At 67.5% G+C, this 57,217-nt stretch carries 55 protein-coding genes and 1 riboswitch (1 of these 56 running past the window's edge); of the genes, 25 read left to right on the forward strand and 30 right to left on the reverse strand.

What is annotated here, in order from left to right:
- Positions 1-141 precede the first annotated feature (141 nt).
- Entirely contained in the window at positions 142-1,452 is a 1,311-nt protein-coding gene (locus tag JOF55_RS08320) for an MFS transporter (protein ID WP_374727425.1), read from the reverse strand.
- A gap of 133 nt (positions 1,453-1,585) precedes the next feature.
- Complete coding sequence (locus tag JOF55_RS08325; RefSeq protein ID WP_310272094.1) at positions 1,586-2,056, reverse strand: MarR family winged helix-turn-helix transcriptional regulator; 471 nt, start codon at positions 2,054-2,056, stop codon at positions 1,586-1,588.
- A gap of 106 nt (positions 2,057-2,162) precedes the next feature.
- On the opposite strand from JOF55_RS08325, the gene JOF55_RS08330 reads away from it, so the two are divergent.
- The 5 genes from JOF55_RS08330 (at position 2,163) to JOF55_RS08350 (ending at position 6,163) form a co-directional block, all read left to right on the forward strand.
- Positions 2,163-2,465, forward strand: a complete 303-nt coding sequence (locus tag JOF55_RS08330) for a DUF2530 domain-containing protein (RefSeq protein ID WP_310272097.1) — start codon at positions 2,163-2,165, stop codon at positions 2,463-2,465.
- A 76-nt stretch (positions 2,466-2,541) separates the two neighbouring features.
- Positions 2,542-3,324: an ESX secretion-associated protein EspG gene (locus JOF55_RS08335; protein ID WP_310272100.1), complete on the forward strand. Its 783-nt coding sequence runs from the start codon at positions 2,542-2,544 to the stop codon at positions 3,322-3,324.
- Positions 3,325-3,653: 329 nt separating this feature from the next.
- Positions 3,654-4,058 carry a hypothetical protein gene (locus tag JOF55_RS08340; protein WP_310272103.1) on the forward strand — a complete coding sequence of 135 codons (405 nt, stop codon included), beginning with the start codon at positions 3,654-3,656 and terminating at the stop codon, positions 4,056-4,058.
- Positions 4,055-4,669, forward strand: coding sequence for a DUF3558 domain-containing protein (locus tag JOF55_RS08345; protein WP_310272105.1), 615 nt, complete (start codon positions 4,055-4,057; stop codon positions 4,667-4,669). Before JOF55_RS08340 ends, JOF55_RS08345 begins: the two co-directional genes overlap by 4 nt.
- A 51-nt stretch (positions 4,670-4,720) precedes the next feature.
- Positions 4,721-6,163, forward strand: coding sequence for a PPE domain-containing protein (locus JOF55_RS08350; protein ID WP_310272108.1), 1,443 nt, complete (start codon positions 4,721-4,723; stop codon positions 6,161-6,163).
- 115 nt (positions 6,164-6,278) lie between these two features.
- Here JOF55_RS08350 and JOF55_RS08355 read toward each other — a convergent pair whose 3' ends face one another.
- Both JOF55_RS08355 and JOF55_RS08360 read right to left on the reverse strand, forming a co-directional pair.
- The gene (locus tag JOF55_RS08355) at positions 6,279-6,518 is read right to left on the reverse strand and encodes a hypothetical protein (protein ID WP_310272111.1); all 240 of its coding nucleotides are present in this window, start codon (positions 6,516-6,518) and stop codon (positions 6,279-6,281) included.
- Between the two features lie 125 nt (positions 6,519-6,643).
- A complete protein-coding gene (locus JOF55_RS08360; RefSeq protein WP_310272114.1) occupies positions 6,644-6,889 on the reverse strand; it encodes an HC3 family zinc finger protein in 246 nt (81 codons plus the stop codon).
- Positions 6,890-7,016: 127 nt separating this feature from the next.
- Between JOF55_RS08360 and JOF55_RS08365 the strand changes: the two genes are divergently transcribed.
- Together JOF55_RS08365 and JOF55_RS08370 are read left to right on the forward strand one after the other, a co-directional pair.
- Complete coding sequence (locus tag JOF55_RS08365) at positions 7,017-7,913, forward strand: helix-turn-helix domain-containing protein (RefSeq protein WP_310272118.1); 897 nt, start codon at positions 7,017-7,019, stop codon at positions 7,911-7,913.
- Between the two features lie 10 nt (positions 7,914-7,923).
- Positions 7,924-8,052, forward strand: a complete 129-nt coding sequence (locus tag JOF55_RS08370; protein ID WP_310272121.1) for a DUF397 domain-containing protein — start codon at positions 7,924-7,926, stop codon at positions 8,050-8,052.
- 61 nt (positions 8,053-8,113) lie between these two features.
- Here JOF55_RS08370 and JOF55_RS08375 read toward each other — a convergent pair whose 3' ends face one another.
- Positions 8,114-11,194, reverse strand: coding sequence for a sacsin N-terminal ATP-binding-like domain-containing protein (locus JOF55_RS08375; protein ID WP_310272124.1), 3,081 nt, complete (start codon positions 11,192-11,194; stop codon positions 8,114-8,116).
- A complete protein-coding gene (locus JOF55_RS08380; RefSeq protein ID WP_310278305.1) occupies positions 11,191-12,057 on the reverse strand; it encodes a DUF3027 domain-containing protein in 867 nt (288 codons plus the stop codon). Before JOF55_RS08380 ends, JOF55_RS08375 begins: the two co-directional genes overlap by 4 nt.
- A 144-nt stretch (positions 12,058-12,201) precedes the next feature.
- Between JOF55_RS08380 and JOF55_RS08385 the strand changes: the two genes are divergently transcribed.
- Together JOF55_RS08385 and JOF55_RS08390 are read left to right on the forward strand one after the other, a co-directional pair.
- Complete coding sequence (locus JOF55_RS08385) at positions 12,202-13,014, forward strand: glutaminyl-peptide cyclotransferase (RefSeq protein ID WP_374727426.1); 813 nt, start codon at positions 12,202-12,204, stop codon at positions 13,012-13,014.
- 81 nt (positions 13,015-13,095) lie between these two features.
- On the forward strand, positions 13,096-13,575 hold the full coding sequence (locus tag JOF55_RS08390) for a DUF2771 family protein (RefSeq protein WP_310272130.1): 480 nt from the start codon (positions 13,096-13,098) through the stop codon (positions 13,573-13,575).
- Positions 13,576-13,617: 42 nt separating this feature from the next.
- Here the strand turns inward: JOF55_RS08390 and JOF55_RS24430 are convergent, their stop codons facing one another.
- On the reverse strand, positions 13,618-14,016 hold the full coding sequence (locus JOF55_RS24430; RefSeq protein ID WP_374727245.1) for a cold-shock protein: 399 nt from the start codon (positions 14,014-14,016) through the stop codon (positions 13,618-13,620).
- A gap of 340 nt (positions 14,017-14,356) precedes the next feature.
- Here JOF55_RS24430 and JOF55_RS08400 point away from each other — a divergent pair, with 340 nt between their 5' ends.
- Positions 14,357-14,584 (forward strand): hypothetical protein, encoded by a 228-nt coding sequence (locus JOF55_RS08400; RefSeq protein WP_310272132.1) that lies wholly within the window; start codon positions 14,357-14,359, stop codon positions 14,582-14,584.
- 123 nt (positions 14,585-14,707) lie between these two features.
- Positions 14,708-15,697: a R2-like ligand-binding oxidase gene (locus JOF55_RS08405; RefSeq protein WP_310272135.1), complete on the forward strand. Its 990-nt coding sequence runs from the start codon at positions 14,708-14,710 to the stop codon at positions 15,695-15,697.
- Positions 15,698-15,778: 81 nt separating this feature from the next.
- On the opposite strand, the gene JOF55_RS08410 is transcribed toward JOF55_RS08405, so the two are convergent.
- A complete protein-coding gene (locus tag JOF55_RS08410; protein WP_310272138.1) occupies positions 15,779-17,437 on the reverse strand; it encodes an AMP-binding protein in 1,659 nt (552 codons plus the stop codon).
- A gap of 115 nt (positions 17,438-17,552) precedes the next feature.
- Between JOF55_RS08410 and JOF55_RS08415 the strand changes: the two genes are divergently transcribed.
- A complete protein-coding gene (locus JOF55_RS08415; protein WP_310272141.1) occupies positions 17,553-18,368 on the forward strand; it encodes a PhzF family protein in 816 nt (271 codons plus the stop codon).
- A gap of 94 nt (positions 18,369-18,462) precedes the next feature.
- Positions 18,463-18,864 carry a YccF domain-containing protein gene (locus tag JOF55_RS08420; RefSeq protein WP_310272143.1) on the forward strand — a complete coding sequence of 134 codons (402 nt, stop codon included), beginning with the start codon at positions 18,463-18,465 and terminating at the stop codon, positions 18,862-18,864.
- Between the two features lie 60 nt (positions 18,865-18,924).
- Here the strand turns inward: JOF55_RS08420 and JOF55_RS08425 are convergent, their stop codons facing one another.
- From JOF55_RS08425 to JOF55_RS08445, 5 genes are read right to left on the reverse strand one after another with little or no spacing between them, the layout of a single operon-like run.
- Positions 18,925-19,689 (reverse strand): HAD-IIA family hydrolase, encoded by a 765-nt coding sequence (locus tag JOF55_RS08425; RefSeq protein WP_310278308.1) that lies wholly within the window; start codon positions 19,687-19,689, stop codon positions 18,925-18,927.
- 26 nt (positions 19,690-19,715) lie between these two features.
- On the reverse strand, positions 19,716-20,822 hold the full coding sequence (locus tag JOF55_RS08430; RefSeq protein ID WP_310272147.1) for a sulfate/molybdate ABC transporter ATP-binding protein: 1,107 nt from the start codon (positions 20,820-20,822) through the stop codon (positions 19,716-19,718).
- Positions 20,819-21,649: an ABC transporter permease gene (locus JOF55_RS08435; RefSeq protein ID WP_374727427.1), complete on the reverse strand. Its 831-nt coding sequence runs from the start codon at positions 21,647-21,649 to the stop codon at positions 20,819-20,821. The genes JOF55_RS08430 and JOF55_RS08435 overlap by 4 nt, the downstream gene beginning before the upstream one ends.
- 20 nt (positions 21,650-21,669) lie before the next feature.
- Positions 21,670-22,449, reverse strand: coding sequence for a molybdate ABC transporter substrate-binding protein (gene modA, locus JOF55_RS08440; RefSeq protein ID WP_310272153.1), 780 nt, complete (start codon positions 22,447-22,449; stop codon positions 21,670-21,672).
- Positions 22,446-22,850 (reverse strand): TOBE domain-containing protein, encoded by a 405-nt coding sequence (locus tag JOF55_RS08445; protein WP_310272155.1) that lies wholly within the window; start codon positions 22,848-22,850, stop codon positions 22,446-22,448. Before JOF55_RS08445 ends, modA begins: the two co-directional genes overlap by 4 nt.
- A gap of 185 nt (positions 22,851-23,035) precedes the next feature.
- On the opposite strand from JOF55_RS08445, the gene moaA reads away from it, so the two are divergent.
- The 3 genes from moaA (at position 23,036) to JOF55_RS08460 (ending at position 25,881) form a co-directional block, all read left to right on the forward strand.
- Entirely contained in the window at positions 23,036-24,094 is a 1,059-nt protein-coding gene (moaA, locus tag JOF55_RS08450) for a GTP 3',8-cyclase MoaA (RefSeq protein ID WP_310272158.1), read from the forward strand.
- Positions 24,095-24,255: 161 nt separating this feature from the next.
- Positions 24,256-24,462 (forward strand): MoaD/ThiS family protein, encoded by a 207-nt coding sequence (locus tag JOF55_RS24435; protein WP_374727246.1) that lies wholly within the window; start codon positions 24,256-24,258, stop codon positions 24,460-24,462.
- A gap of 588 nt (positions 24,463-25,050) precedes the next feature.
- A riboswitch (cyclic di-AMP (ydaO/yuaA leader) is annotated at positions 25,051-25,214 on the forward strand.
- A gap of 1 nt (position 25,215) precedes the next feature.
- Positions 25,216-25,881 (forward strand): transglycosylase family protein, encoded by a 666-nt coding sequence (locus JOF55_RS08460; RefSeq protein ID WP_310272164.1) that lies wholly within the window; start codon positions 25,216-25,218, stop codon positions 25,879-25,881.
- A gap of 204 nt (positions 25,882-26,085) precedes the next feature.
- Here JOF55_RS08460 and JOF55_RS08465 read toward each other — a convergent pair whose 3' ends face one another.
- The 4 genes from JOF55_RS08465 to JOF55_RS08480 form a co-directional block, all read right to left on the reverse strand.
- A complete protein-coding gene (locus JOF55_RS08465; protein ID WP_310272167.1) occupies positions 26,086-27,096 on the reverse strand; it encodes a molybdenum cofactor biosynthesis protein MoaE in 1,011 nt (336 codons plus the stop codon).
- The gene (moaC, locus tag JOF55_RS08470; protein ID WP_310272170.1) at positions 27,093-27,674 is read right to left on the reverse strand and encodes a cyclic pyranopterin monophosphate synthase MoaC; all 582 of its coding nucleotides are present in this window, start codon (positions 27,672-27,674) and stop codon (positions 27,093-27,095) included. The genes JOF55_RS08465 and moaC overlap by 4 nt, the downstream gene beginning before the upstream one ends.
- A 100-nt stretch (positions 27,675-27,774) precedes the next feature.
- On the reverse strand, positions 27,775-29,238 hold the full coding sequence (locus JOF55_RS08475) for an NAD-dependent malic enzyme (RefSeq protein ID WP_310272173.1): 1,464 nt from the start codon (positions 29,236-29,238) through the stop codon (positions 27,775-27,777).
- A gap of 269 nt (positions 29,239-29,507) precedes the next feature.
- A complete protein-coding gene (locus JOF55_RS08480; RefSeq protein ID WP_310272175.1) occupies positions 29,508-29,702 on the reverse strand; it encodes a hypothetical protein in 195 nt (64 codons plus the stop codon).
- 126 nt (positions 29,703-29,828) lie between these two features.
- On the opposite strand from JOF55_RS08480, the gene JOF55_RS08485 reads away from it, so the two are divergent.
- Positions 29,829-32,129, forward strand: coding sequence for a helicase-associated domain-containing protein (locus JOF55_RS08485; protein ID WP_310272178.1), 2,301 nt, complete (start codon positions 29,829-29,831; stop codon positions 32,127-32,129).
- A gap of 60 nt (positions 32,130-32,189) precedes the next feature.
- Here JOF55_RS08485 and JOF55_RS08490 read toward each other — a convergent pair whose 3' ends face one another.
- The 4 genes from JOF55_RS08490 to JOF55_RS08505 are packed head-to-tail and all read right to left on the reverse strand — an operon-like array spanning position 32,190 to position 37,497.
- The gene (locus JOF55_RS08490) at positions 32,190-32,798 is read right to left on the reverse strand and encodes a GTP-binding protein (protein WP_374727247.1); all 609 of its coding nucleotides are present in this window, start codon (positions 32,796-32,798) and stop codon (positions 32,190-32,192) included.
- Positions 32,779-33,510 carry a DUF742 domain-containing protein gene (locus JOF55_RS08495; protein ID WP_310272186.1) on the reverse strand — a complete coding sequence of 244 codons (732 nt, stop codon included), beginning with the start codon at positions 33,508-33,510 and terminating at the stop codon, positions 32,779-32,781. Before JOF55_RS08495 ends, JOF55_RS08490 begins: the two co-directional genes overlap by 20 nt.
- Before the next feature lie 28 nt (positions 33,511-33,538).
- The gene (locus tag JOF55_RS08500) at positions 33,539-33,967 is read right to left on the reverse strand and encodes a roadblock/LC7 domain-containing protein (protein ID WP_374727248.1); all 429 of its coding nucleotides are present in this window, start codon (positions 33,965-33,967) and stop codon (positions 33,539-33,541) included.
- Entirely contained in the window at positions 33,964-37,497 is a 3,534-nt protein-coding gene (locus tag JOF55_RS08505; protein ID WP_310272190.1) for a sensor histidine kinase, read from the reverse strand. Before JOF55_RS08505 ends, JOF55_RS08500 begins: the two co-directional genes overlap by 4 nt.
- 494 nt (positions 37,498-37,991) lie before the next feature.
- On the opposite strand from JOF55_RS08505, the gene JOF55_RS08510 reads away from it, so the two are divergent.
- Genes JOF55_RS08510 through JOF55_RS08525 form a run of 4 tightly spaced genes read left to right on the forward strand, consistent with a single transcriptional unit; the run spans position 37,992 to position 41,612 of the window.
- On the forward strand, positions 37,992-39,062 hold the full coding sequence (locus JOF55_RS08510; protein ID WP_310272194.1) for an ABC transporter substrate-binding protein: 1,071 nt from the start codon (positions 37,992-37,994) through the stop codon (positions 39,060-39,062).
- Positions 39,063-39,104: 42 nt separating this feature from the next.
- The gene (locus JOF55_RS08515; RefSeq protein WP_310272197.1) at positions 39,105-39,869 is read left to right on the forward strand and encodes an ABC transporter permease; all 765 of its coding nucleotides are present in this window, start codon (positions 39,105-39,107) and stop codon (positions 39,867-39,869) included.
- A complete protein-coding gene (locus JOF55_RS08520) occupies positions 39,866-40,687 on the forward strand; it encodes an ABC transporter permease (RefSeq protein WP_310272200.1) in 822 nt (273 codons plus the stop codon). Before JOF55_RS08515 ends, JOF55_RS08520 begins: the two co-directional genes overlap by 4 nt.
- A gap of 58 nt (positions 40,688-40,745) precedes the next feature.
- Positions 40,746-41,612 carry an ABC transporter ATP-binding protein gene (locus tag JOF55_RS08525; RefSeq protein WP_310278313.1) on the forward strand — a complete coding sequence of 289 codons (867 nt, stop codon included), beginning with the start codon at positions 40,746-40,748 and terminating at the stop codon, positions 41,610-41,612.
- A 33-nt stretch (positions 41,613-41,645) separates the two neighbouring features.
- Here JOF55_RS08525 and JOF55_RS08530 read toward each other — a convergent pair whose 3' ends face one another.
- Entirely contained in the window at positions 41,646-42,098 is a 453-nt protein-coding gene (locus JOF55_RS08530; RefSeq protein WP_310272204.1) for a hypothetical protein, read from the reverse strand.
- A 575-nt stretch (positions 42,099-42,673) separates the two neighbouring features.
- On the opposite strand from JOF55_RS08530, the gene JOF55_RS08535 reads away from it, so the two are divergent.
- The 3 genes from JOF55_RS08535 to JOF55_RS08545 all read left to right on the forward strand — a co-directional run bounded on the left by JOF55_RS08535 (position 42,674) and on the right by JOF55_RS08545 (position 46,139).
- A complete protein-coding gene (locus JOF55_RS08535; RefSeq protein ID WP_310272208.1) occupies positions 42,674-44,335 on the forward strand; it encodes a DNA repair helicase XPB in 1,662 nt (553 codons plus the stop codon).
- A gap of 102 nt (positions 44,336-44,437) precedes the next feature.
- Positions 44,438-45,034 carry a suppressor of fused domain protein gene (locus tag JOF55_RS08540; protein WP_310272211.1) on the forward strand — a complete coding sequence of 199 codons (597 nt, stop codon included), beginning with the start codon at positions 44,438-44,440 and terminating at the stop codon, positions 45,032-45,034.
- 118 nt (positions 45,035-45,152) lie between these two features.
- Positions 45,153-46,139: an o-succinylbenzoate synthase gene (locus JOF55_RS08545; RefSeq protein ID WP_310272214.1), complete on the forward strand. Its 987-nt coding sequence runs from the start codon at positions 45,153-45,155 to the stop codon at positions 46,137-46,139.
- Positions 46,140-46,173: 34 nt separating this feature from the next.
- On the opposite strand, the gene JOF55_RS08550 is transcribed toward JOF55_RS08545, so the two are convergent.
- The 7 genes from JOF55_RS08550 to JOF55_RS08580 all read right to left on the reverse strand — a co-directional run bounded on the left by JOF55_RS08550 (position 46,174) and on the right by JOF55_RS08580 (position 54,420).
- A complete protein-coding gene (locus JOF55_RS08550; protein ID WP_374727249.1) occupies positions 46,174-47,043 on the reverse strand; it encodes an SRPBCC family protein in 870 nt (289 codons plus the stop codon).
- Between the two features lie 99 nt (positions 47,044-47,142).
- Positions 47,143-47,997, reverse strand: a complete 855-nt coding sequence (locus tag JOF55_RS08555; protein ID WP_310272217.1) for an FAD binding domain-containing protein — start codon at positions 47,995-47,997, stop codon at positions 47,143-47,145.
- The gene (locus JOF55_RS08560; protein WP_310272219.1) at positions 47,994-50,465 is read right to left on the reverse strand and encodes a xanthine dehydrogenase family protein molybdopterin-binding subunit; all 2,472 of its coding nucleotides are present in this window, start codon (positions 50,463-50,465) and stop codon (positions 47,994-47,996) included. The genes JOF55_RS08555 and JOF55_RS08560 overlap by 4 nt, the downstream gene beginning before the upstream one ends.
- On the reverse strand, positions 50,462-51,025 hold the full coding sequence (locus tag JOF55_RS08565; RefSeq protein WP_310272225.1) for a (2Fe-2S)-binding protein: 564 nt from the start codon (positions 51,023-51,025) through the stop codon (positions 50,462-50,464). The genes JOF55_RS08560 and JOF55_RS08565 overlap by 4 nt, the downstream gene beginning before the upstream one ends.
- A gap of 167 nt (positions 51,026-51,192) precedes the next feature.
- Entirely contained in the window at positions 51,193-52,311 is a 1,119-nt protein-coding gene (locus JOF55_RS08570) for an XdhC family protein (protein ID WP_310272228.1), read from the reverse strand.
- The gene (locus JOF55_RS08575; protein WP_310272231.1) at positions 52,311-53,492 is read right to left on the reverse strand and encodes a vWA domain-containing protein; all 1,182 of its coding nucleotides are present in this window, start codon (positions 53,490-53,492) and stop codon (positions 52,311-52,313) included. The genes JOF55_RS08570 and JOF55_RS08575 overlap by 1 nt, the downstream gene beginning before the upstream one ends.
- A 55-nt stretch (positions 53,493-53,547) precedes the next feature.
- Positions 53,548-54,420 carry an AAA family ATPase gene (locus JOF55_RS08580; protein ID WP_374727428.1) on the reverse strand — a complete coding sequence of 291 codons (873 nt, stop codon included), beginning with the start codon at positions 54,418-54,420 and terminating at the stop codon, positions 53,548-53,550.
- Positions 54,421-54,576: 156 nt separating this feature from the next.
- Here JOF55_RS08580 and JOF55_RS08585 point away from each other — a divergent pair, with 156 nt between their 5' ends.
- Positions 54,577-55,134, forward strand: a complete 558-nt coding sequence (locus JOF55_RS08585; protein WP_310272236.1) for a suppressor of fused domain protein — start codon at positions 54,577-54,579, stop codon at positions 55,132-55,134.
- An 84-nt stretch (positions 55,135-55,218) separates the two neighbouring features.
- Here the strand turns inward: JOF55_RS08585 and JOF55_RS08590 are convergent, their stop codons facing one another.
- Positions 55,219-57,217, reverse strand: the 3' portion of a protein-coding gene (locus tag JOF55_RS08590) for a glycoside hydrolase family 84 protein (RefSeq protein ID WP_374727429.1). It continues 14 nt past the right edge of the window; only the last 1,999 of its 2,013 coding nucleotides appear in the window; its start codon lies off the right edge, out of view — the gene reads right to left on this strand; its stop codon occupies positions 55,219-55,221.

The following is a 57,217-nucleotide window of genomic DNA, read 5'->3' on the forward strand; positions in this document are numbered from 1 at the left end:
GGCGTGCACTCCAGGACGGCAAGATCACCGACAGGTGTCCATCCACGGGCACGCAATCGGGCCCCGGCACCCGAAGGCGCCAGGGCCCGATCACTTCCCGAACTGACCGCCGCTCCCACCACGAAGCGGACATCAATTAGGTTAGCCTAACCTGTTTGACGGGGCAACCCTTCGTTGCCGCCGGCCCAGCACCGCCGCGCCGACCAACGTGGCGGCCAGCGTCGCGAGTCCCCCCAGGAACAGTGGAGCACGGCCACCCAGAATCTCGGCGAGCCAGCCCGACAACAACCCGCCGATCGGCCTGCCGCCCAGAAACAGCATCATGTACAGGCCCATCACCCGGCCCCGCATCGCCGGGTCGATCGAGAGCTGCACGGTCGAGTTCGCCGTGGTCGTAAAGGTCATGACCGCGACACCCACCGGGATCAGCGCCACCGCGAAGAGCTCGTAGCTCGGCAGTTGCGAGGCCAACGCCTCCATGGCGCCGAACGCTGCCGCTCCCGCGAACAGCAGGCGCAGGCGCGGTCGCCCACTTCCGCTGCGCCGCGCCGCCAGGGCCGCACCGCTGAGGGTGCCCACGGCCAGCATCGTGATCAGCAACCCGTATCCGGCGGCGTCGCGGTGAAACACGTTGCGCGCGATCACGGCGAAGACGCTCTCGAAGTTCATCCCGAAGGTGCTGACGCAGAACACCAGCGCGAGGATGACCATCAGTTCCGGCCGCCCGCGCACGTAACGCAGGCCCGCCCGCAGTTGGCCACCTTCCTTCGGTGCCGCCGTGGGGCGCCGCAGCCGAGCGGGGTCCATGAGCATCAACCCCAACACCACCGCGGCGGAACTCGCGCCGTTGGACACAAACACCGGTCCGGTGCCGATCATCGTGATCAGCACCCCGGCGATCGCCGGACCCACGATCCGGGCCAGGTTGAAGGTCATGGAGTTCAGTGCGACCGCGTTGGTCAACTGCGCAGGGCCGACCATTTCCACCACGAACGACTGGCGCACCGGTGCGTCGATCGCGGAGAACGTGCCCAATGCCATCGCGAGCGCGTACACGTGCCAGAGTTCGACCACACCCGAGACATCGAGCAGCCCGAGTGCGAGGCCGCACAGGCCCATCGCGGTCTGCACCACGATCAGCAGGCGCCGCTTGTCGAAGCGGTCGGCGATGAGCCCGGCCCACAACGTCAGCAACAACGTCGGCACGAACTGCAGGGCCACGGTGAAACCGAGTGCGGCGGGACTCCCCCCGGAGAGCTCCAGGACGAGCCAGTCCTGGGCTGCTCGCTGCATCCAGGTACCGGTCAGCGAGACGACCTGTCCGGAGGCGTAGTAGCGGTAGTTGCGCTCGCGCAGCGAGCGGAACATACCGCCGCTGGTGTCGGTTGCCCCCGCTTCGGCTGCCCCCGCTTCGGTCGACCCCGCGTCAGATGCTTCCGCGTCGGCTGTCATCTTGTTCGATACCGCCGATGCGTCCGAAGTGGACCGCTGTGTCGGGTCGGCCCGCCCCCCGTTCGGGTCGGCTCCCGAGCGGCCGGAGGTGTAGGCAGCCACCGTTATGCGTCCAACTCCTCGATTGTCGTCCTCAACGTTCCGTGATACGGCTGAGGATCTCCGCCGCACGGGAGAGCGTCGCACGCTCGTCCTCGGTCAGATCCGCCAGTTGCAGGTCCAGCCACCGCTCGCGCGCCGAGATCTCCGCCTCGATACGGGCACTTCCCGCTTCGGTCAGTTCGACGATCGCCTGCCGCCCGTCGGTCGGATGCCTGCGCCGGGCCACCAGGCCGAGTTCCTCCAGCGACGCGATGACACGGGTCATCGACGGCGGCTGCACGCCTTCCTTGCTCGCCAACTCCCCCGGCGTCAGCGTCCCGCTCTTGCGCAGCGACGCCAGCGTCGACAGTTGCGACAGGGTCACACCGGAGTCGGCCTGGGCTCGCAACCGACGATTGAGCCGGACGACCGCGACGCGCAGACGACTGGCCAGTGTGCGCTGCGAGTCGGCGCTGCCTGCGCTGTTGGCCTCAGTGGTGTCGGTGTGCGCGGTCTCGGACACATCGTTAGCCTACCAAACCATTTCATGATGTGCCGGGCAAACCGGACAGGAGCGAACCGGACAGGGCACGACCCACCGGGGCACTTGTCCGGGTAACCTCGCCGACGTGGCAGCCGAGGACGATTCCGCCCCGACACGCCCGCCACCGATGCGGGCTGTGCCTGCCTTGCCGCGCGAACTCGCCGAACCCACTCCGGTCGTCCTGGCCGGTACCTTGCTGTGGTTTCTCGCCTGCCTCGTCTTCGGCATCATCGGCTGGCTGACCGACGGAGTGGGCATTCAGTTCTGGACCTGCCTCGTCGGCGGGCTGCTGGGGGGCCTCGGGTACGGCGTGTTCCGCTGGCAGCGCTCCGCCTCCCGCCGTGGCTCGCGCGGCGCGTGGCGCGGGTTATCCGGACTGGACGGCTGAGTTCCGGCAACAGTGACACGGCTCGTGCACGGTGGCGCTAGTCTGCCGACGCGAACACCTACCACGAGGAGGCACCGTGTCCAGCGTGATCGATGTCGATCGACTCGAATTCGTCGTCCTCGCCGAGCAAGCGGGCATCAACCGGGTTCCGCTCGTGGCCTCGTTCAGTCACTACGGCACCGCGGTGCAGGACGTGGGGCGCGAGTTCGAGCAGGCCGAGCGGAGATGCAGACAGCGCGGCCTGCTCGACCGGGTGGGCCGAGTCAGCGACGAGGCCGGGAACCTGCTCGGCCTGTACCCGCACACGGCCGTCGAATACGACCTGCGCTTCTCCGCGGAGAGGGGCACCGAGCTGCGGGCGGCGGTCTCGCGGGCCGGTGATGTCGCGATGCGCACCGTGGTCGTCGGTGATCGCATCCACCTGGCGGCCGTGCGTGCTGCGGATATGATCCCGGCCCTGGTATCGGTCCTACCGGAGGTCGCACCCGCGCGGATGCGGCCGGTGGGCATCGACCTGGCCGCGATGCGCGCGGCCATGGCACAGGCGGACGCCGAGGATCAGCGGGCCGTGGAGACAGCCCTGCGCTCGCACGGTGTCGACACTCGCGAATACCGCAAGATCACCCGGTTGCTGGATGGACCGAAATTCGGTGCGGGCGAAGTCGGAGTGACCATCTGGGGCCGTAATCGCAAGGAGCACCGGGGCGAGCAGACCGTCCAGGTCTTCGACCTCGAAGCCGGGCGCGTCGCCGTCTACAACAGCAGTGGTCACCGCATGCTCGCCGGCGCCGACATCGGCACCTTCAACCGTCTCCTCGGGGAAATCACCACCCACACCCGGAGCAACATCGAGCAGTGAGACGCGGTGAACCGTGCGGCCACCGGCGCCGGGACAACCGCAGGCGCCAAGCTCATCGTCGTTGCACTCGCACCTGCTGACGGGCGCCTGTCGTGACGGGACGCACTCCCCACTCGCCTGCGCAGGTCACCGACGGTGAACCGGCGCTGGGCCGAACCGGTCGGTTTGCACGTCGACTCGCACATCGGCGAAACCGGAATCACGTCGGTTTCGTCATATCGCTGCGCCCCCGGCGACCGACCTGGCAGGCTGGGCATGATCGCGCGGGAGCGCACCCGGACGGACAGGTAAACAGCCGGACAGGCAGACGGCAGTTCAGGAGGAAGCACATGTTCGTGCCAGGCGGAGGTGGCGGGACCTACTGGCCCGGCCAGTTCGACCACGCCCTCGTCAACACCTACATCAACACCGGCGGTGGCGTCCAGCAGGGCACCTTCCGCGTCGACATGGACCAGATCCCCGGGCTCATCGCCAAGTACAAAGACGCCCGCGACAAGCTGGCGGATATTGCTGTTGATGCTCGCTTTCTTCAAACAATTGACGCTCCGGGTAATGACGAAGTCAGCGAACAGATGACCAGGGAATTGGCCAGAAAAGCCGGGGTCGAGCAAGGAAGTTTGGTCAAAGCTGTCAACGACGGCATCGAACGCCTCAATGACCAGATCAATCAGCTTGAAGAAGCGCGCGCAAACTACGATGCCGCTGAAGAGGCCGCCACGGCGAGGACTCTATGAAGATTGACCTTCAGCACCACCGTAGCAGTCTGTCGATCATCGGTGCGATGATATTATTGAGTGTAACTGCATGCGCACAAGCCGGTCCCGGGTCGCCAGAATCCACCAGTACCAACGAGCCTACTTCACACTCGACCCAGTCAGCCTCGAGAAAAACCAACCCGGCATCGGAGATTAAAGATCCAAAAAACATCGAGGCAGTCACGGATCGATGTCAACTTCTGACGACGGAACAGTTGGCTCAATTGGGAGCCCGATCTCGGCCATCACAGGATACCGCACCTTGGGGCGAACCCACCTGCAAGTGGAGCAGTGATCAAGTGCAGGTCACTCTGGCCGCAAACACCGTGTCGGGCGGGGGATTTTCCCGAATTCGAGGAAACAAAGATGAGTACGCGAACTACAAGGAAACCACGGTATCCGGATACCCTGCTGCACGAGTGAATTTTTCGAGTTTGACGTGCGGCGTATTTATCGGAATTTCAAAAGAGGACACTTTCTCGGCCAGTGTCACTATTTACAACACAAATGAACCCCAGCACAGCGATCCGTGTGTTTTCGCAGAGAAAGTTGCCACTGAAGCCTTGACCAATATTCCGGATGCGGAATAAATAAATCCACAATATCAGAATCAAGCAACAAAGAAAGGAGACACATCGGGTATGTACGGCATGTATTCGCCGATGGTCGGTACCACCCTGTACAGCCGGAGCGGTCACGATGCTGCTGCGATGGCGGAGAAAGTGGGATTCAACCATCCGCAGAAGTACTCCGAGATCCACGGCGGCCCGGGAACCGGGGCATTGAACAACTCGGTCAGTACCTGGAGAAGCAGAATCGCAGATAAGTTCGACGAGGTCGCCAACCTGCTGGACGAGGCCAACGCCAAGGCCGGTGTGGCCTGGGAGGGCGCGGCAGCCGAGGCACACGGTGACTCGTTGAAGCCGATGACGAACTTCGTGCGCGATGCCAAGGAGGTCTCCACCGGGGTCAGCCACTCCGCCGAGTACCAGGTGCAGAATTTCGCCAACGTGCGCAACGGGATGCCGGAGCCCAAGAAGGTCACGGCCACCGACAGCAACCTGGAGAAGGCGGGCGCCGCCCTGTTCGGCTATGAGACGGACCTGCAGAAGCAGGAACAGGAGGCCATGGAGCGTGCCCGGGAAGCCAAGCGGATCTACGACACCTACCGCGAGAGCTCTTCCTCGGTGACCTCGGGACTGCCGCGCTACCCCGAGGCACCCAAGCTCGAATACGGCGGCCAGAACCCGAGCTACGGGCAGAGCGTGGCCGTGGGCAGCGGTACCGGCTACACCGGCAGCAGCGTCGGTAGCGGTGCTGGTGTCTACAGCGCAAGCAGCAGTGGTGCGAGCACGGCCGGCGGTGGCACCGGCGGTGTTTCCGACGATGGCTCGCACTGTGACGGTTCCGATGACGGTGGGACTCCGGCCGTGAGTGGATCGGCATGGACTCCCCCACCGGGTGGTGGTTCCTCGACTCTGCCCGCAGGCAGTTCCCCCGGTGGTTATGTCCCGGGTACCGGCGCTGCAGGAGCAGGTGGCGCGGGCACCGGCACAGGCGGCGGCGCAGGAGTCGGCGTGATCGGCGGCGGCTCCGGTGGCCGTGGTTCCGGTGGCCGTGGCGGCACGAGTTCCGGACGAGGCGGTTCCCGTGCAGGAAGCGGCACGGGGCGCGGCGGCAGCAGTACCGGCGGGCGTGCCGGCGGCTACGGCTCCGGGAGCGGTGGTTACGGCACTGGCGGACGTGCTGGTGGCTACGGCGCAGGCTCGGGCGCAGGTGGGCGTGCGGGCGGTTTCGGCTCCGGGAGCGGTTCGGGCCAGCTCGGCGCGGGTGGCCGTTCCGGTTCGGGGTTCGCCTCGGGAACGTCCGGCTCGACAACCGGTGCTTACGGCAACTCCGGGACCACCGGTGCGCGTGGCGCAGGCGCGATGGCCGGAGCGGGCGGCCGAGGCAGGCAGGGAGAAGAGGACCAGGAGCACGAGAACAAGTACATGATCGAAACCGACGAGGCCTGGGAGGAACTCGGGCTTCCCCGGACCGCCCCGCCGGTGATCGGTGGCGATCTGGAACCCCCGCAGCGCTGAAGGCGGCACGGGCCGAACTCGTCCACAGCGGACGCCCCACCACAGGGCCGACTCGGTGATGGCTTCCTTGTGGGCCACTTTCCGAGTCGGCCCAGCACCGACGAGGCACGTCACCTCAATGGCCTGCCTCCGACCGGTGAACGAGGCGGTAGCTGCCGCCGCGGACCACGGAGGAACACACCGAACACGTCGGCCGTTCGTCCCGGTCCCCCAGCTCTCCCGGTGCGGTCATCACTCCGCACAGTCCGATCACCGCGGTACCGCGCCGACGGGGATCGTGGACCGGAATGACGTGGTTCTGATATCCGAACGCTGCCCAATAGGCGTCCGGGGTGTCCGGAGCGGATTCCGACACGGCGATTCTCCTGACGGGGTGGTTCCCGGTGGCCGGATGCGGTGCATCGGGGAGGGCACGCACCCGGCCACCGGGTCGGTCCGGCGCCGGTCGGGGGTCACGGCGCCGGACCGGGTCTGCGGGATTCAGGAAGACTTCGCGGAAGTGGTGCCGTCCCGCGCGGCGAGTATCTTCCAGCACTCCATGCACGTGTTGCCCCGGATCCAGGCCAGCTCATCCGCGACCTGCTGAAGCTCGTCGGTATCGACCTCGGCTCCGCAAAGCGCCTCGGTCGCACAGCCCGGCTCGGACTGCCGCGCAGCCACGCCGAAGGCATGTCGGCCACTCGACACCGGCTGCCACAACCCGACCTTCGTCCCATCACTCCGCACCGCTGCCTCCCATGCCAACTCTGAACATCAACTCGCATAAATGCTGACATCGCATCTATGCGAATCACTAGGTATCGTTCGAGTGACATGCTGGAGCGGTATCGCATAAGAAAAGAGACTTGAGGACATGTCGATCAGCCCCACGGTTCGAGGAAGGGTGCTCGCGAGGAGGCTGCGCAACCTCCGTGTCGACGCCGGTTACACCCAAAAGACGGCAGCGGAGGGCCTGGACTGGAGACAGTCCAAGGTCAGCAGGATCGAAGCGCAAGAACAGTACGTCAGCGTGACGGATGCACACGCCCTGTCCTCCTTTTACAACGTTGTGCCCACTGAGCGAGACCTACTCGTCAAGCTCGCCCGTGACTCGAAGAAAAAGGGCTGGTGGCAGTCCTACGATGATCTCATACCGGAGTGGTTCGACACGTTCGTGGGCATGGAGGCCGAGGCTTCTTCGGTCTTCACCTACGAATCCGAGTTCATCCCCGGACTCCTGCAAACCGAGCAATACGCACGCGCCACCACGAAGGCAACAGTGCTGGACGCCACTCGCGATGACATCGAGCGAAGCGTGCAGCTCCGGATGCAACGGCAGGAACGATTGTCCGATCCGTCGGAGCTACAGCTTTGGGCAGTCATGAGCGAAGCGACCCTGCTACGACCGGTGGGAGACGCAGCCGTCCTGCGTGACCAGCTCAATCACCTCACAGCCATGGCCGAGCAGCCCAACATCACTGTGCAGGTGATGCCGTTCCGAGCAGGGGGACACCCCGCACTGGGACCTTTCGTTCAGCTCAGCTACCCGGAAGAGTGGCATCCCGACGTCGTATATCTGGAGATCCAAGCAGGTGCCCAGTGGATCGAAGAAACCCCTCAAGTCCGCAAGTTCAGGGACGTGATCGAACACTTGCGAGCACATGCACTGGATCCAGGCGACTCGATCGCAGCTGTCAAGAAGCGAGTGGGAGAGCTTGATGCAGAAGTTCACCAACTGGAAGAAATCGACACGAAGCGCAGGACAAGGTAACTGCGTCGAGGTGGCGGTGGCGCCGCGCCGCACTGCGGTGCGGGACACCAAGGACCGTGACGGCGGCATGCTGGTCTTCGGCGAGCACGCCTGGTCGGGGTTCCTCACCGCTGTGAAGACCGACCGCTACAACGCCTGAGGCACTTGGGGTGAATGCGCCGTTCTGGCGGCCCGACAGCCAGAACGACGCATTCACCCGCTCATCTCAGCAGCGTCGTCGCCTCGGGATCGGTGAGCAGTGCGATGAGCGTGAAGCGCTCGCTCCAGCGGCCCGCCGCCCAGGCGAGGGCGCGTCCGAGCCCGTCCGGCGTCCGCGCCGCGTACACGAGGCCGGGTTCGTCCACCCACCAGTGCACCGAATGCTCATTGCCATCGGCCGTGACCACGCCCAGGCCGTCCTGCAGGGTGACCACGCCATCCGGCACCGGCATCCCCAGCAGCTCGCAGGCGGCCGGAACGCGGCCGACATCGCGCCACCGTTGCTCCACCCCGGCACCCTGTACCCGCATCGGTCCCTGCTCGGAGGCCAGCGGCAGATCGAACAACTCCGCGAGCGCTTCCGCGTCGAAGTCCTCGGGGCTACCACCGGCCACGACCAGCGGTGCCTCGAACACACCGATCAGCCACGGCTCGTCGAGCACCACGGCGCGCTCCGCACTGACGACCGCACCCGACACCGAGCGCACCGCCCGCGGCGGTTCCGCGTCGGCGGGGTCGATGATCTCGCACGCGACCGCCTCGGCCAGCACGCGGTGCGCACGCAGTGCCGTGCCCGCGCGCACGGAGCGTTCCCGGTCGCCGAGCCGCCGCGCCAGATCGTTCGCATCCGCGCTGTCGGCCACCCGGAGTTCGGCACGGACCCCGGCGAGCCGCAGCTGCTCCTCCGAGAGCCCGACATCGGGCACCGCCTCGTACAGCCCCGCGAGTTCCTCGGTTCCCGGCAACCGCCAGTGCCGCGGCGGATGGCCTGCCAGCGTGGCGAACCTGGCGATCCACCATGCCGAGTAGCCGCCCGGTTCCCGCAGTGCCTCCAACGTCTCCGGATCGCCGGTGAGCAGGCGGATCGCCGCGGGCCAGGCAGCATCGGCGACGAGATCCAGATCGCGGATGCCGACGAAGCGTGCAGGCGGCCACTGGCCGGGATCGGCGGCTTCCTGCTCGCTCCACCACTGTTCGGTGTCGGCGATCGTTTCTTCCGGCTGTGTCGGCTCGTCCTCGACGTGCACGGCGAAGCCGTCCAGCACCCCGATCGAGCGCAGCACGTCCGACGACCACCGGGCGGCGAAGTCGGCGTCGAGCACTCCCAGTGCCGCCTGCTCGCCCACCACCTCCGGGTCGAGGACGTCGAGCAGCGTGGCTCCGGGAAGCAGGAGTTCATCGGCCCGCCGATGGCCACCGTCGGCGTCGGGCAGGGCGAGCGCGCCGAGCCAGTCGCGCCCGCTGGAGTACTCGACCAGTCGCAGCACGGCTTCCGCCAGCGGTCGGGTGTCGGTTCCCGCCTGCTCGTCGGGCACGCTGTTGCGCACGGCCTCGATCAGCGGTCGGGTATCCAGCAGTTCACCCGGACCCGCGCGGTGAGCTCCCAGTCTCTCCAGGAGCGGGTGCACGGCCTCCCGAGCCGCGATCCGCAGCCCGGTGATGTCCAACGTGGCGAGTATGGCCGCCGGGTCGGGTTCCTCCCCGCCGTCGCTGAGCAGCACGTCCCGCACGCCGGTCACGGTGCGGCCGTCGGCCAGCGGCACCGGTAGAGCTTCGAGTTCCTCGCGCGCCTGCCGGTCGGCCTGCTCGATCGGCACCAGTGCCTCGTACAGGCACCGCCACCACGGTGCGGGCCGGTGCAGACCGGTCACCGCCTCGACCAGTTCGGCCGTGCCCAGCCGCCGAACCTCCAGCGCGGCCAGCGCCCGCTGGTACCGAGCCTCGGAGTAGTCGGCGACGAGCAGGCCGGGCACCACATCCCGCAGGAGCTCGACCAGCTCGGGCGAGGCCCGATCCAGGACCCTGGCCCGGGGAGGGGTGGTCGTGCCGCCGTCCGCGGTGGGCAACCACGAGGCCACCCGCAGCCGGTCGAGCACGGCCTGCCGCAACTTGTCGTCCACATCGGAAAGCGGAAACTCCGGCAGCGGCACGAGTGCCGCCCGGTCCAGCGGTGCGACCTTGGACATCAACTCGGGATAGCACTCGGCGGCGAACACCAGCACCGCATCCGTCGCCGAGGACGCCGACACGCGCCGCCGATCGGGCTCCATCGGAACGCCTGCCAGTAGCCGTGCGGGCAGCGACAACCGCTCCTCGGTGGGCGTGGGCGCGTGCAACACGTCGTGCGCGAGTGGTTCCGGGGCACCGTCGGCATCCAGCGGCACCGCCCAGCACACCCGCCACTCGGCACGGTCCCGGGACTCGGCCCCCAGGTCCGACAGGGCCGACTCCGGCAACCGGCCGGAACGGCGGTGCAGCAACCACCTGTCGCTGCGGTCCGGACCGTGCACGACGACGCGATCGGCATCGAGGTCCTCACGATGCCACGACCGCGCGCCGACACGGATCTCGCTCAGCGCGGGCAACGCCAGCAGCAGGTCGGGGGCCTGCTGCGCACAGGCCTCCAGCAGGGCATCGGCGTCGACATCGTCGCGCAGCGGCAGCCGCACCTCGGTGGTGAATCCCGCAGGTGGTTCGCCGTGCTGCGGCCACACCAGCCGCAGCACGGGGACCGCTCCCCCGCGCGCGGCGAGTTCCTCGGCGGGCCCGGGAATCCGCGCCGCTTCGTCCCGGGTGCGCTGCGCCGAGAACGCCACACCACCGGTGGTCGAGACCACGCGTGGTTCCTCGCTGACCGCCAGCACCGCCGCGAACCCCACGCCGAACCGGCCGACCGAGGCCTCGTCGCGCTTGGCCGAAGCCCGCAGCGAAGCCAGTCCCGCCACCCCGGACGCGGTCAGCGGAGCACCGGTGTTGGCCACGCGCAGTTCCCCGCCTGCCGAATCACCGCCTGCCGAATCACCGCCTGCCGCCTCGCTTTCGACCAGTTCGACGCGCAGGACACCACCGATTCCGGCCGGGGCCACCTCGGCAGTGTCGGTACCGGCAGTGTCGGCTGTGGTGGCGCCGGTTGTGGTTGCGTCGGCGGCGTTCTGGGCGAGTTCGACCAGCAACCGGTCCCGGTAACCGCCGAGACGCAGGTCCTCCTCGGCATTGGCGTCCTCGCGGAACCGCGTGGGCGAACCTTCCCAGGCCGACAGGACGGCCTGCCGCAGCTCCGCCGTACCGAACGGATCGCTCACTCGTCCGCGCCCGGATCGCGTGACTCGTAGTCCAGCGTCGTGTCGTCGTAGACGACCTCGGCCACGGGAATCGTCGAGGAGGTGTCCACTTCGGCTTCCGAGTGCGCCCCGCACCCGAACTCGACATGCACCACGCGACCGTCGGCCGGTGCGAGTTCATTGCCGCACACCCCGAACGCCGCCCGCATCGAGCCCGCCAGTGGCAGGAAGAAACCACACGTACCGCATGCCCCCGGCGCCAGCTGCGCCGTCTCGGTGTCCGGGCCGAAGTCCCCGGCGTGCCAGCGTTCGGCAGCCTGCAAGCGCCCCTCGCGGCTGAGCACCCGATTACGGCCCGTGCCGATATCGTGGTGCAACTCCTCGGCCGGATCGTCGCCGGGAAGCGGGGCCGGCGCCAAGCGCGGATCGTCGTGCTCGCTCGGCAGCAGATCACCCGCACCGAGATCGCCCGGGCGTACTCGTTCGCTCCACGGTACCCATTCCGGCGCGGTCAAGGCGTCCGGGCCGGGAAGGAGGACGACCTCGCTGACCGTCACCGGTTCGTCCGGCCCTGCGGTGGCCACCGTCACGGCCCAGCGCCAGCCGACATAGCCGGGATAGGTCGCCTCGAAGTAATGCGTGGCCGCGTCCTCGGTTTCGGAGACGACCCCGGAGTACGCACCGACAGCATCACCGTCGCCGACCTCCACGGCCAGCAGTGGCGAGCCGATCGGGTCGTTACCGGCTGCAGCTTCCTCCTCCGCCGCAGCACGGGCAGTGTCCACCGCGTCGACGAGCGCCGGATCCGGCTGTCGCTCAGGTTCTCCCTGGGGCCGGGTCCGCAGCGCCGACCCCGTGGCGATGTCGCTGATCGGAGCAGGCATAGGCGTCACAGGTTCGATTGTGCCGTACGCTCCCGAATCGGTCGCCGGGCGTGTCACGCTTTCGGAGTGGGGATTCGGATACGAGAGGTCAGGCGACCGGTTCGGGGCGGGGCCGGGCGTGGCTTGCTGACCATGGCACTGGGAATGCTGATGACCGTTCTGGTCCTCGGCATGGCGCAGTGCGGCACGCCGCAAGTACCAGCGGAGCAGCACGGCCAGGGCGACCGCGAGCAGACCGAACAAGGCATTGGGCACGCTGGTAGCGTGTCACATTTGCGCGCCGATGTGACCCGGGTCCGCGCTCATGATCGTTCCGCGTTCACGCAGGGCCTCGAACTCGCCGGCGGCATCCTCTACGAGGGCACCGGCAAACACGGGCAGTCGGTGCTGCGGGCAGTGGATCCGCACACCGGACGGGTCCTCCAGGAGGCCCACCTCCCGCAGGAGTTCTTCGGCGAGGGCATCACCGTGGTCGGCGACCGCATCTGGCAACTCACCTGGCGGTCCGGGGTGGCGATCCTGCGCGACCGCGCAAGCCTCACCGAGATCGACCGGATGCGCTACGAGGGCGAGGGTTGGGGCCTGTGCCACGACGGCAACCGGCTCGTCATGAGCGACGGCAGTGCACGGCTGACGTTTCGTGACCCGGAAACGTTCGCACCCACGGGCGGGATCACCGTGCGGCTCGGCGGTGAACCGGTCGAGGAGCTCAACGAGCTGGAATGCGCGGACGGCTCGATCTGGGCCAACGTGTGGAAGAGCCACCGGATCCTGCGGATCGACCCGGCCTCCGGGCGCGTGACCGCCGTGGTCGACGCCTCGGGGCTCCTGCCGCCCGAGCAGCGCGCACAGGCGGGCGTGCTCAACGGCATCGCCGCCGTGGAGGGCACCGACGAGTTCCTGCTCACCGGCAAGAACTGGCCACATCTCTACCGCGTTCGTTTCGTGCCCGCGTGACCGTGCCGCGCGGCCGAGGTCGTAGGCTCGGGCGATGTGCACCGAGGACTGACGTCGCTTCTGGCCCTCACGGGTATCGTCTTGGCAGGCTGCTCCGTTCCCGACCAACCACGGACCACCTTCTACTCCCACGGGGAGTCCGTCCGGGTCGCGCCGATCCGGTACTGCAATCCGCAGGGGCGGGAGTGCTCGAACCCGAACCCGCAAGCCGTGGAGGACCTCGTCGTCCCATCCGGTGCACCCCTGCAGATTTCGGTGCCCGAGGAAGTCTCCGCTGCCCCGTGGCAGGTCGTCTTCCGCTATCGCACCGACGACGGCAGTCTCGCCGAAGGGCGGAGCCCGGTGTTCACGCCGGGACAGCAGCACGCCTACACCCTGCGGTTTCCGCGGAACGAAGCGCCGCAGCGCGGCGAGTCATCCGGGGCGCGGCTCGAACGCGTCGAAGTACAGCGATACTCGGCGTCGTTGACGCTGGGCCCGGAGGGCGGGGTTCAGTTCGGCATCGGCGGGAGCTGGGCCGTCGATGTTCAACCGGAGCCGCGGACGGCGGTGCGCCCGTGAGGCCTGTTCCGGTGGTTTCAGCGGAACAGGCTCACCGGGATCTCAGGAGCCGGAGCCCGGGTCGAGCTCGCGCGCCACGGCGCGTACGACCTCACCGACCCGCTTGGACGATTTCTTGTCCGGGTAGCGTCCCTTGTTCAGTTCGGGAAGGACGTTCGCCTCCAACAGCTTGATCATGTCCTCGACCATGCCGTGCAACTCGTCGGCCGGTCGGCGCCGCGCCTCCACCACCGACGGCGGCGGATCCAGCAGCTTGACCTTGAGCGCCTGCGGCCCACGACGTCCCTGAGCCATGTCGAAGTCGATCCGCTGTCCGGTCTTGAGCGACTCCACCCCGGACGGCAGCGCGGAGGCCCGCACATACACGTCCTCCCCACCGTCCTGGGTCACGAAGCCGAAGCCCTTGTTCGCGTCGAACCACTTGACCCTGCCGGTCGGCACTGTCCTCACCGTTCCCTGTCGCCTGCCTGACCCCGTGTGCCCGCCGGGCATTCCGCGTGGATGTCCCGAGGGACACCGCACGTGCGGGTCATTTACGTCTGTTCGTGTACGTCACCGCCGGAGGGCGTCACCACCCGTCCCGGCACGACGAACGCGCCCCGGGGTCGCCCCTGCCATGCAGGCTCGACGACCTGATGCAGTTGGGCATTCCCAGGACGCGTCATCCTAAGGGTACCTGGTGCAACCAGGACACCGCCGTCTTGCCGGTTGGTCGTGCTTCCCGGGCGGTCACCGCACGGCACCACGTCACCGGCCGGAGAAGTCGGCTTACGCTGACGGTATGACCCATTCCGCTCGCAGGCCCGCCACGACGTCCGCCGCAGTGACCATGTTCGGGATCGGTCTGCTCGCCGTGCTCGTCATCTTCGGATTGTTCGCGGCGGGGTACCGGAACCTTCCCGTGTGGCTGAATCTCGCCGCCATGCTGGCACCGCTCGGTCTGGCCGTCGGCCTCGTCGCCGCCATCGGGCAGGTCCGGCAAAGCGCCCGGCACCACCGCAGCCCTTGACGCGAAACCAAAGCGTATCGAAAATCACGGTGTCATCTTCCCCAGGACACCGGACCCGGGTTCGCCGATCGACCGCGCCGGTCCGTGCTCGATGGGAACGATCTCGATGGGCAGGAGCGCGACATGACCGAAGAACTGCTCGCCGAATCGGGCACCTCCACCCATGCCGGCCACCGTGCGGACTTCCACTCACTACGGGCAGGGGGCATGAACTGGGATTCGCTGCCGCTGCGCCTGTTCACCAAGGGAAACGCGAAGTTCTGGAATCCCGCCGACATCGACTTCACCCAGGACACCGAGGACTGGCAACGGCTGTCCGACGACGAGCGTGCCCGGGTGGCCGGGCTCTGCTCGCAGTTCATCGCGGGCGAGGAAGCGGTCACGCAGGATCTCCAACCGTTCATGGCCGCGATGGCGGCCGAGGGCCGGTTCGCCGACGAGATGTACCTGACGCAGTTCGTCTTCGAAGAAGCCAAGCACACGCAGGTGTTCCGGCTGTGGATGGACGCCATCGGACTCACCGAGGACCTGCACTCCTACGTCGAGGACAACCCCGGCTACCGCGCGATCTTCTACGAGGCGCTGCCGGAGTCGCTGCAGGCGCTGCACTCCGACCCGAGCCCGAGCAACCAGATCCGAGCCTCGGTGACCTACAACCACGTCGTCGAGGGAACCCTGGCCCTGACCGGGTACTTCGCCTGGAACAAGATCTGCAAGAGTCGGGGGCTCTTCCCCGGCATGCAGGAGATCGTGCGCCGCATCGGTGACGACGAGCGGCGGCACATGGCATGGGGCACGTTCACCTGCCGCAGGCACGTCGCCGCCGACGAGCGCAACTGGGAACTCGTGCAGCAACGCATGGACGAACTACTGCCCCACGCGGTCACCCAGATTCAGTGGCGACCGGAGGGCTACGAGGACGAGCACCCGTTCGGACTCGACATCGACGAGCTGTCCGCCTATGCCTCCGACCGCGCGGGACGGCGGCTCGGGGCGATCTCCTCGGCTCGGGGAATGCCCCTCGATCGGATCGACGTCGACGCCTCCCCCGAGCAACTGGAGGAGCAATTCGGCGCCGAGGACGCTCAGGCCCTGGAGAAGGTGGGCCGCTGAGGTGGCCAATTTCTCGCGAAATCGACCGTCACCCGGGTGAACACAAAATTCGCGAGAAATTGACCACACCCCGCAAGGCAGTCACCCGGCGTCGAGGCCGAGGAGCTTCTTGGCCTGCTCGCGCATCTCGACCTTGCGGACCTTGCCCGTGACGGTCATCGGGAACTCGTCCACCACGTGCACATAGCGTGGGATCTTGTGGTGCGCGAGCCGGTCGGAGCAGAACTCGCGCAGCGCCTCGGCGGTCAGCTCCTCCGCACCCTCACGCAGCCGCACCCACGCCATGAGCTCCTCACCATAGCGAGCATCCGGAACCCCGATTACCTGCGCGTCGAGAATGTCGGGATGGGTGTACAGGAACTCCTCGATCTCTCGCGGATAGAGATTCTCCCCACCGCGGATGATCATGTCCTTGATCCGTCCGGTGATGCTGACGTAGCCCGACGAGTCCATCTCGGCGAGGTCACCCGTGTGCATCCAGCGGGCGGTGTCGACGACCTCGGCCGTTTTGTCCGGCTGCTGCCAGTAGCCCAGCATCACCGAATACCCCCGGGTGCACAGCTCGCCCGGCTCGCCGACCGGCACGGTCAACCCGGTGGACGGGTCCACGATCTTGACCTCCAGATGCGGGCCGACCCTGCCGACCGTGGACACCCGCCGTTCGAGGGAATCGTCGGCCCGGGTCTGGGTCGACACCGGACTCGTTTCGGTCATGCCGTAGCAAATCGCGACCTCCGACATCCCCATCCGGTCGATGACCTGCTTCATCACCTCCGCCGGACAGGGCGAGCCCGCCATGATCCCGGTACGCAGTGAGCTCAGGTCGTAACCGTCGAAATCCGGCAGACCGAGCTCGGCGATGAACATCGTCGGAACCCCGTACAACGAGGTGCACCGTTCGGCAGCCACGGCCGACAGCGCGGCGGCCGGGTCGAACCCCTCGGACGGAATGACCATCGCCGAGCCGTGACTGGTGCAGGCGAGATTGCCCATGACCATCCCGAAGCAGTGATAAAAAGGCGGCACGATCGCGACCCGGTCGACCTCGGTATAGCCGCACAACTCCCCGACGAAGAAGCCGTTGTTGAGGATGTTGTGGTGCGACAGCGTCGCCCCCTTGGGGAATCCCGTGGTCCCCGAGGTGTACTGGATGTTGATCGCCTCATCGGCGGAGAGCTCGGCCTGCACCCCGATCAGGCGCTGCCGGTCGCCGTCTTGCCGCAGCAGCGACTCCCAGGCCGGATCATCGAGGAAAACGACCTGCTCCAGCGCCGGGCACTGCGGGCGTACCTGCTCGACCATCGCCACGTAGTCGGAGGTCTTGAACCGCTGCGCCGAGACCAACATCCGGATGCCGGACTGATTGAGCACGAACTCCAGCTCGTGCACCCGGTAGGACGGGTTGATGTTGACCAGGATCGCGCCGATCTTGGCCGAGGCGTACTGGATCAGCGTCCACTCCGCCCGGTTCGGCGCCCAGATCCCGATTCGGTCTCCCTTGCCGAGACCGGCATCCAGCAGGCCGAGCGCGAGCGCGTCCACATCGGCGACGAACTCCCGATATGTCCAGCGGCGGCCGGTGGCGTACTCCACCAGCGCGTCCCGATCCGGGAAACGCGCCACCGTTCGGTCGAGATCGGCGCCGATGGTCTCCCCGAGCAGGGGGACGTCCGAGGTTCCCGAGGCGTAACTGGGCTGCGCGGGTACCGCCGCCGTACCGGCTCCGTTCGTCGTCACCACGAATGCCTCCCGAGAATCCCGTGTGCGTTGGCACACATGATTACCCACAACCGTCGTTCGGTCGAGGGTCGGGAGCGCATTCCCGGGGTCGCGCGGCGCGGCTAGAATCACGATCATGGACGCCTACGTCGTGGATGCCTTCACCGACCGCGCCTTCGGCGGTAACCCGGCCGGTGTGGTCGTGCTCGACGCACCGGCCGATCCTGCCTGGATGCAGTCGGTCGCCGCCGAGTTCAAACATGCCGAGACCGCGTTCGTGGTCGTGGGCGGTTCGGAAGACGGCTTCGGCAACGGCCCTGCGGAACAGGCCAAGCCGCTGCGCTGGTTCACCCCGACCACCGAGGTCGACCTGTGCGGGCACGCGACCCTGGCGACCGCGCACGTACTCGGCGGAAGCCAGCGGTTCGATACCCGCAGCGGTGAGCTGAGCTGCACCGTGACCCACGACGGCATGGTGGAGATGGACTTCCCGCGCATACCGTCCCAGCCGACACGGGCACCCGACGAGGTGACCGCGGGTCTGCCCGGCGTGACCGTGGAACACATCGCCCGGGGCGAATTCGACCTTCTCGTGCAGGCGGCTTCGGCAACCGAGGTTCGGGCACTGCAAGCCGATCTCGATCTGCTCGCGCGGATCCCCGCGCGCGCGGTGATCGTCACGGCACCCGGTGACCGGGCCGATATCGACTTCGTCAGTCGCGTCTTCGCGCCCGGGGTCGGTATTCCCGAGGACCCGGTCACCGGATCGGCGCATTGTGCCTTGGCCCCCTGGTGGTCGGCCGCTCTCGGCCGCACGGCGGAGGGTGCCGAACTCGTCGGCGAACAGGCATCGGCGCGCGGCGGTCTGGTGCGTATGACCCTGCGCGGTTCCCGCGTCGGGCTCGCGGGACAAGCGGTGACGGTCCTACGCGGCGACCTGTCGGCAGGCTGACCCGGGCTGCCCCTGAGGCCGGGTCCATACAGCCCCGGGGGAATCCGGAGAGATCACCGAGGATCTCGACCTGCAAACGTGGCACTCTGGTGCTATGCGGTTGTTGCTGAACATCATCTGGCTCGTGCTGAGCGGTTTCTGGATGGCCGTGGGCTACGCGGTCGCCGGGCTGGTTCTGACCATCACCATCATCGGGATTCCGTTCGCCATTGCCTCCTTCCGGATGGCGAACTTCGCCCTGTGGCCGTTCGGTCGTCGGTTGGCCGATGACCACGAGGCCGGTGCGTTCTCGGCGATCGGCAATGTGCTGTGGGTCGTCCTCGCGGGATGGTGGCTGGCTCTCGGACATCTGGTCACCGGCATCACGCTGTGCGTGACGATCATCGGTATCCCGATGGGAATCGCGAGCTTCAAACTCATTCCGGTGTCACTGTTTCCACTGGGCAAGCACATCGTCGATACCGACGACGCGCATGCCCTCGTCGCGCACCGGTGAAGCGCGCCACTCCCCTGTCCGAGCGAGTTTTTTGCAGTTTCGCGCGAAACTGCATTTTTGTTACACGGGCAGAGGGTCGTGGATGTGACCGATGAGGTCGGCGATCGAGTCGACCACCTTGGTCGGGCGGTACGGGAAACGCTCGGCGGTGTTCTTGTCCGAGATCCCCGACAGCACCAGGATCGTCTGCATGCCGGACTCCAGTCCCGACCGCACGTCGGTGTCCATCCGATCACCGATCATGAGCGTGTTCTCGGAGTGCTCCCCCAATGCGCGCAGCGCCGAGCGCATCATCAGCGGGTTCGGTTTGCCGATGTAGTAGGGCGCACATCCGGTGACCCGTTCGATGAGTGCGGCGACCGCACCGGTGGCGGGCAACGTGCCCTGGGGGCTCGGTCCCTTCTCATCGGGATTGGTGGCGATGAACCGTGCCCCTCCCTCGACCAGCCGGATCGCCTTGGTGATCGCCTCGAAACTGTAGGTCCGGGTCTCGCCCAGCACCACGTAATCCGGGTCGCTGTCGGTGAGCACATAGCCGATCCCGTGCAGGGCCGTGGTCAGCCCCGACTCGCCGACGACATATGCCGACCCCCCGGGTCGTTGATTCTCCAGGAAACGAGCCGTGGCCAGCGCCGAGGTCCAGATCGCCGACTCCGGGACGTCCAGCCCGCTGCGCAACAACCGAGCCCGCAGGTCACGTTGGGTATAGATCGAATTGTTGGTGAAGACCATGAACGGCATGCCCTGCTCGCGCAGTTCGGCGAGGAACTCGTCGGCACCGGGAACCATGACGTTCTCGTGCACGAGAACGCCGTCCATGTCCATCAGGTAGGTCCAGGAAGATAGCTCTGTCACGGCGACGATGATCCTCCTGTCGCCGGGTGAATGGCCACCTCGGTGGCCTTGACAACGAAGAACACCTCATCACCGATGGTCAGCCCGAGATCGGCCACGGCGGCCGGGGTGATGTCGGCCGCCAGCACGAGGTCCTCTCCCGTGGTACGGGTCGCGGCTCGCAGCCGGACCACATCGCCACGCGGTTCGATACCGGCCAACCGCACCCGTACGGCATTGCGCGGGCTGCCGTCCGGGCGCTCGCGATGGACCGCGACGGTGGACGGGGCGAACACCGCGGCAGCGGGCTCGTCCTGCACGACCGGCTCGGCGACCCGTCCGTTGATCCGGACCGCACCGCTCGTGAGTCCCCCCGCGTCCGCGATACCGGTGACCAGGTTGAGCCCCGCGAGGTGCGCGGTGAACGCCGCCTTCGGTCTGGCCAGCACGTCCCGCGTCGGTCCCCGCTCCACGATCCGGCCCGCGGAGAGCACGAGGACCCGATCGGCCAGCACCACCGCATCGAGCACGTCATGGGTCACCAGGACAGTGGGCCGATCCTGGTCCCGCAGCACCCGGTGCAGCAGGCCACGCATCGCGGGCGCGGCGTCGACGTCGAGCGCGGCCAATGGCTCGTCGAGCAGGAGCAGCTCGGGGTCTGCGGCCAGGGCTCTGGCCAGTGCGACCCGCTGCCCCTGTCCGCCGGAGAGCCGACCGGGCCGGTGCTCGGCGAGTTCGCCCGCGTCCACGTCGGACAACCATCGCGCGGCGAGCGCACGAGCGGCCTTCTTGCTCCTGCCCGCGGCCCTGGGACCGAAGGCGACGTTGTCCAATGCCGACAGGTGGGGAAACAGCAGGGCGTTCTGCGCGAGCAGACCGACACTCCGCCGGTGCGTCGGCACATCGACGCCACGCGCGGTGTCCAGCCATACCCGGTCGCCGAGCCCGATGTTTCCCTCGCGGGGGCGAGTCGAACCGGCCAGCGCGGACAGCAGCGTCGATTTCCCGGATCCGTTCGGCCCCAGCACGGCAACCACATCCCCCGGCTCGACGGCGCATTCGGCGCTCAGCGTGAACGTGCCCCTGTCCACGGTTACCTCGGCCAGCAGTCGGTCATGACTCACGCTCGGCCCTCCACGGCTTTGGGCCTGGCGGCCACGATCACCAGCAGCGCGATCGCTATCAGCAGCAACGACATCGCCACTGCGGCATCCACATCGGACTGTGCCTGGGTGTAGATGGCCAGCGGCAGAGTCCGGGTGACGCCCTGCAGGCTGCCCGCGAACGTGATCGTCGCCCCGAACTCGCCGAGGGCCCGCGCGAACGTCAGCACCAGACTCGATCCCAGTCCGGGAAGCAGCAACGGCACGGTGATCCGGCGGAAGGTCAACCACGGTCCGGCGCCGAGCGTGGCCGCGATGCGCTCGTAGTGCGCCCCCGAGGTGCGCAGGGTCCCCTCCAGACCGACCACGAGAAACGGCATCGCCACGAACGTCTGCGCCAGCACCACCGCCGTGGTCGTGTACGGGATCGTCACACCGGCCGATTCGAGCAGGTCACCGAACGGTCCCGTGCGGCCGAGCAGGTACAGCAGGGCAAGTCCACCCACAACCGGCGGCAGCACCAGCGGCAGTAGCACCAGCGCACGCAGAACCCGCAGACCGGGCAGCTTCGACCGCGCCAGGACCACGGCCAGCGGACCACCCAACAGCAGGGACAGCGCCGTCGAGGCCAACGCCGTCTGCAGCGAGAGTTTCAGCGCGGCCAGCGCGGCCGGGCTGGTCAGCAGCGCGGGAAGGCGAGTGGGGTCGATGCGTCCCAGTAGCCCCAGCACCGGCAGTACGATCAGCGCCAGCGCACATCCGGCAGGCAACCACAGCGGTGCGGGAACGGCACCGGCGAGTGGTTGCGCGGAGAACCGACGCGCCGGTTTCCGGCGCAACCACGGCATCGCCGCCCCATCGTCACGGCTCACGGTGTCCCGAACCCGTACTTCTCGAGGATCCTGTTGCCGACCGGGCCGCGAACGAACTCGAGGAACTCGGCTGCGAGTCGCGGGTGCCGCGCGGTCTCGAGCTTCGCGATCGGGTAGGTGTTGATCGCCTGCTCGGCGGCGGGAAAGCCGATCGACCGGACCTTGTCACCGGCCGAGTGTGCATCGGTCACGTAGACCAGCCCCGCATCCGCCTCACCGGCGACGACTTTGTGCAGCACGTCCTTGACGTCGCTCTCCTCGCTGACCGGGTCGAGCCGCACGCCGGTTTCGCGCTGTACCTGCACGGCGGCAGCCCCGCAGGGCACCTGTGGTGCGCACACCACCACAGCCTGGTTCGGCCGGGCCAGGTCCGCGAACGAGGTGATGCCCGCGGGGTTGCCGGGCGGTACGACGATCGTCAACCGGTTCGTCGCGAAGGTCCGTGACCTGCCGTCGACCACGCCCGCGCGAACCACGTCCTGCATCGTCTCGGTGTTGGCCGAGGCGTAGACACCGGCCCGGCGCCCCTGCCTGAGCTGCTCGGCCAGCAGCGAGGATCCCTGAAAGTCGAAGCGGATCCGCACATCGGGATGTTCGTCGTGGAAACGGTCACGTACCTCTCCGAAGGATTCGGTCAGCGAGGCGGCGGCGAGCACGGTCATCGTCTGTTTGCGCTGCGCGCCCGCACTGCATCCGGTCAGCACGGCGAGCAGGGCCGTCACCACGGCGATCGTGGTTGCCGCGGTGGTCGTTCGTGTCCTTGCGCCCGCGATCACGGCCGTTCTCCCGGCGTCTCCACCACGACTGCCGTGGACTTGACCACGGCCACCGCCAGCACTCCGGGCCGTAGTCCCAGCTCCTCGACCGCCTCGGTACTCATCAGCGACACCACCCGGTGCGGCCCGCACTGCAGCTCGACCTGTGCCATCACCCGGTCCGAGACCACCTCGGTGACCAGGCCGACAAAGCGGTTTCGGGCGGAACGCCCGACGCCGGAGGGATCCGGGGTCGACTTGGCCTGCGAACGTGCGAACGCCGCGAGTTGTGACCCCTCCACGACGAGACGGCCGGAGGGGTCCCGTTCGGCGGGCAATTGCTCCGCATCCACCCACCGGCGAACGGTGTCGTCGCTGACCCCGAACAGCTCGGCGGCCTCGGAAACCCGGTATTGCGGCATGCGAGCGATGCTAGTTCCGCATCTGCGGGTAAATCCACCCCTTTATCGACGCAGAGGCGGATCAACGTGGATTTCGTGGATTCCTCCCAGCACCCCTTCCGCCGGGACGGATCGATTCGGCGGCACAGCACGAAAACCCCACTGCAGGATCGAATTTCGTCGGCGCACCCGGTTAGGCTCGGGGTGTGAGTGCCGTGGACCTGGGAATTCCGGTCGCCCGCGAGACGACCGACGCATCCGCACGCCCGGATACGCCGTACCTGGTGGACCGCTTCGGACGCGTCGCCACCGACCTGCGGGTCTCCCTGATCGACAAATGCAATCTCCGCTGTACCTACTGCATGCCCGCCGAGGGCCTGCCGTGGTTGAAGCGGAACGAACTGCTCGATACCGACGAGATGATCCGGCTGATCCGGCTCGCGGTCGAAACTCTCGGGGTGACCACGGTCCGGTTCACCGGCGGTGAACCTCTCCTGCGTCAGGACCTGGTGGACATCATCGCGGCCACCACGGCGTTGCCCGGCCGACCACGAACGTCGTTGACCACCAATGGCATCAACCTGGGCCAATACGCCGACCAGCTCGTGCAGGCCGGTCTCGACCGGGTCAACGTGTCGCTGGATACGCTCGACCGCGAGACCTTCCGGGAACTCACGCGGCGCGACCGGCTGGATGACGTGCTGGCCGGACTCGAAGCGGCGAAATCCATGGGGCTGGAACCCGTCAAGGTCAATGCGGTGCTCATGCGCGACGTCAACGAGCACGAAACCCGGGACCTCCTGCATTTCTGCCTGGACAAGGGATACCAGCTCCGCTTCATCGAGCAGATGCCCCTGGATCCGCAGCACGCATGGGACCGCGACCGGATGATCACTGCGGACGAGATCCTGGAGCGGCTTCAGGCGGAGTTCGCTCTCACCGCCCACTCCGCCGACCGTGGTTCGGCCCCGGCCGAGCGCTGGCTCGTCGACGGCGGTCCGGGCACGGTCGGCGTGATCGGGTCGGTGACCCGCCCGTTCTGCGCGGACTGCGATCGCACCAGGCTCACCGCCGACGGCCAGCTCCGCTCGTGCCTGTTCTCGCAAACCGAGACCGACCTGCGTGAGCCGCTGCGCACCGGTGCCGGGGACGACGAACTCGCCCGCCTGTGGCGGGAGACCATGTGGGCCAAGGCGGCCGGGCACGGCATGGACAGTGCAGGGTTCGCCCAGCCGTCCCGGCCGATGAGCGCGATCGGGGGGTAGGAATGGCAGTACGGTCACCGCAGCCGGAGCCGGCACCGGCGGAATCGGCACCGGCGGAATCGCTTTCTCCCGGAACGGCTGCCGCGTCCGTTCTCGGCGTCCGTGTGCGGTACTTCGCGGGAGCGCGCGCTGCCGCAGGCGTCTCCGAGGAGACGGTCCGAGTGACACGGCAGGAGGCAACCGCCGGTACTACCGCGGTCAGTGTCGCCGACGTCCTCGATGCGGTGCTCGCCCTGCACGGCGATGCCTTGGCACGGGTGATCGCGGCATCCGGTTTCCTGCTGGACGGTATCGCCGTGCGCGATCGGAGCACCGAGGTCACCGAGGGCGCGCAGTTGGACGTTCTCCCGCCGTTCGCGGGCGGCTGAACGGCTTCATCCTCATCTCGACACGAGGTCCTTTCCTTCCACGCGCGTGCGCGCGTGCGGCTGTGCGCGTACGCGTGAGTACCGTGTCTCCGCTTCCTTTCCGGCCGTTGCGTCGGCGTGTCGGACGCACTCGTTCGAGTGATTTTCGCCAGGCGTCGATGATCTCTCTCAAGATCCGGGTGGACCGGGGTTAACCCGATCAATCTACCTTTCTCCAGTGGATCTCGTACCGTGACACACAGCGTCCATACAGTTTCGACACGTCACGATCGCAGCGGTCGCCTCGCAGGCACGAATATGGCAAATCTGGCGTAACACCTCTTTCCTCAGTCGGTTCTTACCTCATCGGACGAGTGAGCCATGCCTCACTGACCGTGATCGATATCGACCCGGAAACGAGTTGATAACGGCTCTCTGAGCAGTAAAAACACCCCAGATCGAACACCCGGTCCCCGGTGTTACTGTGATCAGAGTCACTGTCACTGCGATTTCCGTTCCCGTTCATGATTACGTACTGTCCTCCTCGGTCGGCCCCGAACCGACCAGCAAGGAGTTCCGGAAGTCCGCAGCGCCGAGCCCTGTCCGGCGGGCTTCCCACCCCCGAACGAAAACAAGACCGGACAGGGGCGGGGGAACCACCACCGGGCGCCCCGACGCCCTAGGGGTGAAGCCGGCTCGCCGAGCCGGCCGGGCTTGTCAGCCGACAGTCCGAACCCGACAGCTAACTTCGCAGGCGCGGTAGGAGAGAGGGACATGGCTCGCTATAAAGGCAAGCATCGTAAGCAGTCCAATGCCGCCCGCAACGCCGCCCGTGTCGCCGTCGCGGGAGCCGTGGTCGCCAGCCCCCTCGCGGTCGCTGCCCCCGCCAGCGCCGCCGACTGGGATGAACTGGCCCAGTGTGAGAGCAGCGGCGACTGGCACATCAACACCGGTAACGGTTTCTACGGCGGACTGCAGTTCACCGCCTCCACCTGGTCCGCCTTCGGCGGTGACCAGTACGCCGCCAACGCTCACCAGGCCACTCGTGAGCAGCAGATCGCGGTCGCCAAGAAGGTGCTGGAAACCCAGGGGCCGGGTGCCTGGCCCGCCTGCACCGCCAAGACCAACTGGGTCAACGGCAGTACCTCGGGCAGTGCCAGTGCCTCGGGCAGTGCCGAGACCTCGGACAGTGCCGAGACCTCGGACAGTGCCGAGGCTTCCTCGGAGCAGAGCTCCGGTTCCGCGGAGAGCTCCGTCGGCGTGAAGAGCTCCAGCAGTGTGCAGTCCAACGGGGCGGACTACACCGTCCAGTCGGGCGACACCCTGAGCAAGATCGGCCAGCGGTTCGGCGTGAACTACCAGGACATCTACCAGCGCAACACCGATATCCTGAACAACCCGAACCTCATCTTCCCCGGCCAGCAGCTCGACATCCAGTGAACTCCTCGAGCTGTTGATCGGTCGGTGAGTCCGGCCGGGCGTTCGAGATCCTCGCGATCGAGCGAACCGGCCGCATGAGACCCGGGGCCCTGCCGCCTTCCCCCAGCGGTGGGGCCCCGTTCCATTTCCACATGCGACAGTCGAAGCCGAGGCGACGGTTCAGCAACCGCCCACGCAGGCCTTCGAAGTCCGCCGACGATTGCCTCACGGGCAGTTGACCCACTCTTCGGTGTTGTCCTCGAAAACCTGCCGCTTCCAGATCGGCAACTGCCGTTTGACCTCGTCCACCAATTCCGAGCAGGTGTCGAAGGCCTGCTTGCGATGATCGGCTGCCACAGCGCAGGCAAGCGCCACATCACCGATTCCCAGTTCCCCGATGCGGTGTTCCACCGCGATGGCGCGGACACCCGCACACCGGGACGCGATCTGCTCGGCGACCGTGGTGATCACGTCCGGCGCGCTGGGATGCCCCACGTATTCGAGTTCCCGAACGCCACGCCCGCCATCGTGGTCACGCACCACTCCGCCGAAGGTGACCACGGCACCGGCAGCGCGATGCTCCACCAGGCGCGCCAGCTCGTCGACATCGAGCGATTCCTGCGTGACCTCGGCGCGCAACACCTCGGCCGCTGTGTCGCCCTCTCCGCTCGGTGCCACGGTGTGGCCGTGTCCTCGGCCGCCTTGACCGCCCGAACCCTCGTCTCCCGCGTCCTGTCCGGCGCGGGCGTGCCCCGAACGGACATGGTCGCCACCGTGCACCTGATCCACCGCATGGTCGAGAACGCCATCGAGAACACCGAGGCCATCACGCACCCCGCCCTGCGAGCCGGGCAGGTTGACGATCAGCGTGCTGCCGCCGACACCGGCGATCCCCCTCGAAAGCACGGAAGTGGGAACCTCCGGCAACCCGGCGCTGCGCACGGCGTCGGCCAGGCCCGGGATCGGATAGTCGAGCACCTCGGCGGTGACGTCGGGAGTCCGGTCGGTCGGGCTGATTCCCGTGCCGCCGGTCGTGATGACCACGTGCACACCGTCCGCAACGGCACGCCGCAGCGCTTGCCCGACCGGCTCCCCGTCCGGAAGCACCTCGGGATCGGGCACCTCGTAACCACGCTCACGGAGCCACTCGACGATGGCGGGACCGGTCCGATCCTCGTACACACCGGCGGCCGCCCGGTTCGATGCCGCCACCACACGGGCGGTGCGTGCGGTCATTGGTTCTCCTCCTGTGCCTCCGGTGCGTTGCGCACCCAGATGCCGGTCTTGCCGCCTTCCTTGCGTTCCACCCGGACGCCGTCGAGGACGGCAGCGGGGTCCACGGCCTTGACCATGTCGTGCAGGGCGAGCCCGGCACCGGTCACGGCCGTCAGCGCCTCCATCTCGACGCCGGTGCGGTCGGTGGTGCGCACCGTGGCGGTGATCCGCACTTCGGCATCACCGGTTTCGAGATCCACCCGTACACCCGAGATCGCGATCGGATGGCACAACGGGACCAGATCCGGAGTGCGCTTGGCAGCCATGATGCCCGCGATCCGGGCAGTGGCCAGTGCGTCGCCCTTGGGCAGGTCGTCGCTGCGCAGCAGCTCCACGACCTCGGTGGTCGTGCGTACGACACCGGTGGCCACCGCCGTACGGGCGTCGACCCCCTTGTCGGAGACGTCGACCATGCGCGCGGCCCCGGCCTCATCGACGTGAGTGAGCGCCTGCTGCCTGCTCGTATCCTGCGGGGATCGGTCCTGCGGGGATCGATTCTGCGGGGATCGGTCCTGCGGGGATTGGTCCTGATGGGCCATGTACCGACCCTAGAACAGTGCAGAAGAGCCACGTCCGCGGCACCCGTGTCACTCTCCGTGTCGCTGCGGGCAATTTCGCGAGAAATTGCCCGCCCTACCGTCAGAGTCCCCGGTTCTCACCCGCCGACTCCGGGGCGCCCCCACCTGCCGCGATACCGGACTCGGTGGCGGGCACCTGCCCCTCCGTGGCCGCACGGCGCACCGCGTCCGCCACGGCGGGTGCCACGGTGGAATCGAACACGCTGGGCACGATGAACGAGGCATTGACCCGCTCGCTGCCATCGACGACATCGGCGATCGCATCCGAGGCGGCGAGCATCATGTCATCGGTGATTTTGTGTGCGTGGGCGTCCAGCAGGCCCCGGAAGAAGCCGGGGAACGCCAGCACATTGTTGATCTGGTTCGGATAGTCGCTGCGGCCGGTGGCCACCACCGTGGCGTGCTTCTGCGCTTCCAGCGGGTCGATCTCCGGATCCGGGTTGGCCAGAGCGAACACGACCGCTCCGGAGTTCATCGCGGCGACGTCGTCGGAACCGAGCAGGTTGGGGGCCGACACACCGATGAACACATCGGCGCCTTCCACCGCGTCACCGAGGCTGCCGGTACGACCCTCCGCATTCGTACTCGCCGCGATCGAGCGCAGATTGGCGTCGGTATCGCCCCGCTCGCTGTGCACGATGCCGTCGATGTCGACGGCGATGATCTCGCGTGGCTGTTTGTGCTGCAGCAGGCGAATGATCGCCGAGCCCGCTGCGCCCACTCCGCAGACCACGACACGGCAGTCGGTGATGTCCTTGTCCACCACACGCAACGCGTTGCGCAGAGCCCCGAGCACCACGATCGCCGTGCCGTGCTGGTCATCGTGGAACACGGGGATATCGAGCCTGTCGCGGAGACGTGCCTCGATTTCGAAGCAGTTCGGCGCGGCGATGTCCTCCAGGTTGATACCGCCGTAGACGGGAGCGAGGAGTTCGACCGCGCGGATGATCTCATCCGTGTCCTGCGTATCCAGACACACCGGCCAGGCATTGACGCCTGCGAACTTCTTGAACAGCGCCGCCTTGCCTTCCATGACCGGCAGCGAGGCCGCAGGCCCGATGTTGCCGAGCCCCAGCACCGCGGAGCCGTCGGTGACCACGGCAATGCTGTTGCGCTTGATGGTCAGGCGCCGGGCGTCTTCGGGGTTTTCCGCGATCGCCGTGCACACCCGCGCCACACCGGGAGTGTAGGCACGGGAGAGATCGTCACGGTTGGCCAGCGCGACCTTGGAATTGACTTCGATCTTGCCACCGAGGTGCACCAGGAACGTCCGGTCCGAAACTTTGCGGACTTCGACGCCGGGAAGCGCACGCAGGACCTCGGTGATGTCCTCGGCATGATCGGACGACAGGGAATTGCAGGTGATGTCGACCACGATGCGATCGGCGTGGGACTCGACGATGTCGAACGCCGTGATCACACCCCCGGTACGGCCGACAGCACTGGTCAGGTCACCGGCTGCGCTGGCAGACGGAGGGGCTTCCACACGGACGGTGATCGAATAGCCCGGACCCGGAACCGGCATGCTGCCCCCTGTCACTGGAAAAAAAGCGGATAATTCACTCCCGCACATGATTCCAGAAACATCACTCGAATGGACCTTGCTGTGTCGGCAATCGCTACGATAGAGAGCTATATCACGTGCCCACGTAGCCTTGTGCCGGGCAAGTGCCCCACCGGGTACGGACACCGAAACGCCGGAGCGACTCGCTGCGGCAGGGTGGTCACCCGAGCGGAAAACCCGAAACGGAGCCGCCCGAGCATGCGCGAGCGGTACCGCCCGCGGTCACTCGGTCACTTGTTGACCCTGGTCTCGGGGTGCACATAGGGAACACTGTCTTCGGCCAGTGGGAAGGTGATGTCTCCGAACGGCGACATGGCCCCCTGTCGGTCGGTGACCAGCTCGCTGACCGGAGCATCGTCGGCCTCCCCCACCTGCGGCCACGCCGGATCGATGCGCTCGCTGTCCTTCTTCTTCCCGCTCGCCACGTCGTCCTCCTGGTCCGAGTACTGTTCGGGTCCAGTTTGCCCGATCGTCCCCGGAGTCCCACAACGGGCACCGGGTGGCCGCCCGCTGCTCTCCCGGTGACTGCACCAACCGGTATCTTGATAGGGATGCCCGGTAGCTCACGAGCGGATTCCTCCTCACCAGCGGACTGGCCCTCCCTCGTCGACTGGCTCCGCGCCCGCAGCGATGACGAACTGCTGGCACTGTTGCGTGCCAGACCCGACCTGGCCACTCCCGCACCCGCCGACATATCGGTGTTGGCCACCCGTGCGGGTGTCCGCTCCTCGGTGGCTCGAACCTACGAGGAACTCGACTCGTTCACGTTGTCCGTGCTGGAGGCGCTGGTCCTGCTCGACGCCGACGAGTCACCGGTTTCGAGCACCGCACTCGCGGAATTCCTCGGCAGTGATATCACCCGAGCCCGCGTGCGCCGCTCGCTGGCCGTCCTGCGTGAGCGCGCGCTCGTGTGGGGCGAGGAAGCGCAACTGTCGCTGATACCCGCCGTGCGGGAGACGATCTCGACTTTTCCCGGCGGTCTCGGCGGCGCCGCACCGGAGCTCACCGAAGCACGGGCACGGGACATGCTGGACACCCTCGACGAGGAAGAACGACGCCTGGTCGACGCACTCGCCGTGGGACCACCCGTGGGACGGACGAAAGACGCGAACACCCGCGCCTCGCTCGAACAAGCACAAACGCCGATTCAGCGCCTTCTCGCCAGGAACCTGCTGCTGCGCCGGGACAGCGCCACGGTGGAACTCCCCCGGCAACTGGCGCTGGCCGTGCGCGGCGACCGGCCGATGGGCTCCGTCGAGCCCGAGGAACCACTGCTCGATGCCCGCTCCCACGGCCAACCCACTCTCGATTCCACCGCGGCCGGCGAGGTACTGGAGCTGTCCCGGCATGCCGAACTGCTGATCGAATCCTGGGGTGAGCAGCCACCGGATGTCCTGCGTTCGGGTGGCGTGGGGATCCGGGAGCTGCGCCGGACCGGCAAGGCGCTGGAGATCGACGAGAACCGGACCGCCCTGATCGTGGAACTCGCCGCCGCAGCGGGTTTGATCGCCGACAGTGCGGACGAGTCCGCGGAATGGGTACCCACCGTCCACGCCGACACGTGGCTGGCCTCCGCGCCCGAACAGCGCTGGCTTCCGCTCGCCCGGACCTGGATGGACATGCCCCGGCTTCCCGGCCTCATCGGCACCCGCGACGAGAAGGACCGGCCACTCGGACCCCTCTCCGAGGAGCTGCGGCACCCCTCGGCACCGCGGGAGCGGCGTCGCATTCTGAGCCTGCTCGACGAGCTGCCCTCCGGGCACGGAGTGCGTACGCCGGAGGACGCCGTCGCCGTTCTGGCGTGGCGGGCACCGAGGCGCGGAGGCCGACTCCGCGACGACCTCGTGCGCTGGACCCTTTCCGAGGCGACCGCGTTGGGCATCATCGCACTCGGCGGTTTGACCACTGCCGGGCGCGCACTCCTCGAAGGCGATGCGAACGAGGCTGCGAGGCTGCTGGGGACTGCTCTGCCGGAACCGCTCGACCATGTGATGGTGCAGGCCGACCTGACCGTGGTCGCGGCCGGACGACTGGAGCCGGACTTGGCCTCCGAGATGAACCTCGTCGCCGACGTCGAATCCGCGGGCAGCGCGACCGTGTACCGGATCAGCGAGGCCAGCGTCCGCCGCGCGCTGGACGCCGGACGCAGCGCGGACGACCTGCACGCCCTGTTCCGAAATCGCTCGCGCACTCCCGTTCCGCAGTCCCTGACCTACCTTGTCGACGACGTCGCCCGCAGACACGGAAGGCTCCGCGCCGGTACCGCCTCGTCCTTCCTGCGCTGCGACGACCCCGTCCTGCTCGCCGAAGTGCTCGCCAACCCCGCAGTATCCGGACTGGAGCTGCGCAGGATCGCACCGACCATCCTGATCAGTCCGCTGCCGCTGGGCGAAGTGGTCGGCGGACTACAGACGGCCGGGTTCGCTCCCGTAGCGGAAGGGCCGGACGGCCGGGTGCTGGACCTGCGACCCGGTGCACGGCGCGTGAGCGGGCGAGGCCGGGCGGCACAGCCCCCGGCTCCCGCATCGACACCCGACGAGGAGCAACTCGCGGAACGGGTACGCACGATGCGCGCGGGCGACCACGCCGCGGCGGCACGGCGCGGCGACACCGTGGTTCCCGAGCGCGGGCGCCCCAGCGCCACGGCGACGCTGGCGCTGCTCCAGGACGCGGCACGGCAGCGCCGGAGCGTCTGGCTCGGCTTCGTCGACGCCCACGGTGGGGCGACCCAGCGCGTCGTGGAGCCGGTCAGCGTCGGCGGCGGCGTGCTGCAGGGCTTCGACCAGGGACTCGGTGAAGTGGGCAGCTTCCCGCTGCACCGCATTACCTCGGTCGCCGTCGTCGAGGAGTGACCCCGCTGATTTTTGCAGTTTCGCGCGAAACTGCATTTTTATCGTCCCGCCAGGGGGCGGTCACCCGGAAGCCGTGGCCATGCGTTGCCGCATGGCATGCTGCACCAGCGTGATCAGGGTTTCCTTGGTCGACTCCTTCTCCCGGGCGTCGCAGCACAGGATGGGTACCGACTCGTCGATGGTCAGCGCCTCCCGCACGTCTTCCACGCGGTGATGCAGGACGCCGTCGAATGTGTTCACCGCCACGACGTACGGCAATTGCCGGTCATCGAAGAAGTCGATCGAGGCGAACGCGTCCGCGAGCCTGCGGGTGTCGACGAGCACGACCGCGCCGATCGCACCACGCACCAGGTCGTCCCACATGAACCAGAAACGATGCTGGCCCGGTGTGCCGAACAGGTACAAGATGAGGTCGGAATCCAGCGAGACGCGGCCGAAGTCCATCGCCACGGTCGTCGTCGACTTGGCCGGGGTCGCGGAGAGGTCGTCGACCTCCACACTCGCCTCGGTCATGACCGCTTCGGTCGTCAACGGCAGGATCTCGGACACCGACCCGACAAAGGTCGTCTTACCGACACCGAAACCACCGGCGACCACGATCTTCGTCGAGGTCTTGTCGCCGCCTTGGTTTCCGGCCATCCCGGGGGGATCAGAGTCTGCGAAGCCCACTGAGCACCCTTTCCAAGAACTCCATGGACGGCCGGTCGCCCACGACCATTCCACTCTCGTGAATTTGAACCAGGCCGAGACCGGCCATGTCACCGATCAACACCCGCACCACACCGAGTGGCAGGCGCAGATGGGCCGAGATCTCGGCTACCGAGCGAGTATCCGTGCACAACCCACAAATGGAGCGGTGCTCGGGCGTGGCCTGCGCGGTCTGCGTACGGCCTCGCTCACTGGTCGACACCAGCGTTTCGATAGCCAGATCGTATTCCGTGCGGGTACGTCCCCGTGTTCGGGCGTACGGCCGCATCAGGGATCCGACGTCGTCCGACCCGTCATCGTCCGATGCCGCCTGGCCGGGTATGGACGGCATCGATCCGGAGATGGACGGCATCGACTGCGAGATCGGAGACATCGGCTTGGAGATCGACGGCATCGACACGGCCCCCGAGTCCGGATACTGCTCCGAACCGGACCGGTCACCGGCATCCGCCCGCTCCGAGCCGTAGCCGGAGCCGAACAGGTCGGCACCCGGACCACCGAACAGGCCACGCTCGTAATCGCCCGTCCGCTCGGTCTGCCCACGAGAGTCGGAACCCGGCTCCTCCTCGCGTGGACCATCGAGGAAGTCGTCCTGCCAGGAATCCGAGCCCATCCGATTGCTGTACAACCGGAAGAGATCACCATCCCAGTTGGGATCGGCGCCCTCGCTCATGGTGAGCTCCCCTCAGCAACGGCGGCACTCATCGCCCCATCCCCTGCAACTGTGCGCGCAATTCGGGGGTGAGCTGGCGGCCGACCCGCTCCACAAGCAGGGTCATCTCGTAGGCGACCAGTCCGATGTCGGCGTTGGGCGCGGCCAGCACCGCGAGGCAGGAGCCATCGCTGATCGACATCAGGAACAAGTAGCCCTGCTCCATCTCGACGACAGTCTGGGTGACGTCACCGGCCTCGAAGCATCGCGCCGCACCCTGAGTCAAACTGACCAGGCCGGACGCGACCGCGGAAAGCTGCTCGGCACGGTCGCGGGGCAGACCCTGCGAGCCTGCGAGCAACAGACCGTCCGCGGAGACCACGACCGCGTGCGCAACGCCGGGAACCCGGCGTACGAAGTCGGTAATCAGCCAACTGAAGCTGTTGCTGCTCATGGGTTGCTGGACGGACCCGGTCACTCCTGCTCCTCGTGACGACTCGGGATCGAGTGGGACTGTTCGGTCGAGGCCGATTCTTCCGTCTTGGCGTGCCTACCACGCTGGACACCTTGCTGGAAGTTCGACATCCTGCCACGCACAGCATCCGCCGAGCGGGCCGAGGTGGGTCTGCTGGGGGGCGGAGACTGCGGCTGCGGCGCAGCCGACCCCGGAACCAGATTGGACTGGGGCTTGCGCTTGGGCAGACCCGCGGAGGTCGTTTCCTGTTCCTGCTCGTCCTGTTCCAGAAGCGCCTCGGCGGCCTGCCACCCCGCGTCGCCGGCTCCCCAACCGGGTTCGGCTGCCTGCCGCGCCTGGGCAACCCGGTCTCGCTGTTCGCGGGTCGCCGCCCGCCGCCCGACGCGGGGGCCCTCGGGCACATTCGACGGGAGAGCCGAACCGTTCGGCGCCGATTCCTCGGCCGGGTCGGGTAGAACCGACGAACCGTTCCGACCGGAGTGCCCGTTCCGAGCGGCAAACGGATCCCAGGATGGTGTCTCCTCGGCAGGTGACCATCCCGTGCCGTTGCGGGCGGCGAACTCGTCGGGTTCCACTTCGAAGCCGGCAGGACCACCGAACATGTTCATGGCGGTGTCCTGGTCGAGCACCGCGTCCCGGGACGGCGGGGATTGCGACACCGGGGAACCATTGTTCGGCCGCTCCGCAGGCGCGCTCGGCGCGGACGAATCGAAGTTGCCTGCTTCCTCCCGGGACGATCCGCGTGTCATGGGACGGGCATTGTCGTCCTCGTCCGACTCGCGGAACCACTGCGAGAGCACGGCTTCATAAATGGGTAGACGCTCGGTCGGCGCATCGTCCATGTCGCGGGCAACCCCCTTCGACCAGGTGTTGTCCGCCGGATCCTGGGCCTGAACGCCGTTGTCCACCGGTGCCGGAGCACCCGCCACGTCCCGTGCCCGCTCCTCTTCGGCGGGAATCCGCGCGAATTGAGTCGTCTTCTCGGCCTCGAAGGGGCTGTGGAACAAGTTCCCGGGATCGTCGACTCCCGGTGGGACCCCGCATTGCCCGTCAAGTGCGTCGGGGACCTCCTCGTCCATGACGGCATCCTCGCTCGGCCATTCGGCCTCGACGGGCTCGTCCCGGGTGAACTCGTCATCACCCCCGGACTTCACCACGTCGGAAGTCGCGTCCCAGTGCGGCACATCGGCTACCCCGTAAGAACTGCCCGAGGAAACATGCACGGAGTACTGATTGGCCGGTTCGCCGATCTCCTCGAGTTCCGGCCACGAATCCTGGGGCCACGAATCCTGGGGCCACGAATCCTCCACCGGCTCCTCGGCCGATGTCCGCGCATCGCCACCCACCGGCATGGCCATCTCGGTGGGCGGCTCGACCGGTGCACGCTCGATCCCGTCCCGGCCGAAGGCAGCGGCGAGTCCCCCGTGCGCACCGGTGTCGGAGAGCGGATCACGTTGTTCACCGCTCGGCGCATGCTGGATGTCCGGCATCGGCATCGGACCGTCCGGGGTGAGCTGGACCACGATCTGCCCGGAGAGGCGGACCGTCGCGGTGATGCCGCCTTCGAGATCCTCGTTGTTCTGCAGCTCAACACCGATATCGTGCCGCCGCGACAGCTGACCGACCACGTAGAGACCCATGCGGCGCGAGACCGCGACATCCACATCCGGTGGCCGGGTCAACCGGTCGTTGATATCGGACAGTTCTTCGCTGTCGATACCCACACCACGGTCGCGGATCTCCAGGACGAGCTCCTGCTTGCGGTAAACGGTCCGGACGGTGACCTCGGTGTCCGGGTTGGAGAACACGGTGGCGTTCTCCAGCAGCTCGGCGATCAGATGCACGACGTCGTTGACGATGCGCCCTTGGATCGCCAGTTCGGGAGCGTCGGCGATGGCGATCCGTGCGTACTGCTCCACCTCGGAGACCGCGGCACCGACGACCTCGGTCAGCGGAACCGGCCGCATCGTCCGCCGGGTCAGGTCGGTGCCCCCCAGAATCAGCAGATTCTCGTTGTTGCGCCGCATCCGAGTGGCGAGATGGTCCAGCTCGAACAGACTGCTGAGCTGATCCGGATCCTGTTCGTCCTGTTCCAGGCGTTCGATGAGCGAGAGTTGACGCTGTACCAGCGTCTGACTGCGCCGCGCCAGGTTGACGAAGAGGTCATTGACGTTGTTGCGCAGCAATGCCTGTTCGGAGGCCAGGCGCAGGGCCTGTGAATGCACGGCATCGAAGGATCGGGCCACCCGGCCGATCTCCTCCTCCGTGTGCACCGGGATCGGCTCGATCCGGCCACGGACGGAAGTGTCCGGATCGGACTCGTCGAGGATCGAATCCACTGCCTCGGGCAGACGGTTGTCGGCCACGTCCAGGGCCGAACGACGCAGTGTTCGCAGCGGCAACAGCAGCGAACGACCCACCATCAAAGCGATCGCGAACGCCAGCACCAGCGCACCGAGGACCAGCCCTGCCGCGAGGTACATCCGGGTACGTGCCTCGCCGGCGAGTGCGTCCACTCTGTCCTGCAACTGCCCGTGCAACTGCCGACTCATCCGGTGGGTCAGGTTGACGGTCTCGGTGGAGGTCTGCAGCCACTCCTGAGTCGACAGCCCGGCGAGCGCCTCATCGGACTGGGTCACCGGGCTTCCGGGCCGAGTTCCGGACTGGGCCGCCGTGCTGTCGGACCGGGCCCGCACGAGCGCCGTTTCCTCGATGGTGCTTGCCCTGTCCACGGCCAAGCCGGACACGATGTCGTTGTAGGACTGCAGCTGTGCGGGAGTGGCCCATTTTCGGAAGTCGTGCAGAGCAGCCTGCAGTGCCGCGTCGGCAGCGAGGAATTCCCGCTGCTCGCCCGCATCGAAACCATCGCCGTGCAGCACCGCGGCCAGCAACGCCCGCTTGGTGGATTCCTGCTCCTCGACATGGGACATCGCGCTGGCTGCCAGGACGAGACGGACGACCTCGGGATTGTCGATCCGCGTGATGTCCTGCTCGCCCAGATGCAACAGGCTGTCCACGATGCTGGTGTAGGCCCGCAGGGCAGCGTCGGCGGGGTACTGCGTGTTGTCGGTGACCTGGCGCAGCGAAGCGAGGCGGTCGAGACTGGAGGCGGCCTTGTGGAACCGGTCGGCCACCTCGGGGTACGAGCCGCTTTGGACTCGTTCGATGTCGGAACGGAACCGGGAGATCGCTCGATCCACAGCGGCTCGTTGCTTGTCCAACTCGGTTCTGTCGGCTGTCCGACCCGAGGCGATGTAGGAGACCGTGAGGTCGCGCTCGCGCTGCAGCTCGTGCATGACCGACAGGACGCTGGAGTGCAACTCGACCTGACGACTGTTGCCTGCGAGAGCTTGCACCTGCGTGTACGCGGAGTGGACCTGGAAGACCCCCAGGGCCAGTGCCGCGATCGACGGAACCAGCAGAACCACGAGGAGTTTGGTCCGCAGCCGCCAGTTGCGTATGGATCGCATGCCTGCCCAGCCACGGCCGGTGTTCCGCCCGCCCATGGGGCCGACGTCCGTACCCTGCGGCATCGAGTCCCGTATCGATGACGACGGCATGTCACCATCACGAGCAGTAGCAGATCCATCACCCATCGAGGGGGGGTGGGAATCTGCTGACCCGACCATGTCGAGACGATCGGGGCCTTTGTCTCCTCGGGCCACTCCGGGCTTCCTCATTCCGACAGTTGCGGGCACGTGCCGCACCGACCTGGTCACCAGCCGGCACGAAAAGCCGAAATTTGCAGCTCAGGGGAAGGTGACCAGCAGGCCGCCCAGTCCCTCGCCACACGGGAGCACGAGGTTGTCACTCCCATGGGCGGGCCCAGCGTACTGGCGACGACCACGGGCGGGGAAGTGGGGCTCGCTATACGTAGGGTGATTCATACTCAGTTCCTGAACGCCCATTCAGGTGAAATCAATCTCCGGCCCGCTGGCGGCGCCCCCACGGCGTCCGTGAACAGCCTCACTCTTCCGGTTGAGTTCTCCAGCACTGTTGACTCGCAGTGGCGGAGACGTAAGAGTGCATGGCGTTCCTCACCTACCACGTCACCGGAGAGCCCGAGATGGTTCGACCTGTCTCCCGAGTCCGCCGCAGACGCGGCTCACCGCTTCGGACAGCCCTGACACTGACCGCCTGCATCGGTCTCTTCCTCGTCTCCGGCTGCGGCCTACTCAGCGGTTCGGAAGGCAAAGCCGCCAACCAGGGCAATGGCAACGGCCTGACCACGATCACCGTCGGTACGATGCCCGCGGTCGACGTGGCTCCACTGCACCTGGCCATCCAGAACGGTTACTTCGAACAAGCCGGCCTCAAGCTCGATCTGCAGACCATCTCCGGCGGCGCTCAGGGCATCCCCAAGCTGGCCAACGGCTCCCTGGACGTCACCTTCGGGAACTGGGTCTCGTTCTTCCGCGCCCAGCAGAAGGGAGTGGTGGACCTCAAGGCCATCTCGGACGCCTACCAGGCCGCCAAGGGCACCTTCCTGCTGATGCGCATGCCCGGTAAGGGGATCACCTCTCCCGAGAGGCTGCAGAACGAGAAGATCGCGGTCAACACCCGCGCGAACATCAACGAGCTGCTCACGATCACGACGCTGAAGCCCTACGGGCTGACTCCGGGAGAAGACTACGAGTTCGTGACCATGGACTTCCCGGACATGCCCTCAGCCGTGCAACGTGGCGATGTCGCGGCCGCTTCGGTGATCGAACCGTTCATCTCCCAAGCCAACAAGCTCGGCGCCGAGACACTGCTCGACACCGCATCGGGGCCCACCGCGAACATGCCCATCGCCGGATACGCGGCAACTCAGAAATGGGTGGAAAACCACCGTGGCGCCGCGGCCAAGTTCCAGCGGGTGATGTCGCGAGCCCAGCAAGAGGCCGGTGCGGATCGCAACAAGGTCGAGAAACTCCTCCCCACCTACACCAAGATCGATCCGGAGACGGCTCCCCTGGTGCAGATCGGTACCTATCCCACGACACTGGATGCCTCCCGGCTGCAGCGGGTCGTCGGGCTGATGAAGGCCAACGGGGAACTTCCCCAGGGCAAGTTCGACGTCGAATCCATGTTGTTCCACGCACCGCCCGCGAAGTGACCGTGACCGTGCACATCGAGCAGCACAACGGACTCGGACTCCATGCGTCATAGCGTTCGAGCCCTGATCGGAGTGGCCGGCTTTCTCGGAGTGTGCGAGATCGTCGGCCGCTCCGGCCTGGCTCCGCAGGAATACCTTCCGCCTCCGTCCATCGTGCTGACGGAGCTGGCTCGCCTCCTCGGCGAGCGAACCTTCCTCCTCGATGTCATCGCCACGATGCTGGCCTGGCTGATCGCGCTCTCGATCACGGCGGTGATCGCCGTCCCGGCCGGACTACTGCTGGGCAGCGTGCCGATGCTGCGTAACGCCGTCGGTGCCGTGGTGGAGTTCCTCCGGCCGATCCCGTCGGTGGCGCTGATCCCGCTGGTGCTGGTCATCGCCGGTGGCGGCCCCGACACCAAGATCTTCCTCGCCGTCTACGCGGCGGTCTGGCCACTCCTGTTCAACACCATCTACGCCCTCGGCGAGATCGATGACCAATTGATCGACTCGACCAGGGCGTTCAACATCTCCCGCCGCGAGGTGCTGCTGCGGGTCACGCTGCCGAGCGTGACGCCGTTCGTCCTGACCGGTCTGCGCCTGTCCGCGAGCACGGCACTGATCGTGCTGATCAGCACCGAGATGCTGGCACCGGGAAGCGGCGGTATCGGCCACTTCATCTACCTCGCCAGCAGCGGTGCGGGACGGATGGACCAGGTCCTGGCAGGCACCCTGGTCGCCGGAATGCTGGGATACCTGATCAACGCCGGGATGGCGGGCGTACAGCGGCGCTGGGTTACCTGGGCACCGGCCGGAGGGACGACATGAGCGCGGCGACCAGGATCACCGATGCGGCACCGGCGCGGCTGCGAAACCGATTCGGTCGGTTGGCACAGCAGTGGACGGTGTTCTTCGCCTGCGTACTCGGCTGGCAACTGGCGACCGTCTCGGCGCAGAGCCTCTTCTTCCCCACACCGCTGGAGATCGGTACGCGGATGTGGAGCAACTGGTTCAGCGGTCCGGCCGGGCAGGTGTTTCTGACCGATGCGGCCTTCGCCGACATATTTCCCAGCGTGGGCCGGTTGTTGCTCGGCTGGCTGCTCGCCGCGGTGGTCGGGGTGACAGTCGGCCTGTTGCTGGGCCGTTCCCACAACGCCATGGCCTACTGCGGTCCCCTGCTGTCGTTCGCCCGGTCGATTCCGCCTCCCGCGCTGGTACCGGTCTTCCTGGTGCTGTTCAGCATCGGATTCAGGATGCAACTGGCCACGATCATCTTCGGGTCCATCTGGCCGGTCCTGCTCAACAGCGCCGACGGCGCTCGCGCGGTCGACACCACCAAGGCCGAAACCGCCCGCGCATTTCGCATCCCCCGTGGACAGTGGTTGCGCGCCATCGTGCTTCCCACGGCGCTGCCGAAGATCTTCGCCGGGCTGCGGATCAGCCTCTCCCTCGCGCTGATCATGATGGTGATCTCCGAGCTCGTCGGGGCGACCAACGGCATCGGCCACACGATGACACTCGCACAGTTCCGATTCGACTACACACAGCTCTGGGCCGGAATCGTGCTGCTGGGCGTGCTCGGATACGCCCTCAATGCCGCCCTGCAGACCATCGAGAAACGAGTGCTGCACGCCTTTCCCCAATGACCGGGAAAATCCTGCAGCGCAGGATCTCACAACGGACGGGAGTTTCCTCGTGGCGACCATGCTCGACGTGGCCGAGCTCGGCCACACCTACGGCGGCGGGCAGACGCACACCGCGATGTCGGACCTGTCGTTCACCGTGGAAGCCGGCGAACTCGTTTGCATCGTCGGCCCTTCCGGATGCGGCAAGTCCACCCTGCTGCGGTGTATCGCCCGGCTCATCGAGCCGAGCCGGGGGCAGGTCCACCTGCACGGCGATCTCGTCCGGGAGGTTCCCGAGGATCTGGCGGTGGTGTTCCAGGACTACAGCCGCTCGCTGTTTCCGTGGATGAGCGTGCGGGGCAACATCGAGTTTCCACTGCGTTCCCGCGGAGTGAGCAAGTCCGAGCGGCGCGAACGTGCCGAGGAGACGCTGAGCCGGGTCGGCCTGCCGGATGCCGCGACGAAGTACCCGTGGCAGCTTTCCGGGGGGATGCAGCAGCGGGTGGCGATCGCGCGGGCATTGGCATGCCGCCCCACGCTGCTGCTCATGGACGAGCCCTTCGCCTCGGTGGACGCCCAGACTCGCTTCGACCTGGAGGACCTGCTGCTGCAGGTGCGCAGGGAGCAGGACACCACGGTGCTGCTGGTCACCCACGATATCGACGAGAGTGTCTATCTCAGTGACCGTGTCCTGGTGCTGTCGAAGTCACCCGCCTCGATCGTGGCGGACCTGCCGGTCGGATTGGGCACCGACCGGGATCAGATCACCACCCGCGAGTCCGAGACCTTCGTTCACCTGCGCAGCGAGATCGCCCGCCTGCTGCGCGATGCTCCGGAGGATGCCCCGGAGACGAAGACCTCGGTCGCTCCGCCGGAGGGCACCTCGATACACGAGGACAGCGCCACGAGCACGGCCTCGGCACGGACGGAATCCGCCGACGCGTGACCGGCGCGATCCCAGCACCGTCACCGAGCCGGATCACGAGGCGCTCACCCGAGTGAAGCACGCCGTCAGCGGCGGTGTTCGTGTTCCGAGATAGGACTCGAGAACCCCGCAGACATCCTCGCCGGGAACGACGTGTTTCACCTCCGTCACCCGGAGATCGGCTCGTGGGTCCCCGCAGGCAACCTTGATCGGCGCGGCGTCCGGATTCCCTCCCGTCGTCAGGCAGTCGGAAGCCGCGAAGTCGGGAGTGATGCAGAGCACCCTGTCCGGCTCCTTCTCCCAGAAACTGCCCCCGCACCGCTGGAAGATCCCCTCAGGAGAGCCGATGGGGCCTTCGACGACCTGTACGACCCGGTAACTCGACCGGACGCTCCCGCACTCCGCGACAAAGATGTCCGCGTTCATCGCCACCTCGTCGCTCCCGATGCAGTCCCCGGCCTCGATCTCATCGCCGCCGAGCACGAAGAGCGACACCACGAGCACCACTCCGAGCAGCACGGCCATGCCGGCTCCGACACCTCCGATGATCCAGCCCGTGTGCTTCTTCCGTGGTGGTGGCCCTGGTGGTGGCCCCCACTCGGAGATCTGCCCACCGAATCGTCCCTGCGGCGGATATCCCGTACCCGGAGGTTGCTGGTAAGCAGGCTGCGCGGGACCTCCCCAGAAGGACCCGTGCGGCCCCTGCTGGGGATAGCCCTGCTGTGGGTACCCCTGCCGGGGACAGCCCGGAGGACCGGGTTGCTGCGGCGGAAAGCTCACGTGTTCCTCTCACGACGATCATCCGATCGACGTAAGAACATATCCGACGACATCCGGGTGGAGCGCCGATCGCCGCATTCGGTATCGGTGGGATACCGGAACGTACCGGAGCCGAGACCCGGATCAGCCTCGGCCGGACTCCTCGATCACCCGACGGGCGGTCCGCTCGACTTCGGCCACCACCATGACCGGAGTACCCGTACTCCGGTGGAATACTGGATGACCGTGCCACCGTTGGTGGCAACGGTGCCCGCCACCGGCACGAACCCGATCACAACCGCCCTCGCGAGGAGCCTGCCCCCGTGACTGATGGACCTCTCATCGTCCAGTCGGACAAGACCCTGCTGCTCGAGGTCGACCACGCCCAAGCCGACGAAGCACGCACCGCCATCGCCCCGTTCGCCGAACTCGAACGGGCTCCGGAGCACGTGCACACCTATCGGATCACGCCACTGGCCCTGTGGAACGCGCGCGCCGCCGGGCACGACGCGGAACAGGTCGTCGACGCACTCGTCTCCCATTCGCGCTACCCCGTACCGCAGCCCCTGCTGGTCGATGTCACCGAGACGATGGGGCGCTTCGGGCGGTTGGAACTGGCCAACGATCCGGCGCACGGACTCGTGCTGAACTCGCGGGACCGTGCCGTCCTCGAAGAGGTCCTACGCAGCAAAAAGGTCAAGCCGATGCTCGGTGCGCGGATCGACGACGACACCGTCGTGGTGCACAAGAGCGAGCGCGGACGCCTCAAGCAGGCACTGCTCAAGCTCGGCTGGCCCGCCGAGGACCTCGCGGGCTACGTCGACGGCGAGGCCCACCCGATCTCGCTGGACGAAAGTGGCTGGCAACTGCGCGAGTATCAGCGTCAGGCCGCGCAGTCGTTCTGGGCGGGTGGATCCGGAGTCGTCGTCCTGCCCTGCGGCGCGGGCAAGACCCTCGTCGGTGCTGCCGCGATGGCCGAAGCGCAGGCGACCACGCTGATCCTGGTCACCAACACCGTCGCGGCCCGGCAGTGGAAACGCGAACTCGTCGAGCGGACCTCGCTGACCGAGGAGGAGATCGGCGAGTACTCGGGGGAGACGAAGGAGATCCGCCCGGTCACCATCGCGACTTACCAGGTCATCACCCGCAAGTCCAAGGGCGAGTACAAGCATCTGGAGCTGTTCGACTCCCGCGACTGGGGCCTGGTCATCTACGACGAAGTGCATCTGCTGCCCGCGCCCGTGTTCCGGATGACCGCCGACCTGCAGTCCCGAAGGAGGCTGGGACTGACCGCGACCCTCGTCCGCGAGGACGGCCGCGAGGGCGACGTGTTCTCCCTGATCGGACCCAAGCGTTACGACGCACCGTGGAAGGACATCGAGTCGCAGGGCTGGATCGCACCGGCCGAATGCGTCGAGGTCCGGGTCACGCTCACCGAGAACGAGCGACTGTCCTATGCGACCTCCGAAGCCGAGGAACGCTACAAGGTGTGCTCCACCGCGCACACCAAAGCCCCCGTCGTGCGGGCGATCCTCGATCAGCATCCCGGTGAGCCCGCTCTGGTCATCGGTGCCTACCTGGAACAGTTGCACGAGCTCGGCGAGGCGCTGGACGCCGCGATCGTCGAGGGTTCCACGAGGAACAAGGAACGCGAGGCACTGTACGAGGCGTTCCGGCGCGGTGAGATCAACCGACTGGTCGTGTCGAAGGTCGCCAACTTCTCCATCGACCTGCCCGAGGCGTCGGTGGCCGTGCAGGTGTCGGGAACATTCGGTTCCCGGCAGGAAGAGGCGCAGCGGCTCGGACGGTTGCTGCGGCCCAAGGCCGAGCGCAAGCAGGCCCACTTCTACTCCGTGGTCTCCCGCGACACGCTCGACACCGACTACGCCGCCCATCGGCAACGGTTCCTCGCCGAGCAGGGTTACGCCTATCGCATCGTCGACTCCGACGACCTGCTCGGACCTGCCCTCCCCGATGTCGGCTGACGGTGTGCGAAAGCCACCCGGCAGCACGTCCGGTCACACTCCGTCCGAATCCGGGATCAACCGGATACGGTGGCGACAAGCATACGCAGCACGGGAGAACAGATGAGCGCCGACAAACAGGACATCGCAACAGGAGGCGGCGCACACCGGTTCGTCGGACTCGCCGAGAACCTCGAACACCATGCGGGCAGGCCCAGCGGAGCCGAGCCGCCGAACGTGCGCGGTGACAACCGCGGATACGGTCTGGTTTTCTTCCAACTCGACGAGTACCACCTGACCACGGTCATCAGCTCGGGACTGCGGTTCCAGTCGATCGGTGCCGATCCGGCGCAGGAACTCGCCTGCACCGTGTATCGGGAGCAGGCCGAAGCAGCGCGATACCTGGTCGACCTCACGGCGCAGCTCCTCGTGGAAATGGGCACTCATGTGACTCCCGATCAGGTCATCCCCAATGAGCAGCCCTTGCTGGCGAACACGGAGTTCCACGGTGTGCTCGCGGGCGGGCATCCCCTGTTCCCCGCGGAGTTCACCCGGTTCACCGACGCGGACGGTGTCGAACAACTTCAGGTGTTCACGCTGCTGCCGGTGACCCTGGGGGAGATCAACTTCGTGCTCGACAACGGTGTCTCCGCCCTGCGGCAGCAGTGGGCCCGCTTCGAGGTCGACGTGTTCGACCTCGGTCGCCCCAGCGTGGCCTGAGAACAGCCGGTGGAGAGCATTCGGTGCCATCCCGTGTCATCGTGGTTCGACCGCACCCGAACGTGTTACCGGCGCCATCTCGGCGTGCCGAGTCGACGGTCGGTGAAAGGATCGGAGTATGGATGCCGGCGACACGAAGATCGACTTGGCCGAACTCGATGCGGTGCGCGTGTACGCCCTGCCGATGCGCACGAAGTTCCGTGGTCTCTGCGTCCGACAGGGAATCCTGCTGAGCGGACCGACAGGTTGGGGTGAGTTCTGCGCCTTCGAGGACTACTCCGACACCGAGTCGGTGCCCTGGCTCGCCGCCGCGCTGGAGGCCTGCGCGGGGGACTGGCCGGAACCGGTGCGCGACAAGATCCCGGTCAATTGCACCGTCCCCGCGGTCACTCCGGACAAGGCGTACGAGATCGCCGCTACCTCCGGCTGCTCCACGGCGAAGGTGAAGGTCGCCGAGCCCGAGCAGGACCCCGGTGAGGACATCGAACGTGTCAGCGCCGTCCGGGACGCACTCGGTTCCTGCGGTGCTGTGCGCGTCGACGCCAACGCCGCCTGGGATGTCGACGATGCAGCGGCACGGATCAAGGAACTCGACCGCGCCGCGCACGGACTCGAATACGTCGAGCAGCCGTGCGCGAGCGTCGACGAACTCGCCGCCGTCCGGCGGCGCGTCGACGTGCGTATCGCCGCCGACGAGTCCATCCGCCGCGCCGAGGACCCACTGCGGGTGGCCGTCGCGGAGGCGGCGGATGTCGCGGTGCTCAAGGCGGCACCGCTCGGCGGCGTCCACCGCGCGCTGCAGGTCGCCGAGGCCTGCGGCCTACCCTGCGTCGTCTCGTCGGCGGTGGAGAGCAGTGTCGGCCTCTCCGCCCAGCTCGCCCTGGCGGGCGCCCTGCCGGAGTTGCCGTTCGCCTGCGGCCTCGGCACGGTATCGCTGCTCGACGGCGATGTCGTCGCCGACTCGCTGGTCCCCTCGGGCGGGAATCTCCTCGTACCCCGGCAAGCCCCCGAACCCGCCCCGGCACGAGTCGCAGCGGCCACCCCCTCCGCCCGCACCCAACGCCGCTGGCTCGACCGACTCCGCCGCGTCCACGCCCTGCTGTAAAAATGCAGTTTCGCGCGAAACTGCAAAAATCGCTCTACCGGCGCTGCCGACGACGCCGGCGCAGCAGGAACACGGCGGCCAGCACGGCAAGAACCGCCCCCACCGGTGCGAGGCGCTTGAGGATCGGGCCTCCGGCCGTGTCGAGCAGATCGATGGCCTCTTCCGAGGGCATCGACCGACCGGTGACGACGGCATCGGCCCTGCGTGCCGGCTCTTCCTCGGGCGCACTCGACGCGGAGGGCGTGGAGGCCGCCTGCTGCCCGGTCGACACGGTGACCTTCCCGTCCCTCTCGGTGGTGAACTCACCCGCGGTGACCGATTCGGGGGCGCCCCGATCGCCGTTGCCCTGACCGTACGTCATGGCCTGCTCCACCGATGTCGGTTCCGCAGGCCATGGCTGCTCGGCACTCGAGACATCCGCCGTTTCTTCCGCCTCTCCCACCTCTTCCGCGACCTGCTCGCGCTCGGCAAGGCGTTCGGCCAGGCAATCCGCGAACTGACCGAGTATCTTGCCGCCCACCTCGGAGATCAGACCGCGCCCGAACTGTGCCGGTTTCCCGGTGACCTTCAGGTCGGTGTCCACGGTCACGGACGTGCTGCCTCCCTCCGGTGAGAGCACCGCCGTGACGGTGGCAGCGGCGGTGCCGTTGCCACGGGAGTCCTTACCGCTCGCGTCGATCACCACCCGGTGTGCGTCGGCATCGATCTCGGTAAAGGTGCCCGATCCCTTGTACAGCAGGGAAACCGAACCGAGCTTGACCTTGACCGAACCACCGAACTCGTTGTCCTCGACCCTGTTGAGGGTCGCACCCGGCATGCACGGCGCGACGCCTTCCGGGTCGAGCAGCGCCGGCCACGCGACCTCGACCGGCACCGGCACCGTGAAGTGGTGTTGCATCTGCACTGATGATCCTCCTCGTTCGTCCGGGACGAGCGGACATGCGTGGCACCGGGAGTCCCGAGCGCGGCTACCCACGGGTTCGGGACTCCCCGGCACGCTTTCCTAAACACCGACGGCCGTGGCCACGGCCCTTCCGGTCAGCACTTCGGCGAGATGCTGGCGGTAATCGACATCGGCACTGGCATCACTGCTCGGGCTGGTGCCCTCGGCAGCATGCCGGGCCGCCTCGCGGATCGCCTCACTCGTGGCGGGCTTGCCGATCAGGGCACGCTCGACGCCGGCGGCGCGCACGGGCGTCGGTCCCATGTTGGTCAGTCCAACCCTGGCCTCGGCGATCGCACCGTCGTCGGTACGCACGGCGGCGGCCACACCGACCACCGACCACGCCTGAGCCACCCGATTGAACTTCTCGTAGTGAGCGCTCCATTCGGTCCAATGCGGCATGCGCACCTCGACCAACAGTTCGTTGGCCTGCAACGCGGTCGTGAAGTAGTCCACGAAGAACTCCGAGGCGGGTACCACCCGGCGCCCGGAGGGACCGGCGATCACCATGTCCGCATTCAGCGCCAGCGCCGGGGCGGGCAGGTCTCCCGCCGGGTCGGCATGGGCCAGCGAGCCACCGAAAGTGCCCCGGTGGCGGACCTGTGGGTCGGCGACCGTGCGAGTGGCCAGTGCCAGCAGCCGCGCGTGCGCACGAATCAACGGATCCCCGAGTATCTCGTGGTGACTGGTCATCGAACCGATGACCAGCGATCCGCCCTCCTGCCGGACACCCCGCAACTCCGGGATCCTGCCGAGATCGACGACCAGACGCGGATCGGCCAGCCGCATGCGCAGCACCGGCAGCAGGCTCTGGCCCCCCGCGAGAACCTTGGCGTCCTCACCCGCCTCATCCAGCGCGGCCATGGCCTCCTCCACGGTGGAGGGTGCGATGTAATCGAACGATGCGGGAATCACCTGCTACCTCCCTGCGAACCGGCGGCGAAGCCACCACCCGTGTTCATCGAGCCCAGTCCTCCACCGGCTTCCGCGGCCACGGCCGAACTTCCCCGCGCGCCCGTGACCGCTCGCCACACCCGCTGCGGCGAGCACGGCATCTCCACGTCATCGACACCGAGGTGCCGTAGTGCGTCGACGACGGCGTTGACCACCGCCGGGGTCGAGGCGATCGTGCCCGCCTCACCCACTCCCTTGACACCCAGCGGGTTCGACGTCGCCCGCGTCTCGGTGCGGTCGGTGGTGAAATCCGGAAGATCGGCCGCCGAGGGAACCAGGTAGTCGGCGAACGTCGCCGTGGTCAGCGTGCCGTCCTCGTCGTAAACCGCATCCTCGTACAACGCTTGGGCGATGCCCTGTGCCAACCCACCGTGCACCTGACCTTCGACGATCAGCGGGTTGACCACGGTGCCGACATCGTCGACGCACACATAGGAACGAATGCGTACCGCTCCGGTCTCGGTGTCGACCTCGGTCGCGCACAGGTGCGTGCCGTGCGGGAACGAGAAGTTCTCCGGGTCGAAGGAGGCCTCGGCGTCGAGATTCGGCTCCACCCCCTCGGGCAGATCGTGCGCGGCGAACGCCGCCAGTGCGATATCGGCGAGCCCGGTGCCCTGGTCGGTGCCCCGCACGCCGAACCGGCCGCCGGAGAACTCCAGGTCGTCCTCGGAGCACTCCAGCATGTGCGCGGCGATCGTCTTCGCCTTCTCGATGACCTTGTCGGTGGCCTGCACAGCGGCGATGCCACCGACCGCCAGGGAACGCGAACCGTAGGTGTCCATTCCCCGCGGCGAGGACTGGGTGTCGCCGTGCAGGACCTCGACATCGTCGAACGACACACCCAGGCGCTCGGCCACGATCTGACTCCAAGCCGTCACATGCCCTTGGCCGTGCGGGGACACGCCCGTGACCACCTCGACCTTGCCGGTCGGCAGCACCCGAATCTGCGCATGCTCCCAGCCACCCGCACCGTAGGACAGCGACCCGAGCACCCGTGACGGGGCGAGTCCGCACATCTCGGTGAACGTCGAAACCCCGATGCCGAGCTGGACCGCGTCCCCCTGCTGCCGTCGCCGTTGCTGTTCCGCACGAAGCTGCCGGTAGTCGAACAGCTCCAATGCCCGATCGGTGGCGGCCTCGTAGTCGCCGGAGTCGTAGGTCAGTCCGGCAACCGTGGTGAACGGGAACTCATCGTGGCCGATCCAGTTCTTCCGGCGCAGTTCGAGCGGATCCATGTCCAGTTCGGCGGCGAGCTCGTCCATCATCCGCTCGATGGCAAACGTCGCCTCCGGACGTCCCGCACCACGGTAGGCGTCCGTCGGGGTCTTGGTGGTGAACACGTTCGTGCAGCTGAAGTGGTAGGCGGGGAACTTGTAGATCGAGTTGAACATCAGTCCGCCGAGAATCGGCACTCCCGGCGTCACCAGTCGCAGATAGGCGCCCATGTCCGCCAGCAGTTCGACCTTCAGGCCGGTGACCGTGCCGTCACGGCGGGCCGACAACGCGAGCTTCTGCACCTGGTCCCGGCCGTGGTGGCCGGAGACCATCGTCTCCGACCGCGTCTCGGTCCACTTCACCGGACGGCCGAGCCGCTGTGCGAGCAGGAAAGCGATCACCTCCTCCGGTGTCACCTGCAGCTTGCCGCCGAAACCGCCACCCACGTCCGGGGCGATCACGCGGATCTTCTGTTCGGCCACACCCAGCGTCATCGCCAGCATCGTGCGCAGAATGTGCGGTACCTGTGTCGCCGAGTACATCGTGAACTGCTCACCGGTCGGGTCGACCAGCACCGAGCGCGGTTCCATGAACGCCGGGATCAGGCGCTGCTGACGAAACGTCCGCTCGACGCGCACCTCGGCCTCGGCCAGCGCCTGCTCCACATCGCCGCCGGTGCCCGCCTCGGCGGAGTCGAAGGTCCACGTGGCGTTGCGATTGGTGCCCAGCTCGGAATGCACCAGCGGCGAGTCACCGTCCAGAGCCGACTCCATGTCCAGCACCGCGGGCAGGTCCTCGTAGTCGATGTCGATGGTGTCGAGGGCGTCACGGGCCTCGGCGGCGCTGCGGGCTGCCACCACGGCCACCGCCTCACCGGCGAAACGCACCTCGTCGACCGCCATCGACGGTGCCTGCGGGGCCTTCATGTCCTCGGTGATCGGCCACGCGCACGGAAGACTGCCCTGCTCGTCGGCGAGGTCCCGACCGGTCAGGGCCGCGTGCACGCCGGACATCCGCCGTGCCTCGGCGGTGTCGATCGCGGTGATGCGTGCGTGCGCGACCGGGCTGCGCAGCACCGCCAGGTGCAGCATTCCCGGCAGGGTCATGTTGTCGGTCCAGCGGGTACTGCCGGTGATCAACCGCGCGTCTTCCTTGCGCTTACGCGCGCGGCCGAGTTCCGGTTCCGCTCCCGGAGTCGTGGGGGTGGCGGTCATGACTGGTGCCCTCCTGTCGCCTGCGTCCGGACCTGCTCGGTGGAGGTGCGTGGCGCGGGCGTCTGCTCGGACTGCTCCATCGGCGGTGCCGCGCCCGGCTGCATGCGCCGGGATGCGTCCTGTACGGCTCGGACGATGTTCTGGTAACCGGTGCAGCGGCAGAGATTGCCTTCCAAGCCCTCGCGGACCTGCTGCTCGTCCGGTTCCGGAGTGTCGGCCAGCAGGTCCAGGGACTGCATGATCATGCCCGGGGTGCAGAATCCGCACTGCAGGGCGTGGTTGTCGTGGAAGGCCTGCTGCATCGGATGCAGTTGACCGTCCCTGGCAAGACCTTCGATGGTGGTGACCTCGTGACCGTCGGCCTGCACGGCCAGCACGGAACACGACTTCACACTGTGCCCGTCCAGATGGACGGTGCAGGCGCCGCAGTTGCTCGTGTCGCAGCCGACGACGGTGCCGACCTTGCCCAGCTGCTCTCGCAGGTACTGGACGAGCAGAGTGCGGGGCTGCACTTCGTCGGTATAGGCGGTGCCGTCGACATTGACGGTGATGCGCGGCATTGGGCCTCCTTCACGGACCTGACCCGCGGTGCGCGGATGTTCACAGAACTCGGCGACCCCGGTGACAGGGGTCACAAAAGCGAGCCTGCTACGTGACGGCCTTGAGAGCAAGCCCACACGCGAACGCTATCGACGATCACTGTGTGACACCTTCGATAACCGACCGCTCAGGCCTCGTGATGGATCGGCCCTTCGGTCTCGGAGAGCCGGGCACCGCGTCCGCCCCAGCGCAGCGCGATCAGCTCCGCCGCGATCGACACCGCCGTTTCCTCCGGCGTGCGCGCACCGAGATCGAGGCCGATCGGCGAGGCCAGTGCAGCCAGTTCGGTCTCGGTCACACCGCTCTGCCGGAGCCTGCGCAGCCGATCATCGTGCGTACGACGGGAACCCATCGCGCCGACATAGGCCAGCGGCTGCCGCAACGCCACCTCGAGCACCGGCACATCGAATTTCGGATCGTGCGTCAGCACCATCACCGCACTGCGCTCGTCCAGGCGTCCCGCCTCGACCTCGGAGGCCAGGTACCGATGCGGCCAATCGGTCACCACCTCGTCGACCTCGGGAAAACGACTGCGGGTGGCGAAGACCGGCCGGGCGTCGCACACCGTCACCCGATAGCCGAGGAAGGAGCCGATGCGTGCCATCGCGGCGGCGAAGTCGATCGCTCCGAACACGAGCATTCGGGGCCGCGGCTCGAACGAGTTGACGAAAACCCGCATCCCCGCGCCGCGCCGCTGTCCCTCCGGTCCGTACTCGAGCACGCCACTGCGTCCGCTCGCGAGTAGCCCCCGGGCATCGTCGATCACGGCCTCCTCGAGGCGCGCGGATCCGAGCCCGCCACGCGCGCGATCGTTCCAGACCAGCAGGTGTGCGCCGACGATCCCCGAATCCGGATGCTCGACGATCGTGACCGTCGCGACCGGATCTCCCGCGCGTACCGAACCGGTCAGTTCCGCCAGCTCCGGGAACGAACGGCGGTCAATACGCTCGACGAAGACATCGAGGATGCCGCCGCAGGTCAGACCCACGGCAAAAGCGTCATCATCGCTGACTCCGTAGCGCTGCAAGCCCGGCTGCTCACCGTCGAGGACACCGGTGGCCCGCTCGTAAACCGCTCCTTCGACACAGCCACCCGACACGCTGCCGACGACGCTGCCCTCACCGGTCACCAGCATCGCCGCACCGGCCGGACGCGGGGCGGAGCGGAACGTGGCCACGACGGTGCCCAACCCGACCGATTCCTCCGCCTGCCAGCGCCGTTCCACCTCATCGAGCACGTCACGCACTACGCAGCACCTCCACGTTCGCCCTCCCGTCGGGAACCCCACTGATCGGCCGTCGTCGCCCATCCGCTCCCGCGGTTCCGGGCAAGGCGGCGTACCCACCACCACAACTCCTGCAACGACCGCAGACTGTGTCCCGCCACCAGGTGGTCCACATACGGCCACGCGGCCGCGATCCCCGACTGCACCGGCGAATATCCGGCTCGCCCGGCATGCGGATTCACCCACACGACGGCATGGGCCAAGCGGCGCAACCGCTGCATCTGCTCGGCGAGAACACTCGTGTCGCCCCGCTCCCACCCGTCGGAGAACAGCACCACCACGGCTCTGCGGGCGGCACCGCGCCTGCCCCACCGATCCAGAAAAACTCGCAGCGTCTCGCCGAGCCTGGTACCTCCCGAGAAATCCGGCACCGCTTTCGCCGCCGCGGCCAGCGCCTGTTCCGGATCACGATGCCGCAGCTGTCTGCTTACCCGGGTCATCCTGGTGCCCAGGGTGACCACCTCGGTGTGGGTCGGTGATCGCCGCACCACCACGTGCGCGAAGCGCAGCAGCGCGTCGGCGTAGGGACTCATCGATCCGGACACGTCGATCAGCAGCACCACCCGGCGGGCCCGTGTCGTCCGGTTGCGCCGGGGCAACCGGATCGGCTCCCCACCCGTGCGCAACAGTGCGCGCATGGTCGCTCGGGGGTCGAGCTGCCCGCGCCGGGACGATCTGTGCCGGAACGCGGGGCGCTGCGGCGGTTCCGGCTCCAACTCGGCGAACAGCCGACGCAGCTGCTCGCGTTCCTCGGCGCTGAGGTCGGCCAGGTCACGGTTGTGCAGGACCTCGGCATCGCCCGCCGCCGTCGCCAACGGCTCGGGCTCACCGGGCTCGGTGTCCCGCGAGGACAAAGCGGCGCTGCGCGCTCGCCGCTCGGTGCTGGAGGTTTGCCCGCGCGACGGCATGTCCGCACCACGGAACCAGTAGTCGAAAGCGGCGTCGAAGCGGGGCAGATCCTCCGGATCGGCACACAGCGTGAGACGACCCGCCCAGTACAGCCTGCTCCGGTCGGCGAGGTCGACATGCTCGACAGCCGCCAGAAACGCCTGAACACGGTTGGGGCCGCACATCATGCCCGAGTGCCGCAACGCGCGGGCGAAGCCCACCAGCCCGCCCACGGTGTGATCCACGCCTCCCATACCCGCATTGTGCACCTCTCGGCAGGGGTGAACGCCGATTTCCCGCGAAATCGACCTACACGATCCCGGCGGCACGAGCGCGGTCGGCGTCCTCGCGATACTTCAGCACCGCCCCGAGCGTGCGTGCCGCGACCTCGGTGTCGAGATCACCGGTGCCGAGCGCGAGCAGCGCCTGCGCCCAGTCCAGTGCCTCGGCGACACCGGGTGGCTTCAGCAATTCCATCCGCCGCATCCGCTGCACCGCATCGGCGACCTGCTCCGCCAGCCGCGCATCCAAGCCCGGCAGTCGTCGCCGCAGGATCGCCACCTCACGCTCCAGGCCGGGATGTTCGAGCCAGTGATACAGGCAGCGGCGTTTCAACGCGTCGTGCACTTCCCGGGTCCGGTTCGAGGTGAGCACCACCAGCGGCGGCTCCGGTGCCTCGACCACACCGAACTCCGGAATGCTCACCGCGTATTCGGACAGCATCTCCAGCAGGAACGCCTCGAACTCGTCATCGGCACGGTCGATCTCGTCGACGAGCAGCACGCACGGCGACTCCTGCAGGGCGCGCAGCAGTGGCCGAGCCAGCAGAAACCGCGACGTGTACAGCGAGGACTCCGCCTCCTCCGCGTTCAGCGTGCCGCCCGAGGCCGCCTCCAGCGTGCGCAGATGCAGCAGCTGACGCGGAAAGTCCCAGTCGTAGAGCGCTTGGGCCGCGTCGATGCCCTCATGGCACTGCAGCCGGATCAGGCGGAGGTCGAGTGCGCTCGCCAGTGCCTGCGCGAGCGCCGTCTTGCCGGTACCCGGTTCGCCCTCGCACAGCAGCGGGCGGCGCATCCGCCGGGCGAGGAATGCGGCCGTGGCGATTCCGTCATCCGGCAAGTAGCCCGTCCCGTCGAGTGCGGCCGCGACCCCTTCCGGGGATTCCATCGCCGGGGATTCCATCGCACGCACGTCACCGTCATCGACCATGCCGTGAGCGTATTCGCTCGGTCACGCAGGACGCTCCGACCCGGCCGCACATCGCGGCTGTCCCACTGCGGGCCACGGAAGATCCACAAGCCATACTGGCCCGGTTGCCGTGTCCTGATGAGGTGGAGCATGAGCCGGTTCAGTGGATTCCCCGCGCACGTCGAAGCGCATCTCGGGAAGATTCGCGGCGCGGAGAGCTCGGAAACCGACAACCGTGACCGCGGTTATCAACTGGTTTACTGCGACCCCGCGCACGGGGCACACGTTTCGGTGCTGACCAGTGGTCTGCGTTCGTACGATGCAGGCGCTCCGCTTCCGCACGAGCTCGTCTGCACGCTGCACGCCGAGCAGGAGCGCTACGCCCGCCACCTCACCGGGGCGATCGCCGAACTGCTCACCGAGTCGGAAAGCCGGGTCGGCCCCGGCGCACTCATCATGAACGATCGGGCACTGTTGCCGGACACCGAGATCAGTGGTGCGCTGGCCGCACCCCATCCATACCTCGGTGAGGATTTCGACGTGCTGCGCGACGAGGAGGGGACGGCGGTGCTGCGGATCATCACGCTCATCCCGATCACGCGAGGAGAAGCCCAGCTCGTCGCCCGCTACGGCAGCGATGTGCTCTACGACCGGTGGGAGCAGCACGGCAGCGACCTGCTCGACGTACACCGCACCGCCGTCGGCTGAGCACGGTCGGCCGAGCACGGTTGGCTGGGCGCCATCGACTGGGCGCCATCGACTGGGCGCCATCGGATCCTGCCGCAGGAGTGATCACCGCATCCGCATGTCGGGCGCCTGGCGGATGAAGACGTCGAGCACACCGTCGGCCACCTCGACCGGCCCCTGCGGCAGAGTCTCGCCCGGAACGGTACGGATCGATCCGGCACGCCCGGCCAGTTCGGTGGCCTCGTCGAAGTGCTCTCGGGCACCGGCCGCATCACCGTTGAGCCGAGCACGCAACCCGTCCACGGTGCTCAGAAGGGCGGCGCCCCACAGGTCGGTGGCCCGCAGCCAGGGTGCCGAGTCGGAAACGAAGTCGTGTGCGGCTCCCGCACGGATCCGCTCGGGAGCTTCGGCGATCGCTTCCGCATAGCTGCGCAGCCGTGTGAGCGCGGCAGCACGATCACCGTCGGCCCACGTCGCACGGAAACCATCGAGGCGCCGTGCCAGCTCCGGAGCGGGTGCCAGCCACGGCTCTCCGCTGGGCAGCGGGGCCATGTGATTGAGGTCGAAGAAGACCAGCAGGGCCTCGGTGGTCTCCGGATCCGGTCGGAGACCCCGCTCATCACCCGTGAAGCGGTCGCCCGCCAGGTATTCGGCCGCCGCCTGCCAGGCTCGCTGCGGATCGAAGTCCTCGCCGTTCCAGGCGAAGCCTGCCGCACCGATCTCGACGACCTTGCTCGCCGCGGCCTGATTCATCGGGTTGACGACGACGCCGGTCAGCTGCTCGGAGAGTCCGGGCGCACGCTTGGCGTAGGGCCCGAGCATGATCCGCCCTGTCGACCCGTCGAAGTCGTTGACCGGATAGTTGTCCCACAGCAGCGTCTTCCGGCCCCACACCTCGGCGGCCTCGCGCGCGTTGGCGACCGTGATGTCCCCTGGAATCACCCCGTCCCCGGTCCACATCACCTGCACTTCCGGGGCGAGTCGCTCCCGCAGCGCCGTTTTGTACGGCGAGTCCTCGACGTCGGAGTACTCCGTGGGGACCGTCTGCAGTGGCTGCGCACCGGGATGGGTGTCGATGAACTCCCGCTGCACCCGGTTGAGCAGGTCCACCTGCGCGCGACCGGCCGCACCGGGCCCCGGAGGCCCGTACTTCGCACGATCACCCGCGCAGTTCCACTCGGTGTAGGAGATGTCGTCCAGGGGAACGGAGAAGCTGCGCACACCCGCGTCGTACATCTGCTGCAGTTTCGCCTTCAGGGCCGCGAAGTCCGACGGGTCGCTGTAGCAGATCGACGTGCCCGGCGAGAGCGCGAAGGTGAAGTCCACGTGGTGGGTCGCGGCCTGCTCGATCAGTTCCTCGAGACGGGCGAGTTCGGCGGGCGGATAGGGTTCGCGCCACTGTTCACGGTGGTACGGGTCGTCCTTCGGCGCGTAGATGTAGGTGTTGAGCTTGACCTCTCCGTGGAAAGCGAGCTGATCCATTCGCTCGGCGTGCGTCCACGGGCTGCCGTAGAAGCCCTCGACCGTGCCGCGCACGGGCGTCGCCGGGTGGTCGACGATGCCGGCCCCGGCAATCCTGCCGGGTTCGGCCAGCTGCCGCAGCGTCTGCACGGCGTAGTACGCACCCGTGGGGTCACTGGCACCGAGCACCAACGTCGAGTCCTCGCCGCCCCGCGCGGCCAGTACGTATCCCTCGGAGGGCAGCGGCGCGGGCGGAGCCTCGAACCCGACATGCCGCAGGCCCTCGGTCACCCCCGGAGCATCGCGGCGACCGAGCCGTACGCGCAGTGCCGCGCCCGCCACGGCAGTGCCCGGCCCGTGAACGGCCACCCGGCTCGCCCCGGCGGCTCGCAGGACCCGGACCACCAGCTCGCGCGTCGGCTGATCCACGAGGGAGTCCACCACCACCTCGACCGTGCCGTGGACCCGGACATCCCGCCCCAGCCTGGTCATTTCCTGCGGTCGGGGTGTCACCCGCGGCAGGGCGCGCCGGTCCGATTCCGCGGACGGTGCTGCCTGCGAGGAGGAACGTGCAGGGGACCCGTCGGCGGGGGAATCACCGGTGGAAGCACCGCCGGCACAACCCGCCATGAGGATCAGAGCG

It is taken from the genome of Haloactinomyces albus (assembly GCF_031458135.1).
GTDB classification, from domain to species: domain Bacteria; phylum Actinomycetota; class Actinomycetes; order Mycobacteriales; family Pseudonocardiaceae; genus Haloactinomyces; species Haloactinomyces albus.

Coding starts and splice junctions, on each gene's coding strand:
- JOF55_RS08320 (WP_374727425.1), bottom strand. CDS start 1,452: ATGACAGCCGACGCGGAAGCATCTGACGCGGGGTCGACCGAAGCGGGG.
- JOF55_RS08340 (WP_310272103.1), top strand. CDS start 3,654: ATGTTCGTGCCAGGCGGAGGTGGCGGGACCTACTGGCCCGGCCAGTTC.
- JOF55_RS08345 (WP_310272105.1), top strand. CDS start 4,055: ATGAAGATTGACCTTCAGCACCACCGTAGCAGTCTGTCGATCATCGGT.
- JOF55_RS08350 (WP_310272108.1), top strand. CDS start 4,721: ATGTACGGCATGTATTCGCCGATGGTCGGTACCACCCTGTACAGCCGG.
- JOF55_RS08365 (WP_310272118.1), top strand. CDS start 7,017: ATGTCGATCAGCCCCACGGTTCGAGGAAGGGTGCTCGCGAGGAGGCTG.
- JOF55_RS08380 (WP_310278305.1), bottom strand. CDS start 12,057: ATGCCTGCTCCGATCAGCGACATCGCCACGGGGTCGGCGCTGCGGACC.
- JOF55_RS08385 (WP_374727426.1), top strand. CDS start 12,202: ATGCTGATGACCGTTCTGGTCCTCGGCATGGCGCAGTGCGGCACGCCG.
- JOF55_RS08400 (WP_310272132.1), top strand. CDS start 14,357: ATGACCCATTCCGCTCGCAGGCCCGCCACGACGTCCGCCGCAGTGACC.
- JOF55_RS08405 (WP_310272135.1), top strand. CDS start 14,708: ATGACCGAAGAACTGCTCGCCGAATCGGGCACCTCCACCCATGCCGGC.
- JOF55_RS08415 (WP_310272141.1), top strand. CDS start 17,553: ATGGACGCCTACGTCGTGGATGCCTTCACCGACCGCGCCTTCGGCGGT.
- JOF55_RS08420 (WP_310272143.1), top strand. CDS start 18,463: ATGCGGTTGTTGCTGAACATCATCTGGCTCGTGCTGAGCGGTTTCTGG.
- JOF55_RS08425 (WP_310278308.1), bottom strand. CDS start 19,689: ATGGACATGGACGGCGTTCTCGTGCACGAGAACGTCATGGTTCCCGGT.
- JOF55_RS08435 (WP_374727427.1), bottom strand. CDS start 21,649: ATGCCGTGGTTGCGCCGGAAACCGGCGCGTCGGTTCTCCGCGCAACCA.
- JOF55_RS08445 (WP_310272155.1), bottom strand. CDS start 22,850: ATGCCGCAATACCGGGTTTCCGAGGCCGCCGAGCTGTTCGGGGTCAGC.
- JOF55_RS08460 (WP_310272164.1), top strand. CDS start 25,216: ATGGCTCGCTATAAAGGCAAGCATCGTAAGCAGTCCAATGCCGCCCGC.
- JOF55_RS08465 (WP_310272167.1), bottom strand. CDS start 27,096: ATGACCGCACGCACCGCCCGTGTGGTGGCGGCATCGAACCGGGCGGCC.
- moaC (WP_310272170.1), bottom strand. CDS start 27,674: ATGGCCCATCAGGACCAATCCCCGCAGGACCGATCCCCGCAGAATCGA.
- JOF55_RS08475 (WP_310272173.1), bottom strand. CDS start 29,238: ATGCCGGTTCCGGGTCCGGGCTATTCGATCACCGTCCGTGTGGAAGCC.
- JOF55_RS08485 (WP_310272178.1), top strand. CDS start 29,829: ATGCCCGGTAGCTCACGAGCGGATTCCTCCTCACCAGCGGACTGGCCC.
- JOF55_RS08495 (WP_310272186.1), bottom strand. CDS start 33,510: ATGAGCGAGGGCGCCGATCCCAACTGGGATGGTGATCTCTTCCGGTTG.
- JOF55_RS08505 (WP_310272190.1), bottom strand. CDS start 37,497: ATGCCGCAGGGTACGGACGTCGGCCCCATGGGCGGGCGGAACACCGGC.
- JOF55_RS08510 (WP_310272194.1), top strand. CDS start 37,992: ATGGCGTTCCTCACCTACCACGTCACCGGAGAGCCCGAGATGGTTCGA.
- JOF55_RS08515 (WP_310272197.1), top strand. CDS start 39,105: ATGCGTCATAGCGTTCGAGCCCTGATCGGAGTGGCCGGCTTTCTCGGA.
- JOF55_RS08520 (WP_310272200.1), top strand. CDS start 39,866: ATGAGCGCGGCGACCAGGATCACCGATGCGGCACCGGCGCGGCTGCGA.
- JOF55_RS08525 (WP_310278313.1), top strand. CDS start 40,746: ATGCTCGACGTGGCCGAGCTCGGCCACACCTACGGCGGCGGGCAGACG.
- JOF55_RS08540 (WP_310272211.1), top strand. CDS start 44,438: ATGAGCGCCGACAAACAGGACATCGCAACAGGAGGCGGCGCACACCGG.
- JOF55_RS08545 (WP_310272214.1), top strand. CDS start 45,153: ATGGATGCCGGCGACACGAAGATCGACTTGGCCGAACTCGATGCGGTG.
- JOF55_RS08560 (WP_310272219.1), bottom strand. CDS start 50,465: ATGACCGCCACCCCCACGACTCCGGGAGCGGAACCGGAACTCGGCCGC.
- JOF55_RS08565 (WP_310272225.1), bottom strand. CDS start 51,025: ATGCCGCGCATCACCGTCAATGTCGACGGCACCGCCTATACCGACGAA.
- JOF55_RS08575 (WP_310272231.1), bottom strand. CDS start 53,492: ATGGGAGGCGTGGATCACACCGTGGGCGGGCTGGTGGGCTTCGCCCGC.
- JOF55_RS08580 (WP_374727428.1), bottom strand. CDS start 54,420: ATGGAATCCCCGGCGATGGAATCCCCGGAAGGGGTCGCGGCCGCACTC.
- JOF55_RS08585 (WP_310272236.1), top strand. CDS start 54,577: ATGAGCCGGTTCAGTGGATTCCCCGCGCACGTCGAAGCGCATCTCGGG.